At 63.7% G+C, this 56,579-nt stretch carries 53 protein-coding genes (2 of these 53 running past the window's edge); 18 read left to right on the top strand and 35 right to left on the bottom strand.

Going from position 1 to position 56,579, the window contains the following annotated elements:
- Window positions 1-227, bottom strand: the 5' end (the start) of a protein-coding gene (locus GH660_RS07780) for a quinoprotein relay system zinc metallohydrolase 1 (RefSeq protein WP_153146068.1). The gene continues 703 nt to the left of window position 1, outside the view; the window shows 227 of its 930 coding nt (coding positions 1-227); it begins with the start codon at window positions 225-227; its stop codon lies beyond the left edge, outside the window.
- Window positions 224-994 carry a quinoprotein dehydrogenase-associated SoxYZ-like carrier gene (locus tag GH660_RS07775; protein WP_153146067.1) on the bottom strand — a complete coding sequence of 257 codons (771 nt, stop codon included), beginning with the start codon at window positions 992-994 and terminating at the stop codon, window positions 224-226. The genes GH660_RS07780 and GH660_RS07775 overlap by 4 nt, the downstream gene beginning before the upstream one ends.
- A gap of 415 nt (window positions 995-1,409) precedes the next feature.
- Between GH660_RS07775 and GH660_RS07770 the strand changes: the two genes are divergently transcribed.
- Window positions 1,410-3,194, top strand: a complete 1,785-nt coding sequence (locus GH660_RS07770; RefSeq protein WP_153146066.1) for a PQQ-dependent methanol/ethanol family dehydrogenase — start codon at window positions 1,410-1,412, stop codon at window positions 3,192-3,194.
- A gap of 107 nt (window positions 3,195-3,301) precedes the next feature.
- On the opposite strand, the gene GH660_RS07765 is transcribed toward GH660_RS07770, so the two are convergent.
- The 3 genes from GH660_RS07765 to GH660_RS07755 all read right to left on the bottom strand — a co-directional run bounded on the left by GH660_RS07765 (window position 3,302) and on the right by GH660_RS07755 (window position 6,345).
- Window positions 3,302-3,766, bottom strand: a complete 465-nt coding sequence (locus tag GH660_RS07765; RefSeq protein WP_153146065.1) for a c-type cytochrome — start codon at window positions 3,764-3,766, stop codon at window positions 3,302-3,304.
- 4 nt (window positions 3,767-3,770) lie between these two features.
- On the bottom strand, window positions 3,771-4,340 hold the full coding sequence (locus GH660_RS07760) for a pentapeptide repeat-containing protein (RefSeq protein WP_153146064.1): 570 nt from the start codon (window positions 4,338-4,340) through the stop codon (window positions 3,771-3,773).
- Between the two features lie 136 nt (window positions 4,341-4,476).
- Complete coding sequence (locus GH660_RS07755) at window positions 4,477-6,345, bottom strand: methanol/ethanol family PQQ-dependent dehydrogenase (protein WP_153146063.1); 1,869 nt, start codon at window positions 6,343-6,345, stop codon at window positions 4,477-4,479.
- 204 nt (window positions 6,346-6,549) lie between these two features.
- Between GH660_RS07755 and GH660_RS07750 the strand changes: the two genes are divergently transcribed.
- From GH660_RS07750 to GH660_RS07740, 3 genes are read left to right on the top strand one after another with little or no spacing between them, the layout of a single operon-like run.
- Entirely contained in the window at window positions 6,550-7,806 is a 1,257-nt protein-coding gene (locus GH660_RS07750; RefSeq protein WP_153146062.1) for a sensor histidine kinase, read from the top strand.
- A 22-nt stretch (window positions 7,807-7,828) separates the two neighbouring features.
- On the top strand, window positions 7,829-8,476 hold the full coding sequence (locus tag GH660_RS07745) for a response regulator transcription factor (protein WP_194266252.1): 648 nt from the start codon (window positions 7,829-7,831) through the stop codon (window positions 8,474-8,476).
- Between the two features lie 60 nt (window positions 8,477-8,536).
- Entirely contained in the window at window positions 8,537-8,914 is a 378-nt protein-coding gene (locus tag GH660_RS07740) for a c-type cytochrome (RefSeq protein ID WP_153146061.1), read from the top strand.
- Between the two features lie 137 nt (window positions 8,915-9,051).
- Here GH660_RS07740 and GH660_RS07735 read toward each other — a convergent pair whose 3' ends face one another.
- Together GH660_RS07735 and GH660_RS07730 are read right to left on the bottom strand one after the other, a co-directional pair.
- The gene (locus GH660_RS07735) at window positions 9,052-10,848 is read right to left on the bottom strand and encodes a hypothetical protein (RefSeq protein WP_153146060.1); all 1,797 of its coding nucleotides are present in this window, start codon (window positions 10,846-10,848) and stop codon (window positions 9,052-9,054) included.
- A 9-nt stretch (window positions 10,849-10,857) separates the two neighbouring features.
- Window positions 10,858-11,412 carry a DUF1579 family protein gene (locus GH660_RS07730; protein WP_153146059.1) on the bottom strand — a complete coding sequence of 185 codons (555 nt, stop codon included), beginning with the start codon at window positions 11,410-11,412 and terminating at the stop codon, window positions 10,858-10,860.
- A 377-nt stretch (window positions 11,413-11,789) separates the two neighbouring features.
- Between GH660_RS07730 and GH660_RS07725 the strand changes: the two genes are divergently transcribed.
- From GH660_RS07725 to GH660_RS07710, 4 genes are all read left to right on the top strand, one after another.
- The gene (locus GH660_RS07725; protein WP_153146058.1) at window positions 11,790-13,310 is read left to right on the top strand and encodes an aldehyde dehydrogenase family protein; all 1,521 of its coding nucleotides are present in this window, start codon (window positions 11,790-11,792) and stop codon (window positions 13,308-13,310) included.
- 152 nt (window positions 13,311-13,462) lie between these two features.
- Complete coding sequence (locus GH660_RS07720) at window positions 13,463-13,834, top strand: DUF779 domain-containing protein (RefSeq protein ID WP_153146057.1); 372 nt, start codon at window positions 13,463-13,465, stop codon at window positions 13,832-13,834.
- Between the two features lie 18 nt (window positions 13,835-13,852).
- On the top strand, window positions 13,853-14,191 hold the full coding sequence (locus GH660_RS07715; protein WP_153146056.1) for a c-type cytochrome: 339 nt from the start codon (window positions 13,853-13,855) through the stop codon (window positions 14,189-14,191).
- Between the two features lie 210 nt (window positions 14,192-14,401).
- Window positions 14,402-15,637 (top strand): MFS transporter, encoded by a 1,236-nt coding sequence (locus GH660_RS07710; protein ID WP_153146055.1) that lies wholly within the window; start codon window positions 14,402-14,404, stop codon window positions 15,635-15,637.
- Between the two features lie 3 nt (window positions 15,638-15,640).
- On the opposite strand, the gene GH660_RS07705 is transcribed toward GH660_RS07710, so the two are convergent.
- Window positions 15,641-16,588, bottom strand: coding sequence for a helix-turn-helix domain-containing protein (locus GH660_RS07705; RefSeq protein WP_153146054.1), 948 nt, complete (start codon window positions 16,586-16,588; stop codon window positions 15,641-15,643).
- A gap of 121 nt (window positions 16,589-16,709) precedes the next feature.
- Between GH660_RS07705 and GH660_RS07700 the strand changes: the two genes are divergently transcribed.
- Window positions 16,710-17,228 (top strand): isochorismatase family protein, encoded by a 519-nt coding sequence (locus GH660_RS07700; protein ID WP_153146053.1) that lies wholly within the window; start codon window positions 16,710-16,712, stop codon window positions 17,226-17,228.
- A 98-nt stretch (window positions 17,229-17,326) separates the two neighbouring features.
- Here GH660_RS07700 and GH660_RS07695 read toward each other — a convergent pair whose 3' ends face one another.
- Genes GH660_RS07695 through pedF form a run of 4 tightly spaced genes read right to left on the bottom strand, consistent with a single transcriptional unit; the run spans window position 17,327 to window position 20,066 of the window.
- Entirely contained in the window at window positions 17,327-17,860 is a 534-nt protein-coding gene (locus GH660_RS07695; protein WP_153146052.1) for a cytochrome b, read from the bottom strand.
- Window positions 17,857-18,795: a beta-propeller fold lactonase family protein gene (locus GH660_RS07690; protein WP_153146051.1), complete on the bottom strand. Its 939-nt coding sequence runs from the start codon at window positions 18,793-18,795 to the stop codon at window positions 17,857-17,859. Before GH660_RS07690 ends, GH660_RS07695 begins: the two co-directional genes overlap by 4 nt.
- 7 nt (window positions 18,796-18,802) lie before the next feature.
- Window positions 18,803-19,648 (bottom strand): ABC transporter substrate-binding protein, encoded by an 846-nt coding sequence (locus GH660_RS07685; RefSeq protein ID WP_153146050.1) that lies wholly within the window; start codon window positions 19,646-19,648, stop codon window positions 18,803-18,805.
- On the bottom strand, window positions 19,638-20,066 hold the full coding sequence (gene pedF / locus GH660_RS07680; protein WP_228276397.1) for a cytochrome c-550 PedF: 429 nt from the start codon (window positions 20,064-20,066) through the stop codon (window positions 19,638-19,640). The genes GH660_RS07685 and pedF overlap by 11 nt, the downstream gene beginning before the upstream one ends.
- A 235-nt stretch (window positions 20,067-20,301) precedes the next feature.
- Between pedF and GH660_RS07675 the strand changes: the two genes are divergently transcribed.
- Window positions 20,302-22,275, top strand: coding sequence for a sigma-54-dependent Fis family transcriptional regulator (locus GH660_RS07675; protein WP_153146048.1), 1,974 nt, complete (start codon window positions 20,302-20,304; stop codon window positions 22,273-22,275).
- A 13-nt stretch (window positions 22,276-22,288) separates the two neighbouring features.
- On the opposite strand, the gene GH660_RS07670 is transcribed toward GH660_RS07675, so the two are convergent.
- From GH660_RS07670 to GH660_RS07650, 5 genes are all read right to left on the bottom strand, one after another.
- Window positions 22,289-22,669 (bottom strand): SirB2 family protein, encoded by a 381-nt coding sequence (locus GH660_RS07670; RefSeq protein ID WP_153146047.1) that lies wholly within the window; start codon window positions 22,667-22,669, stop codon window positions 22,289-22,291.
- Window positions 22,666-23,964: a hypothetical protein gene (locus tag GH660_RS07665; protein ID WP_153146046.1), complete on the bottom strand. Its 1,299-nt coding sequence runs from the start codon at window positions 23,962-23,964 to the stop codon at window positions 22,666-22,668. Before GH660_RS07665 ends, GH660_RS07670 begins: the two co-directional genes overlap by 4 nt.
- Window positions 23,965-23,993: 29 nt before the next feature.
- Window positions 23,994-24,221, bottom strand: a complete 228-nt coding sequence (locus tag GH660_RS07660; RefSeq protein WP_153146045.1) for a DUF2249 domain-containing protein — start codon at window positions 24,219-24,221, stop codon at window positions 23,994-23,996.
- Complete coding sequence (locus tag GH660_RS07655) at window positions 24,218-24,664, bottom strand: hemerythrin domain-containing protein (protein ID WP_153146044.1); 447 nt, start codon at window positions 24,662-24,664, stop codon at window positions 24,218-24,220. Before GH660_RS07655 ends, GH660_RS07660 begins: the two co-directional genes overlap by 4 nt.
- Before the next feature lie 146 nt (window positions 24,665-24,810).
- Window positions 24,811-26,559, bottom strand: a complete 1,749-nt coding sequence (locus GH660_RS07650) for an alpha/beta hydrolase (RefSeq protein ID WP_153146043.1) — start codon at window positions 26,557-26,559, stop codon at window positions 24,811-24,813.
- Window positions 26,560-26,747: 188 nt separating this feature from the next.
- Here GH660_RS07650 and GH660_RS07645 point away from each other — a divergent pair, with 188 nt between their 5' ends.
- The gene (locus GH660_RS07645) at window positions 26,748-27,191 is read left to right on the top strand and encodes a universal stress protein (protein WP_153146042.1); all 444 of its coding nucleotides are present in this window, start codon (window positions 26,748-26,750) and stop codon (window positions 27,189-27,191) included.
- 27 nt (window positions 27,192-27,218) lie between these two features.
- On the opposite strand, the gene GH660_RS07640 is transcribed toward GH660_RS07645, so the two are convergent.
- Entirely contained in the window at window positions 27,219-27,932 is a 714-nt protein-coding gene (locus GH660_RS07640) for a hypothetical protein (protein WP_153146041.1), read from the bottom strand.
- Window positions 27,933-28,182: 250 nt separating this feature from the next.
- Here GH660_RS07640 and GH660_RS07635 point away from each other — a divergent pair, with 250 nt between their 5' ends.
- Both GH660_RS07635 and GH660_RS07630 read left to right on the top strand, forming a co-directional pair.
- On the top strand, window positions 28,183-29,745 hold the full coding sequence (locus GH660_RS07635) for an MBOAT family protein (RefSeq protein ID WP_153146040.1): 1,563 nt from the start codon (window positions 28,183-28,185) through the stop codon (window positions 29,743-29,745).
- A gap of 61 nt (window positions 29,746-29,806) precedes the next feature.
- The gene (locus GH660_RS07630; RefSeq protein WP_153146039.1) at window positions 29,807-30,955 is read left to right on the top strand and encodes a hypothetical protein; all 1,149 of its coding nucleotides are present in this window, start codon (window positions 29,807-29,809) and stop codon (window positions 30,953-30,955) included.
- Between the two features lie 40 nt (window positions 30,956-30,995).
- Here the strand turns inward: GH660_RS07630 and GH660_RS07625 are convergent, their stop codons facing one another.
- From GH660_RS07625 to GH660_RS17870, 6 genes are all read right to left on the bottom strand, one after another.
- The gene (locus tag GH660_RS07625; protein ID WP_153146038.1) at window positions 30,996-32,129 is read right to left on the bottom strand and encodes an ABC transporter permease; all 1,134 of its coding nucleotides are present in this window, start codon (window positions 32,127-32,129) and stop codon (window positions 30,996-30,998) included.
- Window positions 32,130-32,131: 2 nt separating this feature from the next.
- Entirely contained in the window at window positions 32,132-34,870 is a 2,739-nt protein-coding gene (rbbA, locus tag GH660_RS07620; RefSeq protein WP_153146037.1) for a ribosome-associated ATPase/putative transporter RbbA, read from the bottom strand.
- 6 nt (window positions 34,871-34,876) lie between these two features.
- Complete coding sequence (locus GH660_RS07615) at window positions 34,877-35,863, bottom strand: HlyD family secretion protein (RefSeq protein WP_153146036.1); 987 nt, start codon at window positions 35,861-35,863, stop codon at window positions 34,877-34,879.
- Between the two features lie 114 nt (window positions 35,864-35,977).
- Complete coding sequence (locus GH660_RS07610) at window positions 35,978-37,741, bottom strand: alpha/beta fold hydrolase (protein ID WP_153146035.1); 1,764 nt, start codon at window positions 37,739-37,741, stop codon at window positions 35,978-35,980.
- Window positions 37,742-37,853: 112 nt separating this feature from the next.
- Window positions 37,854-38,348, bottom strand: coding sequence for a phasin family protein (locus GH660_RS07605; protein ID WP_153146034.1), 495 nt, complete (start codon window positions 38,346-38,348; stop codon window positions 37,854-37,856).
- Window positions 38,349-38,361: 13 nt separating this feature from the next.
- Entirely contained in the window at window positions 38,362-38,520 is a 159-nt protein-coding gene (locus tag GH660_RS17870) for a hypothetical protein (RefSeq protein WP_194266251.1), read from the bottom strand.
- 24 nt (window positions 38,521-38,544) lie between these two features.
- On the opposite strand from GH660_RS17870, the gene GH660_RS07600 reads away from it, so the two are divergent.
- Entirely contained in the window at window positions 38,545-39,183 is a 639-nt protein-coding gene (locus GH660_RS07600) for a TetR/AcrR family transcriptional regulator (RefSeq protein WP_194266250.1), read from the top strand.
- 18 nt (window positions 39,184-39,201) lie between these two features.
- A complete protein-coding gene (locus GH660_RS07595; RefSeq protein WP_153146032.1) occupies window positions 39,202-39,657 on the top strand; it encodes a hypothetical protein in 456 nt (151 codons plus the stop codon).
- 80 nt (window positions 39,658-39,737) lie between these two features.
- Here GH660_RS07595 and GH660_RS07590 read toward each other — a convergent pair whose 3' ends face one another.
- The 8 genes from GH660_RS07590 to fabI all read right to left on the bottom strand — a co-directional run bounded on the left by GH660_RS07590 (window position 39,738) and on the right by fabI (window position 46,898).
- Window positions 39,738-40,235 (bottom strand): hydrogenase maturation protease, encoded by a 498-nt coding sequence (locus tag GH660_RS07590; protein WP_153146031.1) that lies wholly within the window; start codon window positions 40,233-40,235, stop codon window positions 39,738-39,740.
- Window positions 40,232-41,695 carry a Ni/Fe hydrogenase subunit alpha gene (locus GH660_RS07585; RefSeq protein ID WP_153146030.1) on the bottom strand — a complete coding sequence of 488 codons (1,464 nt, stop codon included), beginning with the start codon at window positions 41,693-41,695 and terminating at the stop codon, window positions 40,232-40,234. The genes GH660_RS07590 and GH660_RS07585 overlap by 4 nt, the downstream gene beginning before the upstream one ends.
- Before the next feature lie 8 nt (window positions 41,696-41,703).
- Entirely contained in the window at window positions 41,704-42,255 is a 552-nt protein-coding gene (locus GH660_RS07580; RefSeq protein ID WP_153146029.1) for an NADP oxidoreductase, read from the bottom strand.
- 1 nt (window position 42,256) lies between these two features.
- Window positions 42,257-42,961, bottom strand: coding sequence for a 2Fe-2S iron-sulfur cluster-binding protein (locus GH660_RS07575; RefSeq protein WP_153146028.1), 705 nt, complete (start codon window positions 42,959-42,961; stop codon window positions 42,257-42,259).
- A complete protein-coding gene (locus tag GH660_RS07570; protein WP_194266262.1) occupies window positions 42,958-44,841 on the bottom strand; it encodes an NAD(P)H-dependent oxidoreductase subunit E in 1,884 nt (627 codons plus the stop codon). Before GH660_RS07570 ends, GH660_RS07575 begins: the two co-directional genes overlap by 4 nt.
- 114 nt (window positions 44,842-44,955) lie before the next feature.
- Entirely contained in the window at window positions 44,956-45,444 is a 489-nt protein-coding gene (locus tag GH660_RS07565) for a hypothetical protein (protein WP_153146026.1), read from the bottom strand.
- A gap of 3 nt (window positions 45,445-45,447) precedes the next feature.
- The gene (locus GH660_RS07560; RefSeq protein WP_153146025.1) at window positions 45,448-46,026 is read right to left on the bottom strand and encodes a hypothetical protein; all 579 of its coding nucleotides are present in this window, start codon (window positions 46,024-46,026) and stop codon (window positions 45,448-45,450) included.
- A 62-nt stretch (window positions 46,027-46,088) separates the two neighbouring features.
- Window positions 46,089-46,898 (bottom strand): enoyl-ACP reductase FabI, encoded by an 810-nt coding sequence (fabI, locus tag GH660_RS07555; protein ID WP_228276396.1) that lies wholly within the window; start codon window positions 46,896-46,898, stop codon window positions 46,089-46,091.
- Window positions 46,899-47,213: 315 nt separating this feature from the next.
- On the opposite strand from fabI, the gene GH660_RS07550 reads away from it, so the two are divergent.
- The 3 genes from GH660_RS07550 to GH660_RS07540 all read left to right on the top strand — a co-directional run bounded on the left by GH660_RS07550 (window position 47,214) and on the right by GH660_RS07540 (window position 52,915).
- Window positions 47,214-48,632: a bifunctional enoyl-CoA hydratase/phosphate acetyltransferase gene (locus GH660_RS07550; protein ID WP_153146024.1), complete on the top strand. Its 1,419-nt coding sequence runs from the start codon at window positions 47,214-47,216 to the stop codon at window positions 48,630-48,632.
- Complete coding sequence (locus GH660_RS07545; protein ID WP_153146023.1) at window positions 48,633-49,814, top strand: acetate/propionate family kinase; 1,182 nt, start codon at window positions 48,633-48,635, stop codon at window positions 49,812-49,814.
- 209 nt (window positions 49,815-50,023) lie between these two features.
- Window positions 50,024-52,915 (top strand): adenosylcobalamin-dependent ribonucleoside-diphosphate reductase, encoded by a 2,892-nt coding sequence (locus GH660_RS07540; RefSeq protein WP_228276395.1) that lies wholly within the window; start codon window positions 50,024-50,026, stop codon window positions 52,913-52,915.
- A 100-nt stretch (window positions 52,916-53,015) separates the two neighbouring features.
- Here GH660_RS07540 and GH660_RS07535 read toward each other — a convergent pair whose 3' ends face one another.
- The 3 genes from GH660_RS07535 to GH660_RS07525 form a co-directional block, all read right to left on the bottom strand.
- Complete coding sequence (locus GH660_RS07535; RefSeq protein ID WP_153146022.1) at window positions 53,016-53,558, bottom strand: NUDIX domain-containing protein; 543 nt, start codon at window positions 53,556-53,558, stop codon at window positions 53,016-53,018.
- A gap of 66 nt (window positions 53,559-53,624) precedes the next feature.
- The gene (nuoN, locus tag GH660_RS07530; protein ID WP_153146021.1) at window positions 53,625-55,103 is read right to left on the bottom strand and encodes an NADH-quinone oxidoreductase subunit NuoN; all 1,479 of its coding nucleotides are present in this window, start codon (window positions 55,101-55,103) and stop codon (window positions 53,625-53,627) included.
- Window positions 55,104-55,115: 12 nt separating this feature from the next.
- A protein-coding gene (locus GH660_RS07525; RefSeq protein ID WP_153146020.1) for an NADH-quinone oxidoreductase subunit M crosses the window boundary here: on the bottom strand, window positions 55,116-56,579 show its 3' portion. The gene runs 21 nt beyond the window's last position; only the last 1,464 of its 1,485 coding nucleotides appear in the window; its start codon lies off the right edge, out of view; the stop codon is at window positions 55,116-55,118.

Genomic DNA, 56,579 nt, shown 5'->3' with positions numbered 1-56,579 from the left:
CCGTAGCGCCGCGACGGGCCGCTGTCGATGACGATGACGCCGCCCGGCGCGACGATGAAGCCGGTATTGACGATGTTGCCGCCGTTGGCCGGCGTGAAATCCTCGCTGCGACCGATGAAGGCGTAGACGTCCGGGGCCACCGGTTGCGCCCGCAGCGCGTAATCGAAGCCGGCGGCGTTCGCCAGGCCGGCGAACAGGCTCAGGGCCGGGCCGATCCAGCGTTTCACGGAGCGATCCTGGCGCGGAAGGTGTTGCCGTTGTTGTCGCGGCCGCTGGCTTCGACCGGCCCGGCGGTCGCCCCGCGATGCAGCGTGAACACCGGGTTCTCGGCGACCGGCTCGAAGGTCTGGACGCGCATCAGGCGCTGGCCGGCTGCGTCGGCGACGGCGATCTCCTCAAGGAAGAAGGCCGGCGTGCCGGCGACCAGCCCGGTATCCATCGGATGCACGATGCGCAGGCGGACCCGCCCGGCATTCGGCCCTTCCGGCCACTGGCGACCGCTCACCTCGTTGAGCCGCTGCTGCCATTCCCGCGAAGCGGCCGCCGCCGACGGCGCGGTACAGCCGCCCCCGACCGTCGTCACCCAGGTGCCGCCGACATGCCAGACGCCATCGGCAGTGCGCACCGCCGCCCGCACCGGCGTCGATTGCTGCAGCTTGACGCGAAAGCCGAGGTAGGCGTCACTGCCTTCGGGAAAGAAGCGCAGCACCTGGACGATCGGATTGAAGTCGGCGAAGACCACCACTTCCTGCACCTTCGGCAGCGCCGTGGCGTCGACCGTGACCGGCACCTGCAGCGGGTTCTCGGCAGTCGAGGGAGCGATGACCTTGACGCGCGGGTCGAAGAGAACCGGCGCTCCGGCGAGGAAGGTCCTTGCCATCTCGGCCCAGCGTGCCGAGGCCAGCGGGTCGCCGCTTTCCTGCAGGGCCGCGGCATCGGCCGGCGGCATCAGCGCGGCCAGCGCAATGGCGGCCATGGTCAGGGGGAATTTCATCTCGTCTCCTCTCGCCTCTCGGGGCGTCTGGCGAGAACGGCTGCAAACCGCGTGCCAAAGACGGGCGATCGCCGCCGGCGGCCGGTGCCGCGGGCCGGCGGGCATTTTTGCCCCGCCCCGCGGGTCGACCGCAGCAGCCGCGCTGTGCAAGTTTGGAACAGGTGGTGACATTTGAAGCAGCGCTGCCCGCGGCCGGGTGGAACATCCCTGGCCGGCGAAATTTGCCGTCCCCCCTGACGGCAGCGCGCGGGCACGCCGCCTGGAGTTCTTGGCACAGCCCTTGCAGAACCGCTGCCCTGCCGGGGGCCGGTTCAGGGAATGGAAGGCGGCCTCCCGACATCTCGTCCCGTTGCGGCGGCCGGCGCGCTTGTGTCGGTCCGCAGCGGGATCAATGGATAAACCAAGGAGACCATCCATGCACAGTCATACCCTCCCCCAGCGGCACGCGCTTACCATCGCGCTCCTTGCCGCCGCGGCCGTTGCCGGCAGCCCGGCAATGGCCAAGGAAGTCACCGACGCCGACATCGTCAATGACGCCAAGACCCCCGGCGACGTCGTCAGCTTCGGCCTCGGCACCCAGGGCCAGCGCTTCAGCCCGCTGACTGCGGTCAACGCCAAGACAGTCAAGAATCTGGTGCCGGTCTGGTCGATGTCCTTCGGCGGCGAGAAGCAGCGCGGCCAGGAATCGCAGCCGGTCATCCACGACGGCAAGATGTACGTCACCGCCTCGTACAGCCGCCTGTTCGCCATCGACGCCGCCTCCGGCAAGAAGCTGTGGAAGTACGAGCACCGCCTGCCGGACGGCATCATGCCGTGCTGCGACGTGATCAACCGCGGCGCCGCGCTGTACGGCAACCTGGTCATCTTCGGCACGCTCGACGCCCAGCTGGTCGCCCTCAACAAGGAAACCGGCAAGGTCGTGTGGAAGGAAAAGCTCGGCGACTACGCCGCCGGCTACTCGTACACGGCCGCCCCGATCATCGTGAAGGGCAAGGTCATCACCGGCGTTTCCGGCGGCGAGTTCGGCATCGTCGGCCGCATGGACGCACGCGACGCGCTGACCGGCAAGATGGTGTGGACGCGCCCGACGGTCGAGGGCCACATGGGCTACCTCTGGGACAAGGAGGGCAACAAGGTGGAGAACGGCATCACCGGCACGACCAACGCCTCGTGGACCGGCGACCTCTGGGAAACCGGCGGCGCTGCCACCTGGAACGGCGCCACCTACGATCCGGATACCAACCTGATCTTCGCCGGCACCGGCAACCCGGCGCCGTGGAACAGCCACCTGCGCCCGGGCGACAACCTCTACTCGTCATCCACCGTCGCCATCGACCCGGATACCGGCAAGATCGCCTGGCACTACCAGAACACCCCGCATGACGGCTGGGACTTCGACGGCGTGAACGAGTTCGTCTCCTTCGACTACAAGGGCAAGGACGGCAAGATCGTCAAGGCCGGCGGCAAGGCCGACCGCAACGGCTTCTTCTTCGTCAACGACCGGACCAACGGCAAGTTGCTGAACGCCTTCCCGTTCGTCAACAAGATCACCTGGGCCACCGGCATCGACCTCAAGACCGGCCGACCGAACTACATCGAGGAAGGCCGCCCCGGCGACCCGAGCGCCGATGCGGATGGCAAGAAGGGCAAGGTCGTCTTCTCGGCGCCTTCCTTCCTCGGCGGGAAGAACCAGCAGCAGATGGCCTACAGCCCGCAGACCGGCCTCTTCTACGTGCCGGCCAACGAGTGGGCGATGGACATCTGGAACGAGCCGGTTTCCTACAAGAAGGGCGCGGCCTACCTTGGCGCCGGCTTCACCATCAAGGCGCTCAACGACGACTACATCGGCACCATGCGCGCCTTCGACCCGACGACCGGCAAGATGGTCTGGGAACACAAGAACTACGCCCCGCTCTGGGGTGGCGCGCTGACCACGGCCGGCAACCTGGTCTTCTACGGCACCCCGGAAGGCTTCCTGAAGGCGCTCGACGCCAAGACCGGCAAGGAACTGTGGAAATTCCAGACCGGCACCGGCATCGTCGCCCCCCCGGTCACCTGGGAACAGGACGGCGAGCAATACGTCGGCGTCGTTTCCGGCTGGGGCGGTGCCGTGCCGCTGTGGGGCGGCGACGTCGCCAAGCGCGTGAACTACCTCGAACAGGGCGGTTCCGTCTGGGTGTTCAAGCTGCACAAGGGCTGACCAGACACAACGGCAGGCGCTGCAGCGCCTGCTCAAAACGGCGCGACGGCTTCGGCCCTCGCGCCGTTTTTCATTTTTGGCCATTTTTCCCTGTTGACCGTGGCAGATCACTTTGGCGCTCCAACGTGCGATTCGATGAAAGTCTGGATGGCCCAGGCCAGTTCCTGCGGCAGCACGCCGTCCCACGGCGGCATGTGTGTGACGCCGACGATGATCTTGCCGCCGCGCACCGACTTGGCGAACCAGGCGTCGTTGTCGGCCATGCATTTGGCCTTGATGGCGGCATCGGCGATGCGCCGGCAGGCGCGGTCGAGGTTGCGCAGGTCGGGCGCCGGCGCCGCGTTGGTCGACGCATCGGCGCCATGGCAGCGGGCGCAGGCCTGGTTGTAGGCAGCGCGACCGATGAGCGGTGCCTCTTCGCGGCCGCGATATGGGTTGGCAGCCAGCCAGGCGGCGCCGAGCGGCGGCAGGCTGGCGTAGTCGACCGTCGGCGCGACGGCCGTTTCGGTGGCATCGGCCAGCGTGCCGTGGGTGACGGCCAGGCAGGTCAGGGCAATCAGCAAGCGGCGCATGGCGTCACCATTCCGTCGGGCAGCCGGTGCAGCCCGCGGCGTCGATATCCTGGAAAACGGTAAAGCGGCGGTAAGTGCCACTAAGGTCGGCGCCGCGCAGATTGACGGTGAACATCTTCGTTTCCTGGAGGTTGGCGTTGGTCAATCTGGCGCCGGGGAACCAGGCGAAATTGGCCTTGGCCGCTTCGAGGTTGGCGCCGGTCAGGTCGGCATTGCTGAAATCGGCGCGGAACAGGCGGGCGAATTCGAGATCTGCCCCGACCAGCCTGGCGCCGCGAAAGGTGGCCGTCGGCGCGGCAGCCTTGTTGAGTTTGGCGGCCGTCAGGTCGGCGCCATCGAAATTGGCGCCGGCCAGGTTGGCGCCGGTGAGGTTGGCCCGCGCCAGTTTGGCGCCGGAAAAATCGGCCCCGGCCAGGTTCTTGCCGGCCAAGTTGGCGTGGCGCAGATCGGCCCCGCTGCACCGGGCGTGCGGCCAGATGCCGCAGCCGTCGATGACTGGCGGATCGGCGGCTTCTTCGGCGACCGCTGCGGTCAACGGGAAAAAAAGGGCAAAAATGAAATGAACAGTTCGCATCGTCTTCGCTCGCAAGCTTGCCCGGCAGCCTTGGGCAAAGCCAACCGACGGAGACAGAATCCATGCAGTTCCGTCTCCATCGGGCAGCATACCGGGGCGGGAATGGTTCCCCGGTACGCCCGCTGCCGGCTGACGCTCAGCCCTTGAACCCCTTCGGCAGCTTGAACACCCACATCGAGCCGCCCTGCGTCACCTGCTTGGTCAGGTCGGCCATATCGCCACCCCACAAGGGCACGGCGCCGCCGTAGCCGGACTGGATGCCAATGTATTGCTCGCCGTCCATTTCCCAAGTGATCGGCACGGAGACCACGCCTGAGCCGGTCTGGAACTTCCACAGCTCCTTGCCGTTCTTGGCGTCAAAGGCTTTCACGTAGCCGTCCGAGGTGCCGGTGAACACCAGGCCGCCGGCGGTGGTCATGGTGCCGGCCCAGAGCGGGAATTTCTCCTTGTGCTCCCAGACGATCTTGCCGGTCTTCGGATCCATGGCGCGCAGCGTGCCGACGTGGTCGTCGAACAGTCGCTTGATGCGGAAGCCCTGGCCGAGGTAGGCGTTACCGGCCTTGTAGGTCAGCTTTTCGGTCCAGTAATCCATCGCCCAGTGGTTGGCCGGGATGTAGAACAGCTCGGTCTTCTGGCTGTAGCTCATCGGCATCCAGTTGGTGCCGCCCAGGAATGGCGGCGAGACGAAGATTGACTCGCCCTTTTCTGCACCATCCTTGGGTAGCTGTGGCCGGTTGCCCTTCTCGATCGGCTTGCCGGTCTTAAGATCGAAACCGGAGGCCCAGGTGATGCCTTCAACGAACGGCCAGGCACCGATCAGCGAAGTCGGCTTGTTCGGGTAGCCGGCGCCGTTGGTCAGCTTCTCGCGGTCGGTGACGAAGAAGAAGCCGTTGCGGTCGGCGTGAGCCGAGGCCTTAACCAGCTTGCCGGTTTTCGGATCCTTGTACTCGAAGAGGACGACCGAGTTGTTGCCGGAGAAGTCCCAGGCATCGTTCGGGGTATGCTGGAAGAAGCCTTTCAGCTCACCGGTGCTGGCATCGACATAGGCCTGGCCCGAGGTGAACAGGCTGTCCCAGTTGCGCGGATCGTCGCCTTCCTTGGTCCGGTGCCAGGTGTTCCACGGCGCCGGGTTGCCGGCACCGATGACCACCATGTTCTTCTCCACGTCGTAGCTGGCCGTCTGCCACGGGGCGCCGCCACCGTGGTTCCAGGCATCGACCTTCTTGCCGTCGGGACCTTCCGGCCAGCTCGGCGCCTTGGCATCACCGGTCGGCGTGCTGTCCTGACCGTTCAGGCGCCCCATGTGACCTTCAACCATCGGCCGCGCCCAGACCTCCTCGCCGGTATCCGGATCGCGGGCAAACAACCAGCCGACGACCCCGAATTCGTCGCCCGACGAACCGTGGACCAACAGCACCTTGCCGCTCTTCTGGTCCTTGACCACGAAGGGCGCGCCGGTCATCGTGTAGCCGATCTTGTGATCGCCGAACTTCTTCTTCCAGGCAACCTTGCCGGTATCCTTGTTGAGGGCAACGATGCTGGCGTCGAGCGTACCGAAGTAAATCTTGTCGCCGTAGATGGCGGCGCCGCGATTGACTACGTCGCAGCATGGGCGGATATCTTCCGGCAGGCGGGCTTCGTACTCCCACAGGCGCTTGCCGCTGCGCGCATCAATCGCGAAGATGCGCGAGTACGAAGCCGTGACATAAATCACGCCATCATGCACCAAGGCCTGCGCCTCTTGGCCGCGCTGCTTTTCGCCGCCGAAGGAGAAGCTCCAGGCCGGCACCAGGTTGTCGACGTTCTTGGTGTTGATCCTGGTCAGCGGGCTGTAACGCTGCGCCTTGAGGCCGAGGCCGTAGGACAGCACGTCGGTCGTCGTCTTGTCGTCGTTGAGGATGTCTTCCCAGCTCACGGTCTTGCTGGCCATGGCCGGGCTGCTGCAGGCAGCAGCGACCAGCGTGGCGAGCACGGTCTGGCGGAATTTGAGGCTGTTCGGTTTCATTTTCTGAGATGTCTCCAGGGTAAAGTCGTTGTCGCCCGGGCCGGGCGGCCCATCCTTGGCAACAGGCCGAGCCAGTGTAGGAAGCGGCGACCGCGCCTGTCTCGGGAGTTGCTCCCCGGCATTCCGGGAAAAATTCCCGGCGTTCGCGGTGACAGGTATGAAACCTGCTGACAAGCCGGCATACAACACCCGAACGGGAGAATCATGGATTTGCGCCGCCGCCTGCTCGGTTCGCTCGGCCTGTTGCTGGCCGGGCTGATGGCCATGGCCCTGGTCATCCAGGTCCATTCCCTGCGCGCCGACATCCAGGCTGAAGTCGATGCCTCGGAACGCCTGGTCAACGTCCTGCTCGCCACTGGCAGCGGCGAGGCGAATCTCGCCGAGCAACTCTCCTCGGCGCAATTCCGCCACTTGCGCATCCGCACCGGGAACCAGCCGCCTCCCACCGGCACAGCACACCCTCTCCTCGCCATTCTTGGGCTGGCACCTGCCGCGCCGATGGAACGGGAAATCCGGATCGGTGGACAAACGCTCTACATCGCTCCCAATCCCCGTTCCGAAATCGATGAGCGCCTGGATGACACTGTTCGACTTTTAATCACCCTGCTGCTCTATTCTGGAGCAACCCTGCTCGTCGCCTGGTGGTCTGCCGACCGCGCCCTGCGCCCGGTGCGCGCGCTGGAAGAAGGCCTGCACCGCCTGGCCCGGGGCGAAGACGATCCCGCCCTGCCCGCCTTCGCCTTACGCGAGTTCCGCCGTGTCGCCGGTGCCATCGAGCAACTGGCCGCCGCTCTGGCCGAAGCGCGGGCGGCCCAGCAGTCGCTGGCCCGCCAGTTGATCTCGGTTCAGGAGGACGAACGCCGCTCGCTGGCCCGCGAGCTGCACGACGAAATGGGCCAGACCCTGACCGCTCTCAACGCTACGGCCGCCCATCTGGCGCGCAATGCCGGCCGCCTCGATACCGCCGCGGTGGCTGAATGCGCCGGCGATCTGCGCCGCGACATCCGGACCAGCGGCGAGCAATTGCGCGCGATGCTCAAATCGCTCCGCCCGCATGGTCTGGACGCTGCCGGCATCGCCAACGCGCTGCGTGAACTGGTCGGCGGCTGGCGCGGTCGCGAAACCGGCATCGAATTTGCATTGAGCCTGCCCGGGCGCTTTCCAGACATCGACGAAAGCACCGCCCTGACCCTTTACCGCATCACTCAGGAGGCACTGACCAATGTCGTTCGCCATAGCCAGTCACGGCATTGCGCCGTCACCGTCACCCTGGCCGAGGGAGATGTCCGGCTCGACATCGAGGACAACGGTATCGGTCTGCCATCCAGCCGGTCTTCCCGCTGCGGCGGCTTGCTTGGCATGCGAGAAAGACTGGCAATGGTAGGTGGCCGGCTCGACATCGATACACGGATCGGCGGCGGCCTGCGCCTGAGCGCAACCATCCCGCTGTCACAGTTGTAGCGGCAATATCAGGAGAATAGACATGACCCGAATCATTCTGATTGACGACCACGCTATCGTCCGCACCGGTTACCGCCGGTTGCTCGGCGCCGAGCCAGATTTCGAGGTGGTCGGCGAAGCGGCCAGCGCCGACGAGGCGAATGCGCTGGTTCTGCGGGTCCACGCCGACGTCGCCCTGGTCGACCTCAGCCTCAAGGGCAGCAGCGGCCTCGAAGCCATCCGCGGCATGCTGGCCCGCTGCCCCCGCCTGCGTGTCCTTGTCCTGTCCATGCACGATGGCGCCGGCCATGTCACCCAGGCCCTCAAAAGCGGCGCCCGCGGTTACCTCACCAAATATTGCGAGCCCGACGAAGTCATCGACGGTATCCGCCGCATCGCCCTCGGCAAGCGCGTCTTCTCGCCGGAAATCGCCGCCGTCCTGGCCCAGGAGGCAGTCGATGGCGATGCCGCCATGCACCACCTGACCCCGCGCGAGTTCGAAGTCCTGCGCATGCTGGTCCACGGCGAATCGGCCAACGGGATCGCCAACTCCATGCACCTGAGCCAGAAAACCGTCCTCAACTACCTCTCGTTGATCCGGCAAAAACTCGATGCCGACAGCGATTTCAAACTGCTTCATCTGGCCGCCCGGCGCGGCCTGGTCGAAATGGGCAGCCCGCTGCCCGCCTGAGCCACCCCATCCCGTTTCATCACCCAGTTTTCACACCACAATCATCAAGAGAGTAAAGCCATGAAACATCATTATTTGACCATTGCCCTGATATCTGCCTGCCTGACCAGCCCCATGGCCATGGCCGACGCCAAGAAAGACGCCGACATGCTCAAGCTGGCCAGCACCAGCGGCTGCATGACCTGCCACGGCATCGAAGCCGGCAAGCCCGGCCCCGACGGCATGAAGCCGATCGGCCCCGCCTGGGTCGAAGTGGCAAAACAATACAAGGGCAAGCCCGGCGCCTCGGAATTCCTGACCCGCGTCGTCCTCGAAGGCTCCAATCCCTACAGCAGCCACTGGAAAGGCAAGGTCAGCGGGCTGTCGATGCCGCCCAACGCCGTCGCCATCACCGAAGGCAACGCCCGCCTGCTGGTGAACTGGATTTTGGCCCTGTAAACGCCGTCGACCGCAGCAGCCCCGAGCAACCGGCCCGCGTGGCCGGTTCCTGTTTCAGGGCCAGGCCGGGAATCGAGACGGCGCTTCGATCGTCCGCCTGCGTCGATGAACCACGGATCAATACGAGACCGGCCCCGTCAGGCCGGTGCCGCCGACGGCGACTGCACTCCGCTCGCGGACGCAAGGCTTAGACGCTGGAGCAGGCTTTCAAGGGCGCCCTGCCGCAGCGACGCAAGTTCGAACGGCTGCACCGCATCCGGCAACAAGCCTGGGTTGGGCGAATCCGCAGACAGCTCACGACAGGCCGTGGCCAGGATCCGGTTGAAAAAAGCCTTGTCGGTCGTTGCATCGATGACGAATACAAGGCGTTGAAGCGGCACGGTATTCAGCAGCGCATTGATTTCGAAAACACAGCCGTCATTGCCCGGCGCAAAGTTTCTCAGGTCCATCAATACCGCGTCGCTTCCGGAAACCAGCCGCACCAGCACACCGCGCCAGGTATCCGCATGGCAGTAGAAATCGTTGATCCGGAACCGCCCGTCCCGATCGCGCCGGTTGTCCAGCTGGCCGGCACTGCGCTCGATCGCCGCGCGGCCGTTCATGAACAGCCAGGGCAACCTGCCGCTGACGAAGGCGAGAAATTGATGGGGGGCAATGGTCGACGTGGCGAGGTCGAGGCCAACGATCAGTTGGACATTGCCGATATAGCGCCATTGCTTCGAGACCAATTCGAACAGTTTCTCGCTCCGTTGGCCCAGGGAAAAGACGCGAAGCACGAGCAGCGCCGGTCCCGTTTCGCCACCCGCCACGTTGGACAAACCATGCCGGTTGCCGATCCGCACCGTCATCCCGAAGACCAGCAGTGCTACAAGTGCGGCCAGCGCCCAGCCCGGACCGGCAAAGGCCAGGATGGCTGCGTAGTAGATTGCGAACACCAGCCACAGGGCATCGATGGCGAGCGATTGATCGCTGACGGACTTGCATTGGTAGCCACGGCGCATCCAGACGAGCAGGCCCCAACCAAGCAAGCCGGAGGGAATGCAGCTGACGGCCAGCAGAAGCAAAAGACAGCCGATGAAGGGCCACAGAACATCGACGCCGAGGAAGTGGGATACGGCGGTCACGGCAGCGATGGTCGACTCCCAATAGACCGACACTGCCGCCATCACGCCAAGCAAGCCGGCGGAAACAACGGTCATGAAGCCCAGGACCAGAGGTGCTACCGCGCGGATGCGACGGTTCCGGAACACGCCGATCAATAGCGTGGGTGCCAGATTGAACAGGGACCATTTGGCGATCAGGCGTACCGGCGTCTCGCCGGACCAGTCGGGAATACTCACTCCACCCAGACTGACCGGAGCCTCCGTGGGCGTGGTGACGAGGAGTGTACCGAGCAGCGCAAGCGTGAAGAAGTAGATCAGCACGACCAGACAACGCTTCCGCCAGCCAGAAGCGGCGACCAGATTGGTGGTCAGCACGACGGGCCAGGCAAGGGTCCAGATCAGGAAGAGGAAACTGTAGTGGTGTGCCGCCGCGCTCAGGGAATTGATCTGCGTCTGCGAGAACGCCTGCCATGCCGCCCTGCCGAGAACGGCGGCAAACAGCAATCCGCCCACGGCATAGCGACGGGCGCAACGCCACGGTTCGTCGACGCTCAGGCGAAAGCGCTGCTCGGCCAGATTCCGGTCTGGAGAGCTGGCCGCTCCGGACGGCAATGCAGCATGCGGCGCATCTTGCCCGAACGGCGCACGACCTGGCGCCCCTTCGTCGGACCCGGCCGCCGACGCCGACATCAAACGGTCAACGGTTCGACGATAGCGCCACAACAATATGGTCGACGCGATCAGCGTCAACGTCGATGCCATCACTGTCAGCAGCACGATTGCGCTGAGGACAAGGAGACCGCTGTTGAGCAGATAGGGTGACGACGGCATGGCGACGGATTACTTCCGGCGAACGCTGGTGCCTTCGATATCGACGATAACGGTGCCTTTCCAGTCCTTCAACAGCGATTTCCAGCGAATCGTGCCCGGATCCGTGAACGTCGCATACCCCGTGTAGGCGACAGGGGAAAGCAATCCCCCCCGCCATTCCATGGTTTGCGTGCTTTCGCTCCAGGTCGGGGGTGGCAGCTCCACTGCGATACCGTTTGAATCGAATATCACGAAGCGATAATTCTTCGTATTGATATCGAACCAGACCATTGACATGCTTTTTCCGCCATCGGATTTGCGCGAAGTCTCCGAACGCAGATACTGCCCGTCGAGAACCCACTCGTAGGTTTCGACATAATCGACGGCGGTCACCGGTTCCGGCCAACGCCTTGTCGCCTTGATGTCCCAGGTGCCGCGCCATTTGTCGACAACCAAGGATTCGGGGCTTGGTCGCGCTGCACTTTCCTTCTTGACGGGTTTTGCCTGATCGGCTGCTGCCGCGCTGGAAAACGAGGCTGCCAGGCCCAACAGGCAGGCCCGCGCAACAAGTGATTTGCCATCCATGTCAGCCTCCGATCATTTCGAATGCCTGGCCACAAACCTGTGTTCAACAACATTATCAGGACGCACCACCAGGAAGCATATGGCCCCATTGCCACGTAATTGCCACCAATACTGCGGGTTGGACTGCTCCAGGATTGAACAGTTGCTGCGCACCTGATCATTTCCAAGACAATGTCAATTTCTGAAAAACCAGCAAGCTCACATCCAAGCATCTGTTTTAAATGAATTTAATTGAAAAACAAGGCTGCACTCCAGGCTTGGCACGCCGCCTGCGAACTATCAGGCACGAGACACGACAGGACGAGCGTTCGGAAGAACACGGCCTGCCCGCCTTGATCCATTTGTTCGCAATCCAATCCTAAAACCAGGAGACAAACATGCTCTACGCAGCTCCCGGCGCCGCTGGTGCCAAGATCGCCTACAAGGCCAAGTACGACAACTTCATCGGCGGCAAGTGGGTCGCCCCGGTCAAGGGTGAATACTTCAAGGTCGTCACCCCGATCAATGGCGAGGCCTACACGATGGCCGCCCGCTCCACCGCCGAGGACATCGAGCTGGCGCTCGACGCCGCCCATGCCGCCTTCCCGACCTGGGGCAAGGCCGACGCCACCACTCGCTCGAACATCCTGCTCAAGATCGCCGATCGCCTCGAAGCCAACCTCGAACTGCTGGCCTACGCCGAAACTGTCGATAACGGCAAACCGATCCGCGAAACGCTGAACGCCGACATCCCGCTCGCCGTCGACCATTTCCGCTACTTCGCCGGCTGCCTGCGCTCGCAGGAAGGCGGCATCTCGGAAATCGACGAGAACACCATGGCCTACCACATCCATGAGCCGCTCGGCGTCGTCGGCCAGATCATCCCGTGGAACTTCCCGATCCTGATGGCAGCCTGGAAGCTGGCCCCGGCGCTCGGCGCCGGCAACTGTGTGGTGTTGAAGCCGGCCGAATCGACGCCGATCTCGATCCTGGTGCTGATGGAACTGATCGCCGACCTGCTGCCGCCGGGCGTCCTCAACATCGTCAACGGTTTCGGCCGCGAAGCCGGCATGCCGCTCGCGACCTCGAAGCGCATCGCCAAGATCGCCTTCACCGGTTCCACCTCCACCGGCCGCGTCATCGCCCAGGCCGCCGCCAACAACCTGATCCCGGCGACGCTGGAACTGGGCGGCAAGTCGCCCAACATCTTCTTCGCCGACGTCATGGACAAGGACGACGGCTTCCTCGACAAGGCCATCGAGGGCCTGGTGCTGTTCGCCTTCAACCAGGGCGAGGTGTGCACCTGCCCGAGCCGCGCGCTGATCCAGGAATCGATCTACGAGAAGTTCATGGAAAAGGCACTCAAGCGCGTCGCCGCCATCAAGCAGGGCAGCCCGCTCGACACCGACACCATGATGGGCGCCCAGTGCTCGCAGGAACAGATGACCAAGATCCAGTCCTACCTGCAACTGGGCAAGGACGAAGGCGCCGAAGTGCTGATCGGTGGTGCCCGTGCCGAACTCGGCGGCGACCTGGCCGGCGGCTACTACATCCAGCCGACCCTGTTCAAGGGCCACAACAAGATGCGCATCTTCCAGGAGGAAATCTTCGGGCCGGTGCTCGCCGTGACCACCTTCAAGGACGAGGCCGAAGCCCTGGCCATCGCCAACGACACGCTGTACGGCCTCGGCGCCGGCGTCTGGAGCCGCAACGGCAACGTCGCCTACCGCATGGGCCGCGCCATCCAGGCCGGCCGCGTGTGGACCAACTGCTACCACGCCTACCCGGCGCACGCTGCCTTCGGCGGCTACAAGGAATCCGGCATCGGGCGCGAGACCCACAAGGTCATGCTCGACCACTACCAGCAGACCAAGAACCTGCTGGTCAGCTACGCCGAACAGAAGCTGGGCTTCTTCTAAACCGCGCAAGCCACCGGCACCCGCCGGCTGCCGTGCCCGATCGCGGGCGCGGCAGCGGCTGGCGGGTGCCGCGTCTCATCTCCTCCACCGGCCCGATTTTGCGGGCAAGTCTTGGGGGGCGGGCGACCGCCCCCGTTTTTTGGGAGAAATCCATGGTCGACCGCGTCATCGCCACCCCGGCCACGCTGGATCTGATCGCCACCCTGAAGGAACGCCACGGACCGGCCCTGATGTTCCACCAGTCCGGCGGCTGTTGCGACAACAGCGCCGCCAACTGCTACCTGCCCACCGACCTGACCATCGGCCCCTACGACGTGCATCTCGGCAACATCGGCGACGTGCCCTTCTACATCAGCGCCTCGCAATACGAATACTGGAAGCACACGCAACTGATCATCGACGTCATCGACGGATCGGGCGGCACCTTCTCGCTCGAGGGCAACACCGGCAAGGCCTTTCATACCCGTTCGCGCCTGTTCACCGACGCCGAATGGGCCGAACTGCAGGCGGCCGGCCTCGTTTAACCCAAGGAACCCATTCACATGAACCAGCAACTGCACGCCACCCTGCTGCTGCCCCTGCTCGCCGCCGCCCTCTTCACCGCATCGGCACACGCCGCCGACGCCGACGGCGAAGCCATCGTCAAGAAAGCGCGCTGCGTCGCCTGCCACACCGTCGACCAGAAACGCGTCGGCCCGCCCTACAAGGAAGTCGCCGCCAAATACAAGGGCGACGCCAAGGCCCCGGCCCTGCTCTTCGACAAGGTGCGCAACGGCGGTTCCGGCAACTGGGGGCAGGTGCCGATGATCCCCCACCCCGCCGACAAGATCAGCGACGACGACCTGAAGGCAGCGATCCAGTGGATCCTGTCGCTGCACTGAGCATCCGCCGGCACACCGCCGGCCGCACGGCCTGACCCGGGGAGAACAGCAACCCCGCGAGAATGGCGGCAGCCATCGCAGGCAGGAACGGGGGAGGCGGCAGAGCGCCGCTTCCCCTTTTCTTTTTCGAGTTCGCCGACGGGGGCGCACCTGATCCCGCGCCGGCGAAGTACCATGCGCCGATAGTTCCTCCTTCCGGCGCCTTCCACGATGTCCTCCAGTCTTTCCCGGCAGCGCGAGCTGTACCTTCTGCTCACCCTGGCCGGCATTCAGTTCGCCCACATCCTGGACTTCATGATCATGATGCCGCTGGGCCCGATCCTGATGACCGCGTTCGGCATCGGCACGCATGAATTCGGCTTGCTGGTCGCGTCGTACAGCTTCAGCGCCGCGCTGTCCGGTCTGCTCGGCGCCACCTTCATCGACCGTTTCGAGCGCAAGCGCCTGCTGCTGGTCATGTTCGCACTGTTCGGCCTGGCGACGCTGGCCTGCGGCCTCGCCCCCGACTATGTCACCCTGCTCGCGGCACGCGGGCTCGCCGGGGCATTCGGCGGCGTGATGGGCGCCCTGGTCCAGACGATCATCGGCGATGCCATTCCCTTCGCCCGCCGGGCCCGGGCCAGCGGACTCGTGGCGACCGCCTTCTCGTTGTCGACGGTGGCCGGCGTGCCCTTGTCGCTCTGGCTGGCCAACCACTTCCAATGGCGCGCGCCGTTCATCTTCATCGCGCTGCTGTCGACGGTTTTCATCGTCGTCGGCTTCCTCGTCCTGCCGGAACTGCACCAGCACCTGAGCCGCGAGAAACGCGCCCATCCTTTCGCGGCGATGTTCGAGGTGCTGCGCGATGCCAACCATCTGAAGGCCCTGCTGTATTCCTCGCTGATCATTTTTTCCGGATTCACCGTCATCCCGTTCATCACCGTCTATGCGGTCGGCAATGTCCGGATTGCGCCGCAGGACATTCCGGTCGTCTATCTGTTCGGCGGTGCGGCAACGCTCTTCACGGCGCGGCGGATCGGGCATTGGGCCGACCGGCGCGGCAAGGTCGAGGTCTATCGCCGGCTCGCCCTGGCGGCGATGCTGCCGCTGCTCGTCGTCACGCACCTCGGTGCCGTTCCGTTGTGGGCCTGGGTGATCTGCACCACGGCCTTCTTCGTGCTGATATCGGGGCGCATGATTCCGGCGATGACCATCATCACCTCGGCGGCCCGGCCCCGGCTGCGCGGCACCTTCATGGCGATCAACGGCACCGTGCAATCGCTGACCATGGGCCTGGCGACGACGCTGGCCGGCTTCATCATCACGCAGGACAGCACGGGGCAGATCGTCGGCTACCCCTGGGTAGGCTATGTGGCGGTCCTCGCCAACTTCCTGGCAATCCTTTTCGTGTCGCGCATCGTCATGCACGACCAGCCGGTCGACGAGACGAAGGCCTTATCGACCTGAAGGTCAGCCCTTGAACGTCCGTCGCCATGTCGTTGGCGACACCCCGTACGCCTTCCTGAAATGCAGTCGCAACGATTCCGGCGACCCGAAGCCGGCGCGCGCCGCGATGGCTTCGATCGACTGGTCGCCCGACTCCAGCAGGCGCTGCGTCAGCGCCAGCCGCTCGTCATGCAACCATTGCCCGACGGTGGTTCCCGTAATCTGTCGAAAATGGCGCGTCAGGGTTCGCCGGCTCATCACCGCCTTTTCGGCCAGGCTGTCGAGCGTGTGCGGCTGGTTCAGGTTGGCGCGCACCCAGTCGATCAGGGCGGCGAGCCGTGACCCGCTCAGCGTGGCCGGGATCGGCTGTTCGATGAATTGCGCCTGGCCACCCTGGCGATGGGGCGGCACCACCAGTCGCCGGGCGACGCTGTTGGCCGGTTCGGCGCCGTACTGCTGGCGGATCATGTGCAGGCAGCAGTCGATCCCCGCCGCAGTGCCGGCCGACGTAAGCACGTTGCCGTCTTCGACGTAGAGCACGTTCGCGTCGACGTCGACGGCCGGATAGCGTTGCGCGAAATCCCGCGCATAGGCCCAGTGCGTCGTCGCCTTCCGCCCATCCAGCAGCCCCGCTGCGGCCAGCACATAGGCGCCCAGGCACAGCCCGAGCACGCGTGCCCCCCGGCGCTGCGCGGCGACCAGCGCGCTCAACAGCGATTCCGGCGGCCGTTCCTCCGGATCGCGCCAGCTGGGCACGATGATGGTGTCCGCCCGCTCCAGTGACGCCAGGTCGTGCTGTGCCATGACGGAGAATCCCGCGGTCGTGCTGATCGGCCCGGACTCGATGCTGCAGACCTTGAAATCGAATTTCGGCGCGCCGGGATGAACGTCGCCGAAGACGACGCAGGGTACCGACAGGTGGAACGGACTGATACGGTCGAAGGCGACGACGACGATCGATGGTCGGGTCATGGGCGCTTATCCAGGCGAGTCAGGATGGCCCGATATTACCGGATTCTGTCCAGCGGGCCGCTCGCAGGGATGCGGCCAGCGTTCAATAATGCTCCCGTACCCACTTCCTGCGGAGCGCACCATGGCCAGACAAGCACTGATCGTCATCGATGTTCAGAATGATTATTTTCCCGACGGCAAGTTTCCCCTGTGGAACACCGATGCCGTTCTGGCCGCCACCGCGGCGGCCATCGCCCGGGCGCGCGCCAAGGGGATTCCCGTCATCCTTGTCCAGCACGTCGCGGACCCCGCCAGGGGGATTGCCCCGTTCTTCAACGAAGGCACCGCGGGTGTCGAAATTCATCCCGCGATCCTTGCCGCGGCGCCGGACGCGCCCATCGTCATCAAGCGCTTCGCCGACAGTTTCATCGACACGTCGCTGGAAGCGACGCTGTCCGCCCTGGGCGTCGAGGAAATGCTGATCTGCGGCATGATGACCCAGAACTGCGTGACCCACACCGCGATTTCCCGGTCGGCCGACAAATACTCGGTGAAGATCCTGAGCGACTGCTGCACGACGGTCAGCCAGATGATTCACCTGATCGCGTTGAATGCGGTCGCGCCGCGCGTCACCCTGGTGGCCGCCGAGGACGTGCTGTAGCACGGCAAGACGCCCGGTTTTTGCCCTTTTTCATCGGTCGACCGCAACCGATCTATTACTTTGGTCAGAGCAATTCTGCTCCGGCGTGGAGCAGTTGTTCATTTGTTGAACAGCCGACCGGGCAACATGCGCTGCAAAACCCGCTCGCCCCTGATCGCGTGTTTTAGTGCCCCGGCCACATGCAGGGCGATCAGGCCGGCGCCGCCCCAGACGAAGGCGAGGTGCAACAGCTTGAAGACGCCGTTGAGCGCTTCGTCCGGCCAGCCGGCCCTAGGAATTTCAATGCCGAAGAACCTGATGGCGTAAGGCGTGAAGGACGAGGCGAGGTAGCCGGCGAGCGGGGCGACGAACAGGAAGAGATAAAGCGCATGGTGGGCGGCGGCGGCGAGCCGCGCTTCCCAGCCGCGGCTGACGGCGGGCGGCGGGCGATGCCGGTAGCGCCAGGCGAAGCGCACGAGCACCAGCAGAAAGGCCAGCAGCCCGAGCGACTTGTGCAGGCCATAGGCGGCGCTGCGCCCGGCGCCCTTGGGCAGGTCGGTCATCGTCCAGCCGAGCCAGAGCAGCCAGACGACGAGGATCGCCTGCGCCCAGTGCAGCACGATGGCCGGCAGCGTGTAACGGTCGTCGCTCATCGGATGCTGACGCCCCAGGGCAGTTCGCCGACGTCGATATCGGCCAGTTTCGTGAAGCTCGCGGTGTCGACGACCGAAACGCTGTTCGAGCGGCCGTTGGCGACGTAGAGCTTGCCGCCGTCCGGCGTCAGCGCCATGTTCCACGGCCGCTTGCCGACCGGGATCATGGCGACAACGGCGTGGCTGGCGGTGTCGACCGCCATCACCGTGCCGTCGCGGCCATTGGAAACGAAAACCAGCCGGCCGTCGGGGTGGACCGCAACCCCGTTCGGGTACTGGCCGGCGGCAATTTCAGCCACCACTTTGCGCTGCGCGACATCGACGGCGTAGACCTTGCCGGTCATTTCGCAGGCCACGTAGGCGCGGCTGCCATCCGGCAGGAAGGCGATGCCGCGCGGCCGCTGGCCGACTGCCACGCTGGCCACCTGGCGGCGTTCGCCGACGTCGATCACATCGACCTGTTCCGCCTCTTCCGCGCTGACGTAGAGCCAGCGGCCATCGGGGCTGAACACGGCGTGCTCGGGGTTGCGTCCGGCGACCTTGATGCGCGCCAGTTCCCGGCCTTCCGGCGCGGCGAGCAGGACCACGCTGTTGTCGTCCTCGACCGCCACCGCCAGCAGCTTGCCGTCGGCCGACAGGCTGACGCCTTCCGGCGACGCGCCGAGCGCCACGCTGCGCAGCAGCTTGCCGGCCCGCGTATCGACGACCAGCAGACTGCCGCCTTTGGCGTCGGTCAGATAGAGATGGCCGTCGCCGGCGGCGCCGCCGCGCGGCCTCTGGCCGACGGCGATGTCGGCGCGGCGCTGGTCGGTGGCGGTGTCAATGATGCTGACGCTGGCCGATTTTTCGTTCGGCACATAGGCCAGGGGGCCAGCCGTCGCGCTGCCGGCGAAGGCGGCCAGCAGGGCGAAGGAAAGTCGTTGCATCGCGCGCATGTCTGCCTCAGGCCGGGAGATGGGAAATGCCGTGCTGCCTGAAGATCGCGGCCACCGTGCCGTCGCGCTTGAGGTCGGCGACGGCGGCGGAAACCGCTTCGGCCAGCGCCATTTCCTCGGCCTTGACGGCCATGCCGAGCGGCCAGCTGTCGACCCGCAGTTCGGCGAACTTCGGGGTGTCGATGGCGAACCTGCCCTGCCCGGCCAGCGCCGCCTCCAGCTCGGCGCGCGGCGCCAGAATGGCGGCGATGCGGCCATCCTGCAGCCCCTTGGCGGCCTCGGCCACGGTGCGGAAATGGACGACGTTCTCGCGCAGCCGGCCGTTGAGCACGCCGAGCAGGAAGGAGTCGGCCAGGGTCGCGGTTTCGACGCCGATCTTCTCGCGCGTGAAGATCTCCAGCGCCACCGCCGCCGAGCCGGACAGCGCCGGCACCCGCTCCGGATTGCGCGCCAGCGCCAGCGATTCTCGGTGGTAGGCGCCGAAGATGCGAACCTTGTCGTTGGCCCGCGCCAGGTGTTCGTCGACCGGCACGTGGAGCATCAGGTCGGCCGGTTGCGTGCCGAGGTAATGCCCCTTCCAGACCATGTTGCGCAGATCGTCGTTCATGTCCTCGTCGGCATTGAAGCCGACGATTTCCGGCGCCAGGCCGAGCCTGGCGGCGATGGCGCGGCCGAGCTCGGCGTCGATGCCGCGGCCGCCGCTCATCGCGTAGGGCGGGAAGTCGTTATAGACGGCGATGCGCAGGCGGCCGCGCTGGCGGATGGCGGCCATTTCGTCGGCCCGCACCGGCAGCACCGCGAGCAGCGGGGCGGCGGCCAGGGCCTGGAGCCAGCGGCGGCGATCAGTCTTCATGGACGGTTTCCAGCCAGGTGCGGATCGCCCACATGGCTTCCTGGCTCAGTGTGCCTTCGAACGGCGGCATGTAGACCCGGCCGTCGCGCACCGAACCCTTGCGGATGCGGGGCATGAAGACCTCGTCGCCCTCGTCGCCCACGGGCAGGTAGCGCAGGTCCGGGGCGATGCCGCCGGAGATGGCGCCCAGGCCGTGGCAGCGGGCGCAGTTCTGGTTGAAGGCGGAATCCCCGATGCGGATCGCTGTCTTATCCTTGCGGTAGGGATTGCTCTTCTGCCAGTCGGCGCCGAGATTCTTGAGGCCGGTGGTATCGACGGCCTGGGGAACGACGTCGCCGTGGGCGAAGGCGTGCTGGGCAGCCGCGCCGATGAACAGGGTTGCCGCGACGGCGGCGAGATTTCGCAATGAATGTTTCACAATGGCTCCTTTGGTAGGTTCGGGTTGCGTGCTTTTTGTCAGCACGCTTCTGCAAACCTTGTGCCAGGGGATCGGAAACATCGGTCCACCGGCCAGCCGGCTGCACCTGCGGGTGGCACACGATTTGCTGGTCGGTATCGGACAGCACTTGGCACATTGCTAATAAAATGTGCAGGTGCTACGTTTTGCAACAACACAAAAACAAAAACCAGATGGCAGGAGTTCTGGAGGAGAGATGGGACAGGTATTACGCACGGCCGAATTGCACGGCCAGAAGCTGCAGCAGGCCAGGCAGCTGTTTTTCGATCGCGGCGAATTGCCGGAAGGCCTGGTCGATCCGTTGATCGCCCGGTCCTGGGAACGTTGCCGGCGCTTCGGCCTGAGCGAAACCCATCACCTGCCCGGTGTCGAATCGCTGGACCGCGTCGCCCTCAAGACCGAGCAGGACCGCAACCGCTACCTGCTGCTGCAGGGGCGGCCGATCATGGAACATGTCTATGACCAGATTCGCGAGTCCGGCAGCATGGTCATCCTGGCCGACGCCAACGGCCTGCTGCTGGAAACCGTCGGCGATGCCGATTTCGTCGACCGCGCCGACCGCATCGCGCTCGCCGCGGGCGCCTCGTGGGACGAGAACCAGCGCGGCACCAACGCGATCGGCACCGCCCTTTCCGAAGAGGCGCCCATCGAGGTGCTCGGCAGCGAGCACTTCCTCGAGCACAACGGTTTCCTGACCTGCTGCGCCAGTCCGCTGTTCGGGCCGGATGGCCGCCTGATCGGCGTCCTCGACATCTCCGGCGACTACCGCAGCCACCAGCGCCATACCCTCGGCCTGGTCCGCTTCTCCTCGCTGATCATCGAAAGGCGCCTGTTCGAATCGATTCACGCCCGCGACATCCTGGTCTGCTTCCACCGCCAGGCCGACTACCTGGGCAGCCCCAAGGAAGGCATCGCCGCCGTGTCGCCGGATGGCCAGGTGCTGGCCGTCAACCGCAACGCGCTGGACATCCTCGGCATCCGCCAGGTCGACGCGGTGCGCCGCGACTTCTCGATGGTCTTCGAGAACAGCCTCGCCGCCCTCATCGACCGCCTGCGCCACAACCCGCAGGCGAGCTGCGAGATCTCGGTCGGCGGCAAGCGCATCCATGTCCAGTTGCGCGGCCAGTTGCCGCCGCCGAGCGTCGCCGGCCGGGTCTACGACGAGGCCCCGGTCGCCCTGCGCGCGCCGCGCCGGCCGGAGACGGCGACCCCGCCAGCCATCACGCTCGACACCCTGAATACCGGCGACGCCCGGCTGCAGGCGGCCATCGACCGCGCCCGGCGCATTCTCGGCCGCGACATCCCGATCCTGATCCAGGGCGAATCCGGGGCCGGCAAGGAAATGTTCGCCAAGAGCTTCCACAACAGCGGCCCGCGGCAGGCCGGCCCCTTCGTCGCCCTGAACTGTGCGTCGATTCCCGAAACGCTGATCGAGTCCGAACTCTTCGGCTACCAGGGCGGCGCCTTCACCGGCGCGCGGAAGGAGGGCGCGCCGGGCAAGATCCAGCAGGCGCACGGCGGCACTCTCTTCCTCGATGAAATCGGCGACATGCCGCTCAACCTGCAGGCCCGCCTGCTACGCGTGCTGCAGGAACGCTGCGTGACGCCGCTCGGCAGCACGCGGGCGATCCAGGTCGACATCTCGCTGCTCTGCGCCACCCACCGCCGGCTGCGCGAGGAAGTGGCGCGCGGCACGTTCCGCGAGGATCTCTACTACCGCCTCAACGGCATGTGCGTTACCCTGCCGGCGCTGCGCGAGCGCACCGACATCCGCCAGATGGTCGCCAAGCTGGCCGCCGCCGAGAGCGGCAACCGGGCACCGGTGCGCTTCTCGGAAAGCGCCCTGCAGGCGATGGAACGCTACGACTGGCCGGGTAACATCCGTCAGCTGTTCAACGTCATCCGGGTCGCCATCGCGCTGCTCGACGACGGCGAGACGCTGATCAGCGAAAGCCACCTGCCGGAGGAACTGTTCGAAGCCGCCCCGCCGCCTTCCGGCAGCGACCCGTGGGCCGCCGCGCCCTTCGACAGCGCGGCCGGCAGCCTCGAGGAAATCGGCCGCCAGGCGGCGCTGCGCACCCTGGAAAGCGTCGGCGGCAACATCTCGGCCGCCGCCCGCCAGCTCGGCATCAGCCGCAACACGCTCTACCGCAAGCTGGGCAAGTTCTGACGCCGGGTCAGGGCTACAAGCCGGGCAGCGGATTCCTGGTCAGCGCCACGCTGACGATGTAGGCGTAGGCGAGGAGCGCCAGCGCAAAATAGCGCAGGCGAATGGTCCGCGTCCGGCCGCGCTTGAGCGCCATCGTGCCGAACCCGATGTAGGCGAGCAGGCCGCACAGCTTGGCGGTCAGCCAGCCTTGGGCGAACGGGTACTGGCCGCTGAGCCAGGCCATCAGCAGCGCGCTGCCGAGCAGCAGGGTATCGACCACGTGCGGCAGCACCCTGGCCAGGCGGTGCCGCAGCAGCGGCGATTCCCGCGCCATCCACCAGCCGCGTAGGCCGAAGCCGAGGCCGCTGAGGACGACGCAGGTCACGTGCAGGTGCTTGAGGGCGAGATAGCTCATCGGGCCGCCAGCTTAGCTGCAATATCGGCGGCATGCCAGCGGTAGCGCCGGACGGCGCCGAGCAGGTTCCACCCCAGCCAGCCGCTGGCGAAGGCGAACGCGAGGCCGGCCGGGCGGGCGAACCAGTCGGGCCACACGGCGCCGAGCAGCAGCAGGCCGCAGGCCGCGGCGTGGGCCTTCATCTGCCTTTGCATGGCGAGGTCGGCCAGGATCCTGTTCATGTTCGGCGCCGGCACCCTGGCCTGGCCGCTGTTCTGCAGGTGCATCCAGGCCAGGAAAGGGACGATCTTGTAGAGCATGCCGATCATGAAGGACATGAAGCCGCCGGCGATCATCAGGATGCCGAAACTCAGCGTCCAGCCGGCGAGGTCGGCCGCCGCCGGCCAGACGGTTGCGGTCGACAGCATGAAAAGGGCCAAAATGCTGGCGATCAGCCCGAACTGCCAGTAGGCGTAGGTCGCATCGGGGCGCGCCCGCCGCCGCTGGCCCTGCAGGCGCAGGGTCAGCCCGGCGAAGACGATGCCGGCCAGCGCCGCCAGCCATTGCACGAGGCGGACGAGCACCGGCCAGTCGGCGAGCACGGCCGCGCTCCACAGCAGCAGCAGGGCCAGCATCGCCACCGGAAACCACCAGCTCGGCCGCGCCGGGTAGCCCGGCGTCAGCTGGAACATCGGCACCACGACATAGGCCAGCGCCGCCAGCAGCACCCCGGCCCAGGCGCCCAGCCCCCAGCCGGCATGCAGGTCGGTCAGCGCCGCCAGCGGCAGCGCCCAGCCATGTGCCAGGCCGAGCGCCATCAGCGCACCGAGGCCGACGACGCCGGCCAGGCCGAGCAGCGCCAGCTTGAGCCCGCGGATCGTCGGGCTGGTGGACGGCACGCCGATCAGGGCGCGCAGCGTCGTTCCGAGGAAAATCAGCGCCGTCAGTGCAAGCAGCAGCGCCGCGGCGCTCAGCAGGAGCGGCCGGCCGAACAGGAAGCCGCCGGCCAGCAGCAGGGCGCCGCCGCTGAGGCCGGCGTGGACGATCCTGGCGACCAGCAGCGGCCGCCCCAGGTTGGCGCCGGCCACCACCGGCAGGATCTGGATCAGCGCGCCGAGCATGATCTGCAGCATGAAGCCGATGGTGACCAGGTGGGTGGCGGCGAGCGCCGCCGGCATCCAGCGCGAGGCGAAGACCGCCGGCCCCTCGACGGCGACCAGCAGCCCGGCCAGAACGGCGAACAGGGGCGCTGTCAGGAAGAAGCGCAGCGGCGCGGCAAACGGCGGCGCATTTTCGAACGACAGCAGCGCTTGCATGGTGCCCCGGCGGAATCAGGCCGTCCGGCTCAGCGCGAAATCAGGATCTCGAAGGTGCCGTCGGGCAGCAGCTCGGTTTCGTAGCTGTGGCCGTTCTGCTTCAGCACCTTGTACAGCGGGTGCGGCTCGCGGTAGAGGAGCAGGAGCATCTTCTCTCCCGCCTGCAGGGTGTCGAGCATTTCCATGGTCTTGACGAAAGGTTCCGGCGGCTCCATGTAGCGCGCATCGACGACGTGGGGGGTCTTGGGGTGGCTCATGCTTCGGTCAGTTCGGATTCAAGGTGGGCCAGCAGTTCGGGGGTTTCGGCGGCCAGGTGCTGGTCGCACATCGGGTAGAGGATATTCTCTTCCTTCATGTTGTGCTGCTGCATCATGATCAGCAGGGTATCGGCGAGGCCGAGATAGTCGTCGGAATTGCCCCGCGCCAGCGCGTCGACCGCGTCAGCGAGGAGCGCTCGCATCTGCTCGTGCTCCATGCGCATGACCTGGGTCGGCCCCATGCGCATGCCGGTCTTGGCCTCGAAGGTGGGAAACAGGGTTTTCTCCTCGCACGCGAAATGTGCGAGGACGGCGTTGCGGAAATGCGCGAAGGCGGCTTGCGCCGCTGGCAGGTTCTGTTTGGCGATGGCCTGCTCGGCTTCGGCGAACAGGTCGTCGCAGTGCCGATGGTCGTCGGTCATGAAGGTGCGGATGGTGGTCATGGCTGGCTCGCGGCGTGGCAATGGCCCCATTCTCGGGACGGCCGGCAGGCCGCTCCTTAACCGCCGTCAAAAAGTGCCGGATTAGGGTCGCGACGAAACCGCCGCGCAGCAGCGACGCGCACTCCCGCACAAGCGGCGAGCAGAATCTATTTTTCCAGCACGTAGGTGCCCGGGGCATCGGCCAGTGCCGGGAAGCTGCGGCTGGCGGCCGGATAGGCCGGCACCTCGTCGCCGCAACGTTCGCCCAGCCAGCGCACCCAGTCTTCCCACCAGGTTCCGCTCCGCTTTTCGGCGCGGTCGAACCAGTGTTCCCAATGCTCGTTGCGCTCCGGCTCGCCGATCCAGTAGGAACGCCTCGGCGGGTCGACCGGCGGATTGACGATGCCGAGGATGTGCCCGGAACTGGAGCGGACGAAACGCACCGACGCATTGACGTTGATGTACTTGCGGATCCGGTAGCACTGGTTCCACGGCGCGATGTGATCGTCTTCGGCGGTCACCGCGTAGAGCGGCTGGACGATGCGATCGAGGTCGATCGGCTCGCCGGCGATCGTCAGCTTGTCACGCTTGATCAGGTTGTTGTGCAGGTACATCTCGCGCAGGTAGTACGAATGCATGGCGCGCGGCATGCGCGTCGTGTCCATGTTCCAGAACAGCACGTCGAACGGCGGCAGCGGCTCGCCGAGCAGGTAGCTGTTGACCCAGTAATGCCAGATCAGGCTGTTCGAGCGCAGCATGCGGAACGAGGTCGCCATCTCGCTGCCGTCGAGGTAGCCCTTCTTGGCCATCGATTCGTCGAGCGCGGCGACGCAGGCGTCGTCGATGAAGACGTCGATGTCGCCGGGATGCGAGAAGTCGGTCAGCGTCGTCAGGAGCGTCCAGTGCGCCACCGGCGTCTGCTCGGCGCCGAAGCGCTTGTTGGCCCACGCCATGTAGGTGGTGACCAGCGTGCCGCCGATGCAATAGCCGACCAGATGGACCCTGGGCACCTTGCAGAAGTCGCACGCCACGCGCACCACCTCGTTGACGCCTTCGAGCAGGTAGTCGTCGAAGCACACCTCGGCCATGCCCGCGTCCGGATTCTTCCAGCTCGTGATGAACACCGAGAACCCCTGGTCGGTGAGGTGGCGCACCATGCTCTTGCGGTTGGTCAGGTCGAGGATGTAGAACTTGTTGATCCACGGCGTGACGATGACGATCGGCGTCGCCCGCACCTTCTCGGTGGTCGGCGCGTAGTGGATCAGTTCCACCAGGCGGTTGCGGAACACCACCTTGCCCGGCGTCGTCGCCAGATCCTTGCCGACGACGAAGGCATCGGGTTCGACCATCAGGATGTTCTGCGCCCTGGCGTCGCGCATGAAGTTCCGGAAGCCCTGGGCCAGGCTTTCGCCGCTGGTTTCGACAAAACGCTGGAGCGCGACAGGGTTGAGCCAGAAGTAGTTGGTCGGCGCCACCATGTTCAGCCATTTGCGCAGCCAGAACGCGGAACGGCGGCGCTCCTTGTCCGAAAGGCCCGGCGTTTCGAAGAACATGTCCTCGAGGCGGTGGGTGAAGGCCAGGTACCACTCCTTGATGATGTCCCAGGTCGCCGCCTCGGTCCACACCGGGTCGGCGAAGCGGACGTCGTCCGGGTTGGGCGTGATGACGTCGGCCGACGGCATGCCCAGCGCACGGCGCATGACGTGCGTCTGCAGGGCCAGCAGGTCGCCCGACAGGCCGCTGGCGGCGCGCAGCAGTTCCTGCGGATGCATCATCCAGGCCATCTGCGCGTTGAGCAGCGAGGTGGTGACGCCGAACGGATCGGCCGCCTTGCTGATCGCCATGCTGGCGGTTTCCAGCGGGCTCAAGTCATGGATGTCGATGCCATGATTTCTGACTGACGAATTCTCGGACATGCTGCTCACCTCGTACCTGTACGCCTCTTTTTATACCATGTCGGCGCCGGCTTTTTTGGGCGTGGACACCCAGTTTTTCCGGGCCTTCCGGCGAATCCGCCGCCCCCTGTTTCACTTCGCCGCGACTTGGCGTAGCATGAATCGCCAGAAGGCCGCGTTGTCGGCACGACTCAATCAGGAGGAAACCCATGTTCAAGCACATTCTCGTTCCCACCGACGGTTCCGAACTCTCGCAGGCTACCGCCCGGCGCGCCATCTCGTTCGCCAAGGAAGCGGGAGCGAAGGTGACGGTCTTCTTCGCCAAGCCGGAATATCCGATCGCCTACTTTGGCGAGGGGGCGCTGATCGACCCGACCACTCCGGAAAAATTCGCCGAACTGGCCGACCAGCAGGCCGCCGAATATCTCGGCGAGGTCCAGAAGCAGTGCGCCGAGGCCGGAGTCGAATGTGCGACCGTCGCGGCGACCAGCGACGTGCCCTACGAGGCGATCATCGAAGCCGCCGAGAAGTCCGGCTGCGACCTGATCTTCATGGCCTCGCACGGGCGCCGCGGGATCAGCGGCTTCCTGCTCGGCAGCGAAACGAACAAGGTGCTGACCCACTCCAAGGTGCCGGTCCTCGTCTATCGCTGACCCCACCGCGGCGCGGCGGCAGGGCCGTCAGCGCGCTGCGCACCCGTCGCGCCCGGGGCGGATGGTGCACAGCACGCTGCCGCTTTCCCGGTCGACGAACGAAACCTCTTCCAGAACGCCGACCAGATAGCGCTTCTTCAGCGTGAAATCGGTCGGCTGGCCATGGGTGGCCTTCCAGAACGTCGTGCTTTCGCTGATCACCGGCTCGCTCAGGCGCGCCCTGGCGCGCATCCCGAGATGCCCGGCGACACCGGCCGGCAGGTCGGCGGTGAAACCGGCATCGTCGTCGACGCGGCGCGGATAGAAATCGTAGAGATTCTCGAAGGCGAGAAAGTAGTCGTAGCGCCAGTTCACCTTCATCTGCTGCGGCACCCCGATCTTGTCCTCGTGCTCGTAGCTGCCGCGCTCGACCGCCACCGACTGCAGCGGCAGGAATTTGTAGCGGTAATAGTCGTCGACCGCAGGATCGGCCTGCGGCCGCCAGCTCCACCCTTCGGCGACCTGGTTGAAGGCCATCCGGTAGCGCACCGTCGCCCGCTCCCCCGCCACCTCGACCGACAAACCGGAACCGGCAGCCAGATCGATATCAAACTCGACCGCCTGCCCCTGCATCGCCGCGAACTCGGCTGCCGGCAGACGGGCCAGCGCCTCGAACTGGCGCTCGGCGGACTCGCCGGCCAGTACCGGCGAAAAAAAGGCGGCGGCCGCAGCCGCCGTGAATACTTGTCTGAGGAAAAACATGTCGAAACAGGAACGCCGCCATGAGGGCGTCGCTCGGTCGGAATAGTCGCGCATCGCGGGCCTTCAGCCCATGATGCATATCAACAATTCCTGATGCACCTCACACCTGCGTCTGCGTCACCAGCCTGAGCAAGAACGATGACAACAAACGTCAAACTCGGCTCGTAGTTTGACCACATGTTGCATACCGCGAGATAATGAAAAATTACAAAAATTTACAACAATTTACGCAAGTAAATTCCCCTCTTCCTTGCTATTCAACTCGTACGCATTTATCGGCCTGTTCCTGCCTATCACACTGGCCGGCTTTTTCCTGCTCGCCAAAGCCAGCCACAACTGGGCTGCGCTATGGCTTGGCATCGCTTCTCTAGCCTTTTACGGATGGTGGGATCCACGCTACCTTGCGCTGCTTCTGCTATCCATCGTTTTCAACTTCGTCGTTGGACGTGCGATTTCCCGGCAACACGAGCGTGATGCCCCCAATCATGCAAAATTGGTACTCATTTTCGGCATTGTCAGCGACTTGGCACTGCTTTTTTATTTCAAGTACACCGACTTCTTCATATCGAGTGTCAACCATGTGCTTCATACCCAGCACCCGCTCCTGAATCTGGTACTTCCTCTCGGCATCTCGTTTTTCACATTTACGCAAATCGCATTTCTGGTCGATACCTATCGTGGCGAAGCCAAAGAATACGACCCGGTCCATTACCTGTTTTTCGTCACCAATTTCCCACACCTGATCGCAGGGCCGATCCTCCACCACAAGGAGATCATGCCCCAGTTCGAGAACCCCGCCTGCTATCGCGTCAATTGGGAAAACATCGCTGTCGGCTTGACGATCTTCACCATCGGCCTTGCCAAAAAGGTATTGCTCGCCGATGAAATCGGCCGCTATGTTGCCCCCGTGTTCGATGGAACGTCGAATCCCCACCTGTTTCTCGCGTGGGGTGGGGCACTCGCATATACGCTTCAGCTCTATTTTGACTTCTCGGGATATTCGGACATGGCCATCGGCCTGGCACGCATGTTCGGGATCAAGTTCCCGCTAAACTTCGACTCGCCCTACAAGGCACAGAACATTATCGAATTCTGGCGCCGATGGCACATGACCCTTTCGCGCTTCCTGCGCGATTATCTCTACATTCCCCTGGGCGGCAATCGTCAGGGGCCCACGCGGCGCCACGTCAATCTGCTTGTCACCATGGTTCTCGGTGGCCTTTGGCATGGAGCAGGCTGGACGTTTGTCGTCTGGGGAGCGCTGCATGGCGTGTATCTCGTCGTCAACCATGCTTGGCAGACATTCTTCCGTGCTGCTGCGGACACTACCAAGGAGCGGAGTCCGCGCTTCTGGGCATGGCTGTTGACCTTCCTTGCAGTCATGGTCGGGTGGGTATTCTTCCGCGCCAAGGATCTCGATATTGCCATTGACATTCTTCGAGGCATGGCCGGGCTGAATGGCGTCGTGCTCCCCCACCACTGGTTCAATGCGTCATTCATGAATCCGCTCAAGGAACTTCTTGTCGCCAACGGTGCTCAGGTTTTGACGACGAAGTTCATAGCCTACCGCGACCAGCTCTACCTGACGCTCCAACTGCTTCTGATTGCAACGCTGGCACCCAACACGCAGCAGATCATGCAGCGTTTCTCGCCGACCATCGACCAGTTCAAAAATCTGGAAGGCGCGCTTTCCCGCTGGACCTGGCGGCCGAATGTCGCCTGGCTACTGGCGATCGCGATTCTTTTCGGCTGGTCGCTGATAGATATCCCCAGTGGCGAGAAAGTCAGCGAATTCCTCTATTTCCAGTTCTAGGTCCGACGTGCTCTCGAACAGATCATATGCGCTAGCGCTTGCCGTGACAGGCTTGGTGGCGATGCTGTCCATCATAGGATTCGCGCTCTACCTTATTCCCATGCACGGGATGATCATTGTCGGTTCCGGCGACCTGACACGTATCGGTTGGTACTCGAACAATCGTTACGGCAACCACAAGCCAAACCTGGCGTTTCGCCCCTCGCTTGTCACCCAATCTGAAACTCTGAACCGCCACTACGATGTCGTGATTATTGGCGACTCTTTCTCACTTGACCTTGAGAAATCATGGCCAAATTACTTGGCTGCCAAAGGCCTTTCCGTACTTGTTGTCAGCATCGCAGATGACCCGGCAAAAAAATCGGGTACGGCTGTCGACGTTGAAAATCAAATCATGGCCCTGATTCAAAGTCCCGCGTTCCGCGACACCCCGCCAAGCGTCTTCGTTTTTCAGACGATCGAGCGGTTCGCGAAGAGACGACTGGTAGGAGATACGCAACCCTGTCTTGACACCCGAAAAAATTCGGAAGGCAATACTGAAGCAACACCGATGTCCGCGACACTTACTGAACCGTTGACATTGGTGTACAAATCTCCGCCAGATTTTCGCATCGAAGAAGTGAATATGCCGCCAGTTGGCCGCTATGACGAACAGCAACTGACATACGCGAGGGACTTTCTTCTTAAGAACATTAGAAAGGCATTTGGATGGGAATCAGGTGCCAGTGCATTCCGTCTGCATGTACCGCGTTTCTCAAGTGACCGCCCCGAAACACTTCTTGTCGTCTCAAGTGATCTGGCCAAGAAAGACTGGAACCAACAGGATGTCGAAGTGATGGAATGTCAACTACTCAGGCTCCAGCAGGCAGTCCAGTCAAATGGCAAGACGCTGTTCGTCGCACTGCCGATCCCTGACAAGTTGAGCGCCTATCACGACGATCTCGTCGATCCTGCGCCCCCGCGCGGCGTGGTCGACCTGCTGACTGATCCAAGACTCAACCGCCCTCCGGTGGAAAAGGCCCTCCGGTCGGAGATTGCCGCTGGGGAAATCGATGTCTACCTTCCCAATGACACGCATTTCGGTGCCCGAGGACACGCCCTGACCGCAGAAACCGTGCTTCGCTTCATCGAAGAACGAACGCGCAGGGTCGACGCGTCCGGCATGCCTTCCGCACCACGGTCGAAGCAGGCCGACAACCCGGGCAAGTAGATTCTGCTTCCTTCCAGGATCGCAGCGCTCCTGATGCGCCTCACACCTGCGTCTGCGTCACCGCCCGGCGGAAGCGCAGCAGCGCCACCGTGAAGAAGCAGGCGCCGACGCCGGTCATCGCCAGCAGGTCGCGCCAGATCACGTCGAAGCCCGCGCCCCGGTAGAGGATGGCCTGCGCCAGGCGGACGAAGTAAGTGGTCGGCGCGGCCAGCATGATGTTCTGCACCAACTGCGGCATGCTCTCGCGCGGCGAGACGCCGCCGGAAAGCATCAACAGCGGGATGATGCAGAGAATCACCAACAAGCCGAACTGCGGCATCGAGCGCGCCAGCGTACCGAGGAAAATGCCGATGGACGCCGCCGCGAACAGGTAGCAGGCCGCAGCCGCCAGAAACAGCGGCACCGAACCGGCAATCGGCACCTTCAGCACCTGCTGCACCATCACCAGCAACGCAAAGCTGACGCCGACCAGCACCGCCAGCCCGTTGGCCCAGATTTTCGCCATCATGATCTCGAAGGGCGTCAGCGGCATCACCAGCAGATGCTCGATGGTGCCGTGTTCGCGCTCGCGGATGAAAGCGGCGCCGACCAGGATGATGGTCAGCATGGTGACGTTGTTGATGACTTCCATGACGCCGCCAAACCAGACGCCGATCAGGTTGGGATTGAAGCGCACGCGGGTGGTCAGCTTGATCGGCGATTCGGTCGCGTCGCGGGTACCGGTCAGGTATTCGTTCACCTCGCCGAGCGCGATGGTCTTGATGTAGGTGGCGCCGATGAAGGCCTGACTCATGATCGTCGCGTCGATGTTGAGCTGGACGTCCGGTTTGCGCCCGGTCTCCACGTCATGCTGGAAATTGGGCGGGATGACCAACGTGAAGTTGAAGCGCCCGGAATCCATTCCCTTGTCCAGCTCGGCCAGCGTCGTCTGTTGCGGTGGACGGAAATACGGCGGGTAAAACGCGCCGACGATACGCCGCGATAACGGCGACTGGTCTTCGTCCACCACCGCAATCGGCGCGTTGCGCAGTTCCTGCGAGGCGCCCGTCGCCGCCGTGTAGATCGCCCCCGAAAACGCCCAGCAGATCAGGATCAGCAGCACCTTGTCGGCGCGCAGGCTTTGCAGTTCCTTCAAGCCCAGGCGGTAGATATTGGAGAGCGTCACGAAGCGCATGGCTATTTCTCCTGCTTCCGGAGCAGCGCCACCGACAACGCCGTCAGCACCGGGATGAAGCAGGCCAGCGCGATGAACTGCGGCCACAGGTCGGCGAAACCGAGCGCCTTGGTGAAAGTGCCGCGACTGACGATCAGGAAATAGCTGGCCGGGAAGAACTGGCCGATCCAGTAACTCGCCCCCTCCAGCGCCGCCACCGGCGTCGTCAGTCCGGAAAAGCTGACGGTGGGCAGGATGGTCAGGATCGCCGTGCCGAACAGCGCGGCGATCTGCGTGCTGGTGAAGGTCGAGATCAGCAGGCCGAAGCCGGTGGTGGCGATCACGTACAGAAAAGCCCCGAAACTCAGCGCCAGCAGGCTGCCCTTGATCGGCACATGGAACATCAGTTGCGACTGGATGACGAGCAGCACGAAGCTGATGAGCGCCACGACGATGTACGGTAACTGCTTGCCGAGCAGGAATTCGAGGCGCGTCACCGGCGTCACGTAGAGGTTGGTGATCGAGCCGAGTTCCTTCTCGCGCACGACGCCGAGCGCCATCAGGATGGCCGGGATGAAGATCAGCAGGATCGGAATCACCGCCGGCACCATCGCGTAGATGCTCTTGAAATCCTGGTTGTAGCGATAGCGGGAAACGATATTGACCGGGTAGTCGGTCTCGACGCCGGTCGCCTCGCGGATGATCTGCTGCACGTACTCCAGGTGCATGCCCTGCAGGTAGCCGCGCACGGTTTCGCCGCGATACGGCATGGCGCCGTCGACCCAGACGCCGATTTCCGGCCAGTGGCCGCGCCGCAGATCGCGGCCGAAATCGGCGGGAATGTCGATGGCCAGCGCCAGTTCGCCGTTGCGCATGCGGCGGTCGAGATCGGCGTCGTCGACAATCGCCGGGCGCTCGATGAAATAGCGCGAGCCAGCGATGTTCTGGATATAGGCGCGGCTTTCCGGCGACTGGTCGCGGTCGAGCGCGGCAAAGCGTAGCCCCTCGACATCGAGCGAAATGCCGAAGCCGAGCACGAACATCAACAGTACCGAACCGAGCAAGGCGAAGGCCAGGCGGATCGGGTCGCGGCGCAGTTCGAGCGCCTCGCGGTAGGCGTAGCCGAGCAGGCGGCGGGGGCTGAAGGCGCCGGGCTGTGCTTTGGCGCTGCTGCGGTCAAATTCGGTTTTTGCCCCTTTTTTGCCGTCGACCGCAACAGGCGCTTTTTCGACCCCGGTCGCCTCTTCCAGATAGCTGATGAACGCTGCCTCAAGATTCGGCTGCCCGCGCGCCGCGCAAAGGCCGGCCGGCGTGTCGCTGGCCAGCACCTTGCCGGCGTGCATCAGCGAAATGCGGTCGCAGCGTTCGGCCTCGTTCATGAAGTGCGTCGAGATGAAGATGGTGACGCCCTGCTGGCGCGACAGCTCGACCAGCAGCGACCAGAATTCGTCGCGCGCCACCGGGTCGACGCCCGAAGTCGGCTCGTCGAGGATCAGCAGCTTCGGCTCATGCACCACCGCCACAGCCAGCGACAGGCGCTGGCGAATGCCCAGCGGCAGTTCGGCGGCGGCCTTGTCGGCGTATTCGTTTAACCCGAAACGCTGCATCAGCTCGGCAATGCGCGGGCCGCGCCGCTCGTCCGGCAGATGGAAAAGCCGCGCGTGCAGGTCGAGGTTGGCGCGCACCGTCAGCTCGCCATACAGCGAGAAGGACTGCGACATGTAGCCGACCTGCTTGCGCGTTTCGAGATCGCCGGCATCGACCGCCCTGCCGAACAGCTTGGCCACGCCCTCGCTCGGCGGCAGCAGGCCGGTCAGCATCTTCATTGTCGTCGTCTTGCCGCAGCCATTGGAGCCGAGGAAACCGAAAATCTCGCCGCGCTCGATCTTGAAGCTGACGCGGTCGACCGCCGTAAAGTCGCCAAAACGCTGCGACAGGCCGTCGGCCTCGATGGCGTAAGCGTCGCCATCGCCGACACGCGGCGGAATCACCAGTGCCTGGTGCGCCTGCCGGCGTTCCTCCGGCAATAGCTGGATGAAGGCGCCATCGAGCGTCGTCTGCCCGGTCTGCGCCCGCAGCTCGGCCGGGGTGCCGGTGCCGATCACCTTGCCGCCATCCATCGCCACCAGCCAGTCGAAGCGCTCGGCCTCCTCCATGTAGGCCGTCGCCACCAGCACGCTCATGCCCGGCCGACGGGCGCGGATGCTGTCGATCAGCTCCCAGAACTGGCGGCGCGACAGCGGATCGACGCCGGTGGTCGGCTCGTCGAGAATCAGCAGGTCGGGATCGTGGATCAGCGCGCAGCACAGGCCGAGCTTCTGCTTCATGCCGCCCGACAACTTGGCGGCGGGCCGGTCGCGGAACGGCGACAAACCCGTGCTGGCCAGCAGTTCGGCAATGCGCGCTTCGCGCTCGCGCTTGCCCTGCCCGAACAGGCGGCCGAAGAAATCGACGTTCTCGAACACCGACAGCGTCGGGTACAAATTCCGCCCCAGCCCTTGCGGCATGTAGGCGATGCGCGGCTGCACCGACGCGCGGAAACGGCGCTCGCCGATGTCGCCGCCCAGCACGTCCACCCTGCCCGCCTGGATCTGCCGCGCCCCGGAAACCAGCGCCAGCAGCGACGATTTGCCGACGCCATCCGGCCCGATCAGGCCGACCATGCAGCCGGCCGGCAGGACAACATCAACCGCCTCCAGCGCCGTCACAGCACCGTAACGATGGCTGACGCCGGAGAGACTGGCGACCGGCACGCGGTCCATGCCGTCCTACTTCCCGTCGAGCCGCAGGTTGGCCGGCCAAGGCGTGTCGGCATCCAGCCGCACATAGGCGACGCCCGGCAAACCGCCCTTGGCCAGATCGCGATGCGCCGCCAGCCAGGCCAGGTCGGGCTTGACCTTGATGCGGAACATCAACTTTTCGCGCTCGGTGCGCGTCTCGACCTCGCGCGGCGTGAATTGCGCCTTCGCCGCCACAAAACTGACGACCGCCGGAATCGGCTGCCCTGGCAAGGCGTCGAGCACGATGCGCGCCTCGCTGCCAAGCGCCACTTGCCCAGCCTTGTCGGTCGGCAGGTAGATCGTCATGTACATGTCTGAAAGATCGAGCAGCGTCAGCGCCTTGCCCCCCGCCGCCAGCACCTCGCCCGGCTCGGCCAGCCGGTACAGCACGCGGCCATTGATCGGCGATTTCAGCGAGGTATCGTTCAGCGTCGCTTGCAGGCTTTCCACCTTCGCCACGGCGGCGGCCACCGCCGCATCGGCTTCGGCGACCCGGCTCTGCGCCTGATCCATGCCGGCCATCGCGCCTTCCATACCGGTCTGGTCGGTGTCCAGTTTGCTCTGGCTGATAAAGCCCTTGTCGACCAGGGTTTGCGAACGCTTCAAGGTCTTGCCCGCCAGCGCCACATCGGTACGCGACTTGCGCTCCCCGGCCCGCGCCTCCTCAACCGCCTTCTGCGCCTGCGCCACCAGTGCCTCGGCGGCGCGCAACTGGGCACGCAGATCGTCGGCATCCAGCCGCCCCACCACCGCCCCCGCCTCGACCATGTCGCCCTCGTGCGGCCCCAATTCCGCCAAGCGACCGGCAATCTTGGTCGCAATATCTACCTCAACCGCCTCCAGCCGCCCGTTCCCCGACGCAAACCCCGCCGGCAAACCCGCCGGACGCTGCTGATAGAGGAAATACCCGCCTGTTGCGGTCAACGCCGAAAAAAGGCCAAAAATGAAAACTTTCCGCAAACGCCCGCTATCCATAAATCACCCGATTGGTTACTGACTGCATGGTCATTATTCAGCAGAATTATAGGCTGGGAAGACAAGCACGCTCACCACAGAACGCATAAACCCCGACGGCGTGACGGCCATCGCCTATTTCTGGCACACGTACTGACCCGGCGCATCGCCAAGTACCGGGTATTTACGGGCCGCTGCCCCTGTCTTGGGTGGCGCGCCCGGTTCCGCCGAACGTGCCTTGAGCCAGGAACGCCACTCCGGCCACCAGGAACCCGCCTTGATTGGCGTAGCATTTTGCCAATCGTCCGGCGCCATGTAGGTATCTCCGCCCAAACTTGTACAGATGCGGTAGTGACGGTGGGGATGGCCGGGTTCGCTGACGATGCCGGCGTTGTGGCCGCCGCTGGTGAGAACGAAGGTCATTTCAGCCGGCGTCATGTAGTGCAGCTTGTATACCGAGTGCCACGGTGCAACATGGTCGGTTTCGGTGCCGACACAGAATATTGGCGTACGAATGTCGCCCAGCGAGATGGGCTTGCCAGCCACAAGGTAGCGCCCCTCGCTCAGGTCGTCGTCGAGAAAGAGATGGCGCAGGTATTGCCCGTGCATGCGCGCCGGCATGCGCGTCGCATCGGCGTTCCAGGCCATCAGGTCGGTCATCGGCGCCCGTTCGCCAAGCAGGTATTCGTTCATGCTGCGCGACCAGATCAGGTCGTTGGAGCGCAGCAACTGGAAGGCGCCTGCCATCTGCCCAGCAGTTAGATAACCTTTCTCGTTCATCTGGGCTTCGAGTACGCTGATCTGCGCCTCATCGATGAAGAGCGCCAATTCGCCCGGTTCGGTGAAATCGGTCTGCGCGGCGAACAGGGTCATTGACGCCAAACGATGGTCACCATCACGCGCCATCGCGGCATTGGCGATGGCCAGCAGGGTGCCGCCGAGACAGTAACCCGCGCCGTGCACCTTGCGCTCGGGGACGATAGCGTTGACGGCATCAAGCGCGGCATGAAAGCCAAGTTGGAGATAGTCGTCCATGCCCAGATTGCGGTCTTCGGCACCCGGATTTTTCCACGAGATGCAGAACACGGTATGACCTTGGTCGACCAAGTATTTAATCAGCGAATTCTGCGGGGAAAGATCAAGGATGTAGTACTTCATGATCCAGGCCGGTACGATCAGGATGGGTTCCGGGTGGGTTTTTTCGGTGGTCGGCGTGTACTGGATCAATTCGATCAAGGGGTTTCTCATAACAACTTTGCCGGGGGTGGCGGCAACATCGCGACCGACGACAAAATTCTCGGTGCCCGCTGGCGCTTGCCCGCTGGCAAGACGGTTAAAGTCATCCAGCGCATTGAAGTAGCCCTGTACCAAATTGAGGCCACCCGCTTCAATGCTGCGGTGCAGCACCACGGGATTGCTTAGCGGAACATTGCCGGGAGAATATATATCGAGCAACTGACGGGCGGCAAACGAGACAATCTGCTCGTGATGCTTCGATACGCCCCATACGCCGGTCGTTGCCGCACTCCACCATTGTTCAGAGAGCAGAAAAGATTGCTGCATGATGCTGAACGGCCAGCGATGCCATTCTTCGGCACGGAAGCGGCGGTCGGTCGCACGCGGCTCGCAGCATTCGGGCGCCTGCCCGCTGCTGGCGGCCAGTAGCGCACTGAAAACATGCCCGGAAAGACTGCGTATCTGGTCAAAGGCGAGTTGCGTCAGTTCCAGGCGTTTACCGGGGGAAACGGCAAGGTGTCCCGACCAGTCGAGAAATGCCAGCCATCCAGAAAGCAGGGATAGGGATGAATTGGCCTTTGCCACTGCGGCATGAACTTTTTGATCCAAGCGCTCGCTTACGCTGGGAATTTGGGCGGGCACGGGGGCTATTTCAGTTCTCATGTATTTCTCCGGGGGAAACGGAATATCTGTTATGGATAGCTGCCTTGGCGCGCGGGAAGCGCCCGCCTAAGGCTTTCCCAGGCCCACTCGGGCCCGAGAAAGCGGGCGCCGCTTACTTCTTTCCCTTGGCACCGGCGGTTTGCATAACACTGGTGACGGCGGTTATGTAGCTTTCCGAAAGTTGCGCCGCCTGCTTGGCCGCAGCCTGGGCGAGATCGGCACCGAACGGCGCAGCCTTGGCTGCCTTTTGGGCGATTTCCTGGCTGACTTTCGTCAGTTCTTCAAACTGGATTTGAAACAGGCTGCCAAGTTCGCTTGCCGCTTTCGTGGAAACTTCGTACACACCGCGCGAGTAAGCCGCTGCCTTTTCCACTGCCGCCTTCCCCAAAGCACTTTGCATCGCCGCTGCTGCTTCCTGCGGATTTTTGCTGGATAGCACAGCCTGGGCATTTTCGGCGCTGGCATCGAATGCTTCGCGTGCCGTTTCCAGATTGAGGGTCACCAGACTCTCGGTGGCCGCAAGAATCGCCCGTGTAGCCGATGTCATGGCATCGATAACGGTTTTATTGGCGGCAAGGAAATGTTCATTGCTTTCGTTGTTGGACATGTTCGGCTCCTGATCATTGATTAAGGGAATGCCCGTGATGCCACTGCTGCGCGGAAATCAACAGGACAACGTGATCATATGACAATAATTCAACAGTTGTTTGATTATTGTCAAACGGATGGCGCATTGCGCTAAAATCGCGGCGCTGCGTCTGCCCGTTGCCTACCTTCATGGACGCGCCCATACTTGGCTCCCAATGTCCCCACTGACCCTGCCCCGATCTCCCGGACGTCCCAAAGGCGTCGACTCCAGTTGTTACGACGGGCTGTTGACGGCGGCGCTTTCATCCTTTACCTGCCATGGCTTTGACGGCGTCAGTTTGCGCACCATTGCCAATGCGGCAGGCTTCAATGTCTCGATGGTCTCCCATCATTTCGGCTCCAAGGCCGATCTGTGGCAAGCCGTGGTGGATGCGATTGTGCAGGATCATCAAGACACGCTGCTTGAACTCAAGGAGTTGAATGCACCAGATCGTCCTCTGACAATCCGGGTGATGGAAGCGCTGAACCTATTGATTGACCGACTCGCCGAACGACCAGAAATCATCATGTTCGTGACCCGTGAAATTTCAAACCCCGGCGAACGCCTCGATTACCTTGTCGAACAATTGCTCCGCCCCAGTACCGAAGCCTGTGTCCCCTTGTGGAACGAAGCGATGGATGCCGGCCTGCTGCGGCGGGTTAATCCGGTGATTTTTCATCTGGGTTTGTTCGGCAGCCTTGCCATGATTCTCGCTTCGCGCCCCATCGTTGCGCGGCTTGGCGGGGGCGATATGGGCATCGAGCAGCTCAAGGCTGAAATCCATCGCGGGCTCAATCTGGGCCAGTTTGTTTAGACGCTACGAGGTCAATCGTTGGATCCATCAATCGTCAGTGCGCTCTCCGCCATTCTCGGCTCTCTCGTGGGCGGATCCGCCTCGATTGCGGCGGCGTGGTTTACCCAAAAAGGGCAAAACCAGCGAGAGTTGCTTGGGACCAAAATTCATCGGCGCGAAGTCTTGTACGCCGAGTTCATTACCGAATGCTCAAGGTTAACCGCCGACGCCCTCGCTCGAACACTCGAAAGCCCGGCTACCCTGGTACATATCTATGCGCTTCTCAATCAAATTCGGCTGATTGCATCGGATGAAGTAGTCGCAGCAGCGCAAAGTGCCATGGATGAGATTCTGGAACAGTATTTTGAGCCCAATATGTCGCTGACCGAGCTACGGAAGATTGCCACCTCACATGGCAGCGACCCATTACAGGCGTTTAGCGAAGCTTGCCGGAAGGAACTCGATCAGATACAGCGTGACTACCTGGTCCGATAGTTGGCCGAGGCGTATCTCACCGTGTTCATTATTCCACCTCTTCATGCCTGCACCGCGATTGGCTGGCTGTTGATTGAAGTTTATCCAATCGAAGTGACCGCACTTTCCCATTTTGCCAATATCGGTTGCCGGCAAAGCCCCATCAGCAGTTCGAATGCCGCCTCTGCATCATTCTCAGCAGCTGTGGTCAACGGTTCCCCAAGCCCGAATTTCTCCCCATGTACGCACAGCACGAACGAAGGCGGCGGGTCCTTGCCTTCCATCTGCCGATAGACTTCCAGCACGGCCTCGGGCGGCAGGGCGTGGGTGGTGTGGCTTGTTGCGGTCGACGGGTAAATTTGGGCAAAAATGAAAGGCGCCGGAGTGTTTTCGCCGGCGTCGATGAACAGTGCGAGTTCGCGGTCTTGCAGGTCAAGGGCGTGCTCGATGTTGAGCTGGAAGTCTTCGATCAGCTCGACGCGGTCGGCCAAGCCTTCATTTGCTAGCCATTTTGCCAGTCGACCGCAGATGACCGGCCCGATCGCGTCGTCGCCGCGACTGGGGTTGCCGACGGCAAAGACGACGACCGGCGCGGTCATGTGCGGCTCAGCGAATGGACGACATTTCCTTCCGGATCGACCAATTCCACGGCCAGCGGCATCTTGCCCAGTGCGTGCGTGGCGCAGGACAGGCAGGGATCGAAGGCGCGGATGGCGACTTCGATGTGGTTGAGCAGACCTTCGGTGACTTCGCGGCCGTGCAGGTAGCGCCGCGCGACATGGCGCACGGCCTCGTTCATCGCCTGGTTGTTGTTGGTGGTCGAGACGATCAGGTTGGCCATCGTGATCAGGTCGTTCTCATCGACGCGGTAATGGTGGAACAGCGTGCCGCGCGGTGCTTCGATGACGCCGACGCCTTCCATCCGGCGTTCGCCTTCGACCATCAGGTTGTCGCTCAGCAGGTCGTCATCGTGCAGCAAATCCTTGATGACTTCGGCCGCGTGCAGCATCTCGATCATGCGCGTCCAGTGGTAGGCAAGCGGCGCGTGCATCGGCGAACCGCCGGCGTAATCGACGAATTCCCGGCGCTCGTGCTCGGCGAACGGGGTCGATATCTGGTCGCAGTTCTGCACGCGGGCGAGCGGCCCGACCTTGTACCAGCCATGTTCCCGGCCCAGTGACTTGAAGAACGGGAATTTCATGTAACTCCACGGCCGGACTTCCTCTTCGATGTACTTGTCGTACTGCTGGTAATCGACGTCGTCGAAGATCAGCTTGCCGTTGTCGTCGCGCGCGCGCAGGGTGCCGTGGTAGAAATCGAGATCGCCGTTATGGCCGACGATGGACATGAAGTTGGAGCGGAAGATGCCGAAACTGTTGTACAGCCCCGGGTCCTGGGTATGCACCTTCTGGATCAGATGCACCGCATCGCGCGACCACGAAACGATGTGATAGATGTCCTTGAGCAGTTCGTCGCGCTCGGCAACGGTCAGCGACTTGTTCATGCCGCCCGGCACCGCCCCGGTACCATGCACCCGCTTGCCGGCGGTGACGCGGATCACCTCCTGCCCGAACTTGCGCAGCAGCACGCCGCGCTTGGCGATTTCCGGGTGCGCGGCGGCAACGCCGACGATGTTGCGCCGAGTGACGTCGCTGTCGAAGCCGAACAGCAGATCCGGCGAGCACAGGTGGAAGAAGTGCAGCGCATGCGATTGCAGCATCTGGCCGTAATGCATCAGGCGGCGCAGCTTCTCGGCGGCTGGCGTCAGTTTCCTGGCGCCGACGATGACATCGAGCGCCTTGGAAGCGGCCAGGTGGTGCGACACCGGGCAGATGCCGCAGAGGCGCTGGACCATGACCGGGACCTCCCAGTACGGCCGGCCCTGGATGAATTTCTCGAAGCCGCGGAATTCGACGATGTGCAGGCGCACCTGATGCACCTTGTTCTGGTCGTCGAGCAGGATGGTGACCTTGCCGTGGCCCTCGACGCGCGACACCGGGTCGATCGCGACACGGCGCAGCTTCTCGGGGTGTTGGGCGGTTTCAAGTTGATAGGTCATTTTCCACCTCAGTCGTAATGCATCAGGCCGTGTTCGAGCGTCGGTTCGCGGCCTGCCAGCAGATCAGTGAGCACCTTCCAGATCGCGTCGCCCGATGGGGGGCAACCGGGCATGAAGTAATCGACCTTCACCACTTCGTGGATCGGGTGCACCTTGTTGAGCGGCAGCGGCAGTTCGGGATCGTTGGGAATCATGCCGTTGGCCAGCCCCGGGCTGGTGTGATAAACCTCTTCGAGGATGGTCGACAGCGGCAGGTGGTTGCGCTGCGCCGGCAGGCCGCCGTTGATGGCGCAGGCGCCGATGGCGATCAGGATCTTGCAGTTCTTGCGGAACTCGCGCAGCACATGGACGTTCTCGGCGTTGCACAGGCCGCCCTCGACGATGCCGATGTCGCAGTCCGGGCTGCACTCCTTGATGTCGGTCAGCGGCGAACGGTCGAACTCGATGTAGTCGAGCAGCGTGAACAGCCGCTCGTCGATGTCGAGGAAGGACATGTGGCAGCCGAAGCAGCCGGCGAGCGAGGTCGTGGCGACCTTGAGCTTTTTGGTCGGGGCGTTCATGTCAGCGGCCCTCCGTTTCGACGCTTGCCGAAATCGGCGCCTTGTCGTATTTGCGCTCGCCGATCGGCACCGCGAAGCCCTTGCGCTTCCTGAGAATGACGCCGACCGGGCAGACTTGCGCCGCCTTGTCGGCCAGGGTGAAATCAGTGTCGGCCAGCTGGCCGGACTTGGCATTGACGATCAGATGCGTCCCGATGCCGCGCCCGGAGAGCGCGAAGACGTTCTTGCCGTCGACGTCGCGGCTGGCGCGCACGCACAGCGAGCACAGGATGCAGCGGTTGAAATCGAGCAAAACCTCGGGGTGCGAGGCGTCGACCGGACGGCTCGGAAAGAAGTGATCGTAGTGCGGCGACATCATGCCCAGGTGGTAGGCGGTGGCCTGCAGCTGGCAGTTGCCGCTCTGCTCGCACGACGGGCAGAAATGGTTGCCCTCGACGAACAGCATCTGGGTCAGCGCCCGCCGCTCGGCGTTGATTTCCTCGGTATCGCTCTCGACGACCATGCCGGCCATCGCCCGCATGGTGCACGATGCCGTCTGGCGCCCGTTGACCTTGACGGTGCATAGCTTGCACGAACCGTGCGGCTTGAAGTCCGGGTGGTAGCACAGGTGCGGAATGAAGACGCCGGCCTTGGACGCGGCCTGGATGATGGTCTGGCCTTCCTCGAAGGGAATGGCCTTGCCGTCGAGCATGAAGGTCTGGCTCATGCTTCACCTCCGGTTTCCGTGGTCAGGTGGGCCGCCGCATCGTCGCGCCCGGTCATCTGGCGCGCCGCCGCCAGCGCGCGGTCGAGATCGAAGGCCGGCGTGAAATCCTGCTGCATCATGCGCTTGTCGTAAGCCGGCCGGAACTTGGCGATGGTGTCGAGCACCGGGTTGCAGGCGGTGTGGCCAAGGCCACAGTGGCTCATCGACTGCAGCAGCTGGTTCAGTTTCTCGATTTCGGCGAAGTCGTAGGGCGACCCGGCGCCATTGGCCAACTTGTCCATCAAATTCTTCAGCAGCGAGGTGCCAACCCGGCACGGGGTGCAGAACCCGCAGCTCTCGTGCTGGAAGAAATGCACGTAATTGCGCGCCACTTGGAACATGTCGCGGGTGGCGTTGAATACCGTAAACGCCCCGGCGGTCGGAATGTCCTCGAAGCCAATGATGCGGTCGAATTCGTCCGCCGCGACGCAGATGCCGGACGGCCCGCTAACCTGGACGGCCTGGGTGTCCTGCGCGCCGCAATCCTCCAGCACTTGGCGGATGCTGACGCCGAAGGGGTATTCGTAGAGGCCGGGCCGCTCGCAATCGCCGGACACCGAAAGAATCTTGGTACCCGCCGAATGCCGGGTGCCGATGCCGGCATACCAGTCGCCGCCATTCAGCGCGATCAGCGCCGCCGCGGCGAAGGTCTCGACGTTGTTGACGATGGTCGGCTGGTCCAGATAGCCGTTGGTCACCGGGAAGGGCGGGCGGTTGCGCGGCGTGCCGCGCTTGCCTTCGAGCGACTCGATCAGCGCCGATTCCTCACCGCAGACGTAGGCGCCGGCGCCGACATGGATCTCGATGTCGAAATCGGCGCCGGGGATGCCGAGGATGTTCGAGCCCAGCAGGTTTTCGCGGCGGCGGTGCGCCAGCACCGCGTTCAGGTGGTCGAGCATGTAGCGGTACTCTCCACGCAGATAGACGAAGCCGCGCGTGGCGCCGACCGCGTAGGCGGCCACCGTCATGCCCTCGAAAACGAGGTCGGCGTACTTCGCGAGCAGCACGCGGTCCTTGAAGGTGCCCGGCTCGCCCTCGTCGGCATTGCAGACGACGATGCGCTGCAGCCCGGCTTTCAACGGCGCATTGCGGCAGGCTTCCCATTTCAGCGCCGTCGTGAAGCCGGCGCCGCCACGGCCGCGCAAATTGGAGCGCTTGATTTCGTCAAGCATCGAGATCGGACCGCTCAGGCCGGTCGGCAGTCCCTCGCGCCAGGAACGCATGTTGGAGGCCATCAGGCCGTCGCTCGGCGCCCGCGCCCGCGCTGCCAGCAGCGCGTCGCCCGGCTTGAGGTCGCTGCCGAGCAGGATGTCGGCACGCCGGATGTTGTCCTCGATCCTGAAATATTCGGCCGGCCATTCGCTCAGCGGTACCTTGTTGCGGATCAGTTCGGCGATCTCGTCGATGCGTGCTGCGGTCAACCCCGCCACGGCGTAGTTATTGACCAGCATCGCCGGTCCCTGATCGCACATGCCGGTACAGGCGGTCTTGCCGATGCTGACCAGGCCGTCCTCCGACACCTTGCCGCGCTCGACCCACAGGCTGCTGCACAGGCGGTCCATCATCGCCTTGTTGCCGAGCATGCGGTCGGTGATATTGTCCGAGAACAGGACGCGGTACTTGCCGCGCGGCTGCGTGTAGAAGAAGGAATAGAAGCCGGCGACGCCTTCGATCTTGGTGCGCGGCACGCCCAGGGTCGCCTGCATGCGGTCGATGGCTTCCGGTGGAATCCAGTCGCAGGCTTCCTGCACTTCCCGCAGAATCTGCACCATGCAGGTCGGATCGCGCCTGTAGCGGGTCACCACACGATCGACGATTCCGGCGACTGCCTCGGTATGCATGTCGTTCAGGGCCACGGCAACCTCCCGCCAAGAGCTTATGACAGCAGGAAGCGTAGCACCAATGAATTACAATTTCTTGCGTCAGGTCAACGACCGGCGAGGTCGGCGGGAAACCTAGGCGACGCGCGGCACTGCACGGCGCTCGCTGGCACCCTCCCGGGCCGGGATATCGAGGGACAGTTCGGGGTAGAGTCGGGAGAGCAGTTCGACGACCCAGTGGTTAGCGTCGTAGGCGAATTCGCGCGCCGCCAGCGGCGCCCCGGCATGCGCCGCGGCGAAGAGCGCGACCGCCGCCGAACGGCTGACGCCGTATTCGCAATGGACCACGAGCGAGACGTCGGCCGGCGCGGCGTGCAGTTCGCGCACGAAATCGCCGATCTGACGCGCCATCTGGTGGTCGAACAGGCCGGGCAGCGGCGCCGGCAGGTACTCGTCGGCGGGCAGCGCGTCGAAGAAAGCCAGCCGCAGCACATCGCTGAAGCCGGCGTCGAGGCTGGCCTCGGGCGTTCCCGGATCGGTGATCGAGATTACCGCGACGTGCGGGCTGGCAGCCAGCGCTTCGGCCTGCAGCCTGGACGTGTAACTCACCTGACGAATGGTCATCCCTTATTCCATGAATACCGGGTCGGAGAACACGAGCGTTCCATCCTTGCGCATCATCAGGTTGTCGGCCTTGATGAGGTCGGGCAAGGCGCCATACTCGGTGGAAAAAACCTCCAGCGCCTTGAGCGACTGCTGCACCGTCTCGCTCCACCCCATCGGCGTCACGACCAGATGGTGCAGGGCGATACGCCCCATGTCCTGCGCCAGGTTGCGCCACATCAGGCAGGCATCGAAATACGAGGTGCTCAACTTGGTCGCCACCTCGGCGGCGTCGCCGCTGCCGGGCAGCGGATAGAGCTTCTCGACCTCGACGATGTGGAACGGAAAGCCGCGGCTCGATCGGCCGACGACGCCATGATCGGCGTAAACGACCGGGAAATGCTTGCCCGTCGGCCGGTCGGGCGCCGTGTAATAGGCGTAGTCGGTGGGCGAGGACAGTATTTTGAAGACATGCGCGACACCATCGACCACGTCGCCGTCGAGAACGATGGTGCTCTCGCCACGCCCGATTTCCGTCCTGCCGTCGAGCAGCGGATGGACGGGTACCGGATCGGGCAGCAGTTCACCGCAATTGGGGGGCATGGCAAGCTCCGGGCAAATGACAAACGGGGATGCCCACTATAAGGCTTCCCCGTCGTTTTCGCTCAGGCGACGATATGCGCTCCCGCATCGACGTAGATCGTCTGGCCGGTCATCCCCGACGAGCCGGAAGTGCACAGGAAGGCGGTCAGCGCACCGACTTCGTCGATCGTCACCGTATGTCCGAGCGGCGCCTTGACGGCATCGGCTTCGAGCAGCTTGTCGAAGTTCGCGATGCCGGAGGCGGCGCGCGTCATGATCGGGCCGGGCGACACGGCGAAGACGCGGATGCCCTTGGGCCCCAGATCGTAGGCCATGTAGCGGACGGCCGACTCGAGCGCCGCCTTGATGATGCCCATCACGCCATAGTTGCGCACCACGCGCTCGGCACCGAGGTAGGACATGGTGATCAGCGCGCCGCCCTCGCTCATCAGCGGCTCGAGCGCCTTGGCCATGCGCAGGAAGCTATGGCAGGAGATGTTCATCGCCGCGTCGAAGCCGGCTTCCGAGGTGTCGATGACGCGACCGTGCAGGTCGTCGGCCTGGCAGAAGGCCATCGAATGCACGGCAAAGTCGATCTGGCCGAATTCGGCGCCGCATTTTTCGATGACGCCCTCCAGGCTGCCCGGATGCGCCACGTCGAGTTTCTCGAAAAGCCTGGCGCCCAGCGCCTCGGCCAGCGGCTGCGTGTATTTGGCCGTTTTCTCGTTCTGGTAGGTCAGTGCGATGTCGGCACCGAGTGCGCGCACCGCCTTGGCCACCGCGTAGGCGATGGACTTGTCGTTGGCGACACCGGTGATCAGGCCCTTCTTGCCAGCCAGGGGGAGCACCGGCGAAGCTCCGGCCACGGAAGTCTGTTCGTTCATCGAGTTCATGCTGTTTTCCTTTAACAAGTAAATCGGGACCTTCTTGTGCCCCTTTATCGATCAATATTCATCCACTTACCGCCAGCCAGGGATGATGCGGCGCAGCACGGAAACAGCCACCGCCCCAACCCGCTCTCGCCTGCCAGGGCACCAGAACGGATGCCCTGAAAAGTCGGAGGAGTACAATCCGGAAACGGCGATATTCCTTCATTGACCCGACTGGCGCGTTACACGAACGACATTGTTTGCTGCACTGCAGCACACTATACTACCAACCAGCCAATGTGGACTACCCAGCCCGCACAGTTTTACCGGGAGCTCGAGATGCACGAAGAAAGCGAACAACGGTACGTCGTCAACAAGACTTACGACGAGATCAAGGTCGGCGATTTCGCCAGCCTCACGCGCACGCTGATGCCCGAGGATGTCAAGCTGTTCGCCGTCCTGACCGGGGATTTCAACGCCGGCGCTAATGATCCGCAGTATGCGGAAAGCGGCATGTTCCGCGAGGTCATGGCGCACGGGATGTGGAGCGGCTCGCTGATCTCCACCGTGCTCGGCACCCGCTTCCCCGGCCCCGGCACGATCCTGGTCGACTCCTCCCTGCACTTCGCGCGCCCGGTGACCATCGGCGACACGATCACCATCACGGTGACCGCCAAGCAGAAATTCGATCACAACAAGCATGTCATCCTCGACTGCGTGTGTACCAACCAGGAAAACCTGCAGGTGGTGCGCGGCACCGCCGAAGTCCTGGCGCCGACCGAGAAGGTCTCCCACATGGCGGAAGTGCATCGCCCGCAGGTCAGCATCGACAACAAGCACGAGCGCTACCAGCAGATGCTGGGCATGGTGAAGGGCCTGGAACCGATTCCGACGGCGGTCGCCCATCCGTGTGACAAGGAATCGCTCAAGGGGCCGGTCATCGCCTTTCAGGAAGGGATCATCGAACCGATCCTGGTCGGTCCGGAATCCAAGATCCGTTCCGTCGCCGAGGAGTTCGGCATCGACCTGCACGGCATCCGCATCGTCAATGCCCGGCACAGCCATGATTCGGCGGCCATCTCGGTTTCGCTGGTGCGCACCGGCGATGCCGAGGCGCTGATGAAGGGCAGCCTGCATACCGACGAGTTGATGGGCGAGGTGGTTTCGCGCGCCAACGGCCTGCGTACCTCGCGCCGCATCAGCCACGTCTTCCTGATGAACGTGCCGACCTATCACCGCCCGTTGTTGATCACCGACGCGGCGATCAACATCGCGCCGACGCTGGCCGAAAAGGTCGACATCATCCAGAACGCCATCGAACTCGCCCACGTCATCGGCATTCCGGAGCCGAAGGTGGCGATCCTGTCGGCGGTCGAGACGGTCAACCCGAAAATCCAGTCCACGCTCGACGCCGCGGCGCTGTGCAAGATGGCCGACCGCGGCCAGATCACCGGTGGCATTCTCGATGGCCCGCTCGCCTTCGACAACGCGGTTTCCATCATTGCCGCCAAGACCAAGGGCATCAAGTCGGCGGTCGCCGGCCACGCCGAAATCCTCGTCGTTCCCGATCTCGAATCCGGTAACATGGTGGCCAAGCAGCTCGAATACCTCGCCAACGCCCTGACTGCCGGCATCGTGCTCGGCACCCGGGTACCCATCGTCCTCACCAGCCGTGCCGACACCGCGGAAACCCGTACCGCATCGTGCGTGATCGCCGCGCTCGTCGCCCACGCCAACCGAATCAAGGGAGTTGCATAAATGTCACGTGGCATTCTCACCATCAATGCCGGCTCGTCGTCGATCAAGTTCGCGCTGTTCCCCCTCGCCCGCCCCATCTCCCCGGCGGCCGAGGTGTCCGGGCAGATCGACGGCATCGGTACCGCGGCCACCAAAATGGTGGCCAAGAACCAGGCCGGCGAGCGGATTGCCGACCAGATGCTGGCCGGCCAGCAGGTCAACCATGCGCAGGCCTTCGACGCCCTGCTCAAATGGTTCACCGCCAGCCACGCCGACTGGGAAATCGTCGCCGTCGGCCACCGGGTCGTGCATGGCGGCGATCTCTACTCCTCGCCGACCATCATCGACGCCCAGGTCCTTGGCAATCTGGCCGGTTTCGTCCCCCTCGCACCGCTGCACCAGCCGCACAACGTCGCCGGCATCGAGGCCCTGCAGGCCCTGTTGCCCAAGGTGCCGCAGGTCGCCTGCTTCGACACCGCCTTCCACCGCAGCCAGCCCCCCGTCGCCCAGTTGTTCGGCCTGCCGCGCTGGGTCACCGCCGAAGGCATCAAGCGCTACGGCTTTCACGGCCTGTCGTACGAATACATCGCCCGCGCCCTGCCCCAGTACTCGACCCGGGCCGAAGGCCGCGTCGTCGTCGCCCATCTCGGCAACGGCGCCAGCATGGCGGCGATGGTCGGCCGCAAGTGCCTCGGCACCACCCTCGGCTTCTCGACCATCGACGGCCTGATGATGGGCACCCGCTGCGGCAATCTCGATCCAGGCGTCGTGCTGCACCTGATGGAAACCAAGGGTCTGTCGGTCAAAGACATGACGAAGATGCTCTACAAGGAGTCCGGCCTGCTCGGCGTTTCCGGCATCTCGCAGGACATGCGCACCCTGCTCGCCAGCGACAAGCCGGAGGCCCAGGAGGCCGTCGACCTGTTCTGTTACCGCATCGTCCGCGAACTCGGCTCGCTGGCCGCCGCCGCCGGCGGCCTCGACGCCCTGGTGTTCACCGGCGGCATCGGCGAGCATGCCGCCGAGGTGCGTCGCCGTGTCTGCCTGCAGTCCGAGTGGCTGGGCATCCGCCTCAATGCGGAAGCCAACGCCCGCCACGACCTGCACATCGGCGCCGGCAACAGCAGCGTCGACGTACTGGTCATCCCGACCAACGAGGAGTGGATGATGGCCCACCACGCGCAGACGCTCCTCGCCCTCTGAGCACGACATTTTCTGTGCAGGCCCCGGCCCCGAAAGGCGCCGGGGCCTTGTTTTTTCAGCCTTTCCGGCACCATGACAAACAGCTTTCTTGAAAGGCACATGACCCCGTATATAGTCAACATATTGCATTGACCTACTATATCTAGTAGATTATTGCTCATTCGAAAATCAACAGGCACGATCAGCCCTGCCACGCCGAGGAGCAAAGAATGAGTCCAGTTTCCGAACAACTGTCGCTGACCGACATCCCCGCACCGCCGCAAATTCCGCCGCTTCCCGAGCAGGAAATCTCCGGCGAGGTGCTGATCGAAAAATACGCCAAGGGCAAGGAAACCAACGTCCACGACGTACGTCGCCGCGTCGCCTACGCGTTGGCCCAGGTCGAGCAGGAAAAGGATCGCGCCCATTGGGAGGCCCGCTTCCAGTGGGCCCAGGAAAACGGCTTCATTCCGGCCGGCCGCATCAATTCCGCCGCTGGCACCGATCTGCAGGCGACGCTGATCAACTGCTTCGTGCAGCCGGTCGGCGACTCCATCGTCGAAACCACCGACGGCCGTCCCGGCATCTACACAGCGCTGGCACAGGCCGCCGAAACCATGCGCCGCGGCGGCGGCGTCGGTTACGACTTTTCCAGCATTCGGCCGCAGGGCGCCCACGTCAAGGGCACCCAGTCGCGCGCCTCCGGCCCGGTCTCCTACATGCGCGTCTTCGACCGTTCCTGCGAGACCGTCGAATCCGCTGGCGCCCGCCGCGGTGCCCAGATGGGCGTCCTGCGCTGCGACCACCCGGACATCGAGGTCTTCATCCACGCCAAGGACAAGGGCGACCTGACCAACTTCAACATCTCGATCGGCGTCACCGATGCCTTCATGGAAGCGGTCGACAGCGACGGCGAGGTCGAACTGACCCACCGCGCCGAGCCCAACACCGAGATGCGTTCGGGCGGCGCCTACCAGCGCGAGGACGGCCTGTGGGTCTACCGCAAGGTCCAGGCCCGCGACCTGTGGGACCAGGTCATGAAGTCGACCTACGACCATGCCGAACCAGGCATCCTGTTCCTCGATCGCATGAACAAGGACAACAACCTCAATTACTGCGAAGTGATCGAGGCGACGAACCCCTGCGCCGAACAGCCGCTGCCGCCTTACGGCTGCTGCTGCCTGGGTTCGATCAACCTGACCCTTTACGTCCGCCACCCCTTCTCCGACAAGGCCGAGTTCGATTTCGATGGCTTCGCCGAAGTGGTCCGCGTGTCAACCCGCATGCTCGACAACGTCCTCGATGCCACCCACTGGCCGCTCGAGCGCCAGCAGCAGGAAGCCGCCAACAAGCGTCGTGTCGGCCTCGGCTTCACCGGCCTCGGCGATGCGCTGGCCATGCTGCGCCTCAAGTACGACAAGCCGGAAGCCCGCGCCATGGCCACCCGCATCACCGAGCACATGCGCGATACCGCCTACCTGTACTCGGTCGAATTGGCGAAGGAGCGCGGCGCCTTCCCGCTGTTCAACGCCGAGCTCTACCTCTCGGGCGGCAATTTCGCCTCGCGCCTGCCCAACGAGGTCAAGGCCGAAATCCGCAAGCACGGCCTGCGCAACTCGCACCTGCTGTCGATCGCGCCGACCGGCACGATTTCGCTGGCCTTCGCCGACAACGCCTCGAACGGCATCGAGCCGCCCTTCTCGTGGACCTACAGCCGCAAGAAGCGCATGCCGGACGGCACGCTCAAGGAATACTCAGTCGAGGACTACGCCTGGCGCCTGTACCGCCACCTCGGCGGTGACGTGAACAAGCTGCCGGATTATTTCGTCACGGCGCTGGAAATCTCGGCCCAGGCGCACAAAGACATGGTGGCCGCCGTCGCTCCGCATATCGACACCTCGATCTCCAAGACGGTCAACGTGCCGGCCGATTACCCCTACGAAGACTTCCAGGATCTCTACATGAGCGCCTGGAAATCGGGGCTCAAGGGCCTGGCGACCTACCGCCCGAACAGCGTTCTCGGCTCAGTGCTCTCCGTCGAGCCGGCCAAGGTCGAGGCGGTTGCGGTCGACGCCAAGGCGCCGCAGGATTTCGTTTCCGACGCCAACCGCCGCCTGTCGATCAAGGATCTGCCGGCCCCCGTCCTCTCCAGCCTGCGCTGGCCGAACCGCCCCAGCCTGCCGGAGGGCAACCTGTGCTGGACCTACATGCTGGATTCGCCGATCGGCAAGTTCGCCCTGTTCGTCGGCCACGTCGAACCGGAAGGCCGCGCCTGGCCCTTCGAAGTCTGGGCCAACGGCCCGGCCGAACCGCGCGGCCTGGGCGCCGTCGCCAAGACCCTGTCGATGGACATGCGTGCCAACGACCACGGCTGGCTCGAGATGAAGCTCGACGCGCTGGCCAAGACCCCGGGCGAATCCTTCGAGATGCCGATGCCGCCGCATGGCGAGCGCAAGCGCGTGCCGTCGGTGGTCTCCGCGATGGCGCAGATCATCCGCTGGCGCGTCGAACAGCTCGGCGCCCTCCGCCATGAAGGCCCGACACCGGTGAAAGATGCGCTGTTCAGCGCCAAGGAGCCGAAGACCGGCACCGATGGCACGCTGTCCTGGACGGTCGATGTCAGCAACCCGTCCACCGGCGAGGATTTCGTCCTCGGCCTCAAGGAAATCACGCTACCCGACGGCGTCACCCGTCCCTACTCAATGTGGCTCTCGGGCAACTATCCGCGCTCGCTCGACGGCCTGTGCAAGCTGCTCTCGCTCGACATGCGAGTGCTCGACCCGGCGTGGATCGGCATGAAGCTGCGCAAGCTGCTCGACTACCCGGAACCGTTGGGCGATTTCATGGCCTTCGTGCCCGGTTCGCGCAAACAGCAGACCTACCCGTCCACGGTCGCCTACATCGCCAACCTGATCATCCATCGCTATGCGATGCTGGGCATCCTCGACGAATACGGTTTCCCGCTGCAGCAGATGGGCATCCTGAAGGCGCCGGAAGACGCCAGCAACACGGTGCACCCGACGCAGGGCAAACTGTGCAGCGAATGCGGCAACCACACCATGATCCGCAAGGACGGCTGCGATTTCTGCACCGCCTGCGGCGCGGTCGGAACCTGCGGCTGACCTGCGGCGACCCCGAAAAACGAAGTCCCGGGTTTTCCCGGGGCTTTTTTTCGCCTGCTGCGGTCGACCGCCCAAAATGGGCGATTTTCAGGTCATCCGGTCAGGGACGATCCAGCCAGAATAGCGCGGTTACCGTCTTGGCATCGGTGATCTGGCCGTTCCATACGGCCGCTCTCGCGGCCTCCGGGGCCACTTCGACCACCTCCAGGAACTCGTTGTGATCGAGTTGCTTTTCCCCGGAGAAATGCAGCCCGCGCGCCGCGAAGATCTCGATTCGCTCGTCGGAATAGCCGATGCACGGGTGCATCACACCCAGGTATTCCCAGTCGCTGGCCACATAGCCCGTTTCCTCGAGCAATTCGCGGCGCGCCGTGTCGAGGATCGCCTCGCCAGGATCGATCTTGCCTGCCGGCAGTTCGAGAAATACCCGCCGCAGCGGATAACGGAACTGCCGCTCGAATAGCAGGTTGCCGTTGTCGAGAAAGGCCAGAACCACCACGGCGCCCGGGTGAACGATGTATTCCCTGAGCGACTCCTTGCCATCCGGCAGCAGGACCCTGTCCTTGCGCACCTCCAGCAGCTTTCCCTTGAAGACCGTTTCGCTGGCGATTTCCGATTCGATCAGGTGGCTGTCATGGCTCATTTTCGAACTCCAGAAATGGAAACGCCCCGAAGACCGGGGCGCATTCCTGTGTGTTGCCGGTAACGATCAGAGGGAACGCAACAGCGCGTAGGCACAGAGCGACATGATCATTTGCGGGAAGATACCCAGCAGGGCCACCGCCAGGCCGTTGGCGGAAATGAGGACCCGCATGTCCATGGAAGCGGAAAGCGGCGAAGGATCGACCGGCACGTCGAAGTACATGAGCTTAACCACGCGCAGGTAATAGAAGGCGCCAATCAGTGAGAACAGCACCGCGACCACCGCCAGCCAGATGTAACCGGCCGCGACGACTGCCTGCAGCACCGCAAACTTGGCAAAGAAGCCGATGAAGAACGGTACCCCGGCCATCGAGAACATCAGCATCAACATGATGCCAGCGAACCACGGGCTGCGCTTGTTGAGGCCCTTGAAGTCGTCGAGTTCGTCGGCCTCGAAGCCGGCGCGCGCCATCAGCAGGATCACGCCGAAGGTGCCGGCCGACATCAGGACATAGGCCACCACGTAGAACATCGCGGAGCTGTAGGCATTCAGGGCGAAACGGGCATCGCCACCGACGACGCCGGTGGTGATGCCGAGCAGCATGAAGCCCATGTGCGAAATCGCCGAGTAGGCCAGCATGCGCTTCAGGTTGGTCTGGGCGATGGCAGCGAGGTTGCCGATGGCCATCGAAAGCACCGACAGGATGATCAGCATCGCTTGCCAGTCCTGAGCCATGGTGATCAGGCCGTTCACCAGCAAACGCATGACGATCGCGAACGCCGCGAGCTTCGGAGCGGAACCGATAAACAGCGTCACAGAAGTCGGGGCACCGTGATAGACGTCAGGAATCCACATGTGGAACGGCACCACGCCCAGCTTGAAGGCAAGACCGGCCACCAGGAAAACCAGCCCGAAGGTCAGGACCGACTTGTTCACGCCGCCGCCATAGAGGCGCTCGGCAATACCGGTGATTTCCAGGGTGCCGGTGGCGCCGTAGATCATCGACATGCCGTAGAGCAACAGGCCGGAAGCCAGCGCGCCGAGCACGAAATACTTCATCGCCGCCTCGGAGCAAACGACCGACTCGCGGTTCATGGCGACCATCGCGTAGAGCGAGAGCGAGAGCAACTCGAGGCCGAGATAGATGGTGACGAAATGATTGGCGGAGATCATCACCATCATGCCGAGCGTCGCGAACAAGGCCAGAACGTAGTACTCGCCCTTGTTCATCGCCGCGCGGTCGATCACATAGCCACGGGAGTAGAACAACACGACGATCACCGTCATGTAGAGGAAGAGCTTCAGCAGATCGGCCATCAGGTCGTCGACGAACATATTGCTGAAGGTATAGACGACGTCCCCCGTGCTGGTGAACAGCTGAATGGCAGCGCATCCGAGCAGCGTCAGCTGGGCCAGCGCAAAGGTAAGCGTACGCCGGCTGTCCTTGACCGTCAGATCAACAAGAAGAATGACCAGCGCCATGAACGCCAGAAACAGTTCCGGGGCGGCGGGCAGGAGATCGGGGACAACGAAATTGTCGAACATGTCGGCTACCGTTTATTGAATCTTGCTGATGGCGACGTGACGCAGCAGGTCAGTGACCGACGCGTGCATGACTTCCGTGAAAGGCTGGGGATAGAGGCCCATCCACAGGGTACCGATGGCCAGCACGCCGAGAATGGCGAACTCCCGGTTGTTGATGTCACTGAGTTCCGCCACGTGGTGATTGGCGACATCGCCGAAAATCACGCGCTTGTACATCCAGAGGGTGTAGGCGGCACCGATGACCATCGAGCTGGCGGCAGCGAAGGCTACCCAGAAGTTGAACTTGACGGCCCCGAGGATGACCATGAATTCGCCGACGAAACCCGAAGTGGCAGGCAGACCGGCGTTGGCCATCGAGAACAGCATGAACAGGGCGGCGAACTTGGGCATGGTATTGACCACGCCGCCGTAGTCCGCGATCTGCCGGCTATGCACACGGTCGTACATGACGCCGATGCAGAAGAACATGGCGCCGGAAACGAAGCCGTGGGAGACCATCTGTACCAGCGCACCCTCGATGCCCATGGCGCTGAACATGAAGAAGCCCAGGGTCACGAAACCCATGTGGGCGATCGAGGAATAGGCGACCAGCTTTTTCATGTCGGCCTGCACCAGCGCGACGAAGCCGATATAAACCACCGCGATGAGGGAAAGCGCGACGACCAGGCCCGACAGTTCCTGCGAGGCATCCGGCGCGATAGGCAGCGAGAACCGCAGGAAACCATAGGCGCCGAGCTTCAACGCGATGGCCGCCAGCACAATGGAGCCCCCGGTCGGTGCTTCGACGTGCGCATCCGGCAACCAAGTATGGACCGGCCACATCGGCACCTTGACCGCGAAGGCGACCAGGAACGCCAGGAAGAGCCAGATCTGCGCGCCGAGCGCGATCGGCAGCTTGTGCCAGTCGAGGATGGAGAAACTGCCGCCCGACTGGATGAAGAGGTACATCAGCGCGATGAGCAACAGCAGCGAACCGAACAGCGTAAACAGGAAGAACTTGAAAGCGGCATAGACCCGGTTCGGCCCGCCCCAAACACCGATGATCAGGTACAGCGGGATCAGCGAGGCCTCGAAGAACACATAGAAGAGCACACCGTCGAGGGCGCTGAAAATGCCGTTCATCAGGCCCGACATGATCAGGAACGCTGCATTGTATTGCGCGACCTTCTCCTGAATCACTTCCCAGCCGGCGGCAACCACGATGACCGTGATGAAGCTGTTGAGCACGACGAAGAGCATCGAAATGCCGTCAACACCCAGGTGATAGTTGATGTTGAAACGCGGAATCCAGGTTTTGAGTTCGACGAACTGCATGCCGCCATTGGCGATATCGAATCCGGTCCACAAGGGAATGGAAACGAGCAATCCGGCAACCGCGCCGAACAGGGCAAGCATCCGCGCCAGCGGTGCATTGCGATCGGACCCCGTGGCCAGTACCACGAGTCCGGCAATGATCGGAATCCAAATTGCGAGAGA

Origin of the sequence: Dechloromonas sp. H13 (genome assembly GCF_009469615.1) — a bacterium.
In the GTDB taxonomy this organism is placed as follows: domain Bacteria; phylum Pseudomonadota; class Gammaproteobacteria; order Burkholderiales; family Rhodocyclaceae; genus Azonexus.
Note: the sequence above shows the minus strand (reverse complement) of the source record. Positions and strands in the feature narration are given on the sequence as shown.

Coding starts and splice junctions, on each gene's coding strand:
- GH660_RS07550 (WP_153146024.1), top strand. CDS start 47,214: ATGCACGAAGAAAGCGAACAACGGTACGTCGTCAACAAGACTTACGAC.
- GH660_RS07600 (WP_194266250.1), top strand. CDS start 38,545: ATGTCCCCACTGACCCTGCCCCGATCTCCCGGACGTCCCAAAGGCGTC.
- GH660_RS07585 (WP_153146030.1), bottom strand. CDS start 41,695: ATGACCTATCAACTTGAAACCGCCCAACACCCCGAGAAGCTGCGCCGT.
- GH660_RS07740 (WP_153146061.1), top strand. CDS start 8,537: ATGAAACATCATTATTTGACCATTGCCCTGATATCTGCCTGCCTGACC.
- GH660_RS07580 (WP_153146029.1), bottom strand. CDS start 42,255: ATGAACGCCCCGACCAAAAAGCTCAAGGTCGCCACGACCTCGCTCGCC.
- GH660_RS07720 (WP_153146057.1), top strand. CDS start 13,463: ATGGTCGACCGCGTCATCGCCACCCCGGCCACGCTGGATCTGATCGCC.
- GH660_RS07560 (WP_153146025.1), bottom strand. CDS start 46,026: ATGCCCCCCAATTGCGGTGAACTGCTGCCCGATCCGGTACCCGTCCAT.
- GH660_RS07735 (WP_153146060.1), bottom strand. CDS start 10,848: ATGCCGTCGTCACCCTATCTGCTCAACAGCGGTCTCCTTGTCCTCAGC.
- GH660_RS07690 (WP_153146051.1), bottom strand. CDS start 18,795: ATGCGCGCGATGCAACGACTTTCCTTCGCCCTGCTGGCCGCCTTCGCC.
- GH660_RS07545 (WP_153146023.1), top strand. CDS start 48,633: ATGTCACGTGGCATTCTCACCATCAATGCCGGCTCGTCGTCGATCAAG.
- GH660_RS07610 (WP_153146035.1), bottom strand. CDS start 37,741: ATGAGAACTGAAATAGCCCCCGTGCCCGCCCAAATTCCCAGCGTAAGC.
- GH660_RS07765 (WP_153146065.1), bottom strand. CDS start 3,766: ATGCGCCGCTTGCTGATTGCCCTGACCTGCCTGGCCGTCACCCACGGC.
- GH660_RS07770 (WP_153146066.1), top strand. CDS start 1,410: ATGCACAGTCATACCCTCCCCCAGCGGCACGCGCTTACCATCGCGCTC.
- GH660_RS07705 (WP_153146054.1), bottom strand. CDS start 16,588: ATGACCCGACCATCGATCGTCGTCGTCGCCTTCGACCGTATCAGTCCG.
- GH660_RS07700 (WP_153146053.1), top strand. CDS start 16,710: ATGGCCAGACAAGCACTGATCGTCATCGATGTTCAGAATGATTATTTT.
- GH660_RS07685 (WP_153146050.1), bottom strand. CDS start 19,648: ATGAAGACTGATCGCCGCCGCTGGCTCCAGGCCCTGGCCGCCGCCCCG.
- GH660_RS07540 (WP_228276395.1), top strand. CDS start 50,024: ATGAGTCCAGTTTCCGAACAACTGTCGCTGACCGACATCCCCGCACCG.
- GH660_RS07645 (WP_153146042.1), top strand. CDS start 26,748: ATGTTCAAGCACATTCTCGTTCCCACCGACGGTTCCGAACTCTCGCAG.
- GH660_RS07715 (WP_153146056.1), top strand. CDS start 13,853: ATGAACCAGCAACTGCACGCCACCCTGCTGCTGCCCCTGCTCGCCGCC.
- GH660_RS07660 (WP_153146045.1), bottom strand. CDS start 24,221: ATGAGCCACCCCAAGACCCCCCACGTCGTCGATGCGCGCTACATGGAG.
- GH660_RS17870 (WP_194266251.1), bottom strand. CDS start 38,520: ATGAAGGTAGGCAACGGGCAGACGCAGCGCCGCGATTTTAGCGCAATG.
- GH660_RS07755 (WP_153146063.1), bottom strand. CDS start 6,345: ATGAAACCGAACAGCCTCAAATTCCGCCAGACCGTGCTCGCCACGCTG.
- GH660_RS07710 (WP_153146055.1), top strand. CDS start 14,402: ATGTCCTCCAGTCTTTCCCGGCAGCGCGAGCTGTACCTTCTGCTCACC.
- GH660_RS07745 (WP_194266252.1), top strand. CDS start 7,829: ATGACCCGAATCATTCTGATTGACGACCACGCTATCGTCCGCACCGGT.
- GH660_RS07725 (WP_153146058.1), top strand. CDS start 11,790: ATGCTCTACGCAGCTCCCGGCGCCGCTGGTGCCAAGATCGCCTACAAG.
- GH660_RS07775 (WP_153146067.1), bottom strand. CDS start 994: ATGAAATTCCCCCTGACCATGGCCGCCATTGCGCTGGCCGCGCTGATG.
- nuoN (WP_153146021.1), bottom strand. CDS start 55,103: ATGTTCGACAATTTCGTTGTCCCCGATCTCCTGCCCGCCGCCCCGGAA.
- GH660_RS07730 (WP_153146059.1), bottom strand. CDS start 11,412: ATGGATGGCAAATCACTTGTTGCGCGGGCCTGCCTGTTGGGCCTGGCA.
- GH660_RS07605 (WP_153146034.1), bottom strand. CDS start 38,348: ATGTCCAACAACGAAAGCAATGAACATTTCCTTGCCGCCAATAAAACC.
- GH660_RS07625 (WP_153146038.1), bottom strand. CDS start 32,129: ATGCGCTTCGTGACGCTCTCCAATATCTACCGCCTGGGCTTGAAGGAA.
- GH660_RS07650 (WP_153146043.1), bottom strand. CDS start 26,559: ATGTCCGAGAATTCGTCAGTCAGAAATCATGGCATCGACATCCATGAC.
- GH660_RS07565 (WP_153146026.1), bottom strand. CDS start 45,444: ATGACCATTCGTCAGGTGAGTTACACGTCCAGGCTGCAGGCCGAAGCG.
- GH660_RS07590 (WP_153146031.1), bottom strand. CDS start 40,235: ATGACCGCGCCGGTCGTCGTCTTTGCCGTCGGCAACCCCAGTCGCGGC.
- GH660_RS07670 (WP_153146047.1), bottom strand. CDS start 22,669: ATGAGCTATCTCGCCCTCAAGCACCTGCACGTGACCTGCGTCGTCCTC.
- GH660_RS07570 (WP_194266262.1), bottom strand. CDS start 44,841: ATGCATACCGAGGCAGTCGCCGGAATCGTCGATCGTGTGGTGACCCGC.
- GH660_RS07655 (WP_153146044.1), bottom strand. CDS start 24,664: ATGACCACCATCCGCACCTTCATGACCGACGACCATCGGCACTGCGAC.
- GH660_RS07630 (WP_153146039.1), top strand. CDS start 29,807: ATGCTGTCCATCATAGGATTCGCGCTCTACCTTATTCCCATGCACGGG.
- GH660_RS07750 (WP_153146062.1), top strand. CDS start 6,550: ATGGATTTGCGCCGCCGCCTGCTCGGTTCGCTCGGCCTGTTGCTGGCC.
- GH660_RS07760 (WP_153146064.1), bottom strand. CDS start 4,340: ATGCGAACTGTTCATTTCATTTTTGCCCTTTTTTTCCCGTTGACCGCA.
- GH660_RS07535 (WP_153146022.1), bottom strand. CDS start 53,558: ATGAGCCATGACAGCCACCTGATCGAATCGGAAATCGCCAGCGAAACG.
- rbbA (WP_153146037.1), bottom strand. CDS start 34,870: ATGGACCGCGTGCCGGTCGCCAGTCTCTCCGGCGTCAGCCATCGTTAC.
- GH660_RS07575 (WP_153146028.1), bottom strand. CDS start 42,961: ATGAGCCAGACCTTCATGCTCGACGGCAAGGCCATTCCCTTCGAGGAA.
- fabI (WP_228276396.1), bottom strand. CDS start 46,898: ATGAACTCGATGAACGAACAGACTTCCGTGGCCGGAGCTTCGCCGGTG.
- GH660_RS07675 (WP_153146048.1), top strand. CDS start 20,302: ATGGGACAGGTATTACGCACGGCCGAATTGCACGGCCAGAAGCTGCAG.
- GH660_RS07615 (WP_153146036.1), bottom strand. CDS start 35,863: ATGGATAGCGGGCGTTTGCGGAAAGTTTTCATTTTTGGCCTTTTTTCG.
- GH660_RS07665 (WP_153146046.1), bottom strand. CDS start 23,964: ATGCAAGCGCTGCTGTCGTTCGAAAATGCGCCGCCGTTTGCCGCGCCG.
- GH660_RS07695 (WP_153146052.1), bottom strand. CDS start 17,860: ATGAGCGACGACCGTTACACGCTGCCGGCCATCGTGCTGCACTGGGCG.
- GH660_RS07640 (WP_153146041.1), bottom strand. CDS start 27,932: ATGTTTTTCCTCAGACAAGTATTCACGGCGGCTGCGGCCGCCGCCTTT.